The sequence below is a fragment of the Amycolatopsis sp. NPDC059657 genome, from assembly GCF_042734395.1.
Classification (GTDB): domain Bacteria; phylum Actinomycetota; class Actinomycetes; order Mycobacteriales; family Pseudonocardiaceae; genus Amycolatopsis.
Genome location: NZ_JBHWEB010000014.1, coordinates 1 through 57,514, shown reverse-complemented (window position 1 = coordinate 57,514; position 57,514 = coordinate 1). Strand labels below are relative to the sequence as shown.

Here is a 57,514-nt window from a genome sequence, read left to right as displayed (position 1 = left end):
CGCTGGCGTTGTCCTCGGTGAGGTCGAATTCCGGCACGTGCTCCTTGGCACGCTCGACGAACAACCGCACGGCGTCGTATCCGGCGGCGGTCGGCAGCGGCAGCGGTTCGGTCAGCTCAGGCACCGAAAGCGAGCCGATGCGGAACAACGCCTCGCCGGTGATCTGCAGCTCTTCCCGGCTGGTCACCAGCATGGAGCAGCCGGGGCATCGGCTGAGCAAGACCTCGGCCAGCTCGGCGCACCCGTCGAGCAGATGCTCACAGTTGTCGAGCACGATGATCGAATTCCGCCCGGCGAGAGCACTGATCACGGATTCGATCAAGGGTTCGTCAGGTTGCTCGGTCACCGCCAGCGTCGACGCCACCGCCTGGACGAGCACCTGCTCGTCGTGCACGTCCTGCAGTTCGACGAACCACGCCATCGACGTCGCCCGTGACGCCGATTCCACCGCGAGCCTCGTCTTACCCGCCCCGCCCGGCCCGACGATCGTGACCAGCCGATGCCGGCGCACCATGCGCGACAACACGGCCATCTCGCGCTTGCGGCCGACGAAGCGGTCCGTGGGCTCGGGCAGGTTTCCCCTGGTACGCGGCGCTTGTGGCAGTGGGGTGGTCACAAGCACGCCACTGGCAGCGCGACGGCGATAGGCACGCTGGCGGCACGCGTTCGAGCAGTAGCGGCGCACGGCGCCGCCCACGATTTCACCGCCGCACGCCACGCACTCCCCAGTCGTTCCCCTCGGCGCGCTCATTGTTGGGTAATTCAACCCTGGCCGCAGATCCGAGAGAACCCGGTTCAGTCGTAGGGAGTACTCGGTCAGAACCCTTCTGTCGCGGCATCCCTGGCGATCAGTGCGGCTTGGACCCGGTTGTCGCAGCCCAGCTTGGTGAGCAGCCTGCTGACGTAGGCCTTGACCGAGCCCTCGCTCAGATGCAGCGCCCGCGCGATCCCGGCGTTGGCGGTCCCGTTCGCCAGATGCGTCAGCACGTCCCGTTCCCGCTCAGTGAGCAGCCCGACGCGCCGCCGAGCCTGATCGGCGCGTTCCGTGGGCACGCCGACGAACCGGTCGACGAGATGCCGCGCGGCGGCAGGCGAAAGCGTCGCCTGACCCGCGGCCACGGCACGCACTCCGGTCACCAGTTCGGCCGAGTCGCTGTTCTTGAAGAGGAAACCGGCAGCGCCCGCGCGCAGCGCCGGAAACAGCAGATCACCCGAACCCGGCGAGGCCAGCATGATCACCTTGGTGGCCGGCGAGTGTCTTCGCACCAGTCTGGCCGTGCTCGCGCCGTCCGTGCCCGGCAGGTCGGCGTCGACCAGCAGCACTTCGGGGCGATGGCGGCCGAGCAGGTCGATGAGACCGCCGCGGTCGCCGGCTTCGCCGACGACGACGATGCGCTCGTCGGTCTGCAGCACTCCGCGCAACCCCGCGCGGATGAGCACTTGGTGATCTGCGATCCCGACGCTGATGGCGCTCGTGGCCGACCTCCAGTGCTCGGCCTGCGTCGTCACGAGGACGGTCATGACGGCTCCCGGTGTCTTCCGTCATCGGAGAAAGGGAAGGGCAAGCCAATTTTGGGCGCTCGCCGCTACTCTCGTACAGATGCGCGTAACGGAGTTACGGTCCAGCTGTAACGGCGTATTGGGAGTAATCGATTACTGCGGGTGGACCCGAGTATGCGACTGACCCACCGGTGCGCCGAGTGCCTGACGCAGTTGTCCGGTGAGCCAGAAAGCGGGCGGACCTACTGTTCCAACGCCTGTCGTCAGCGCGCGTACCGCCGCCGGATGGCCGGGATGCCGTCGAAGGCCGCGGTCCCGGCGCAGGCGAACACCAAGGTGCTCAGCAATCTTCCCGCCCAGCGGGACAGTTTCGTTGGCAGGGAACGAGAACTCGGCAAACTCGCCGCGCTGGTCCGGCACCATCGCCTTGTCACGCTTTCGGGTGGTGCCGGTGCGGGCAAGACGCGGCTGGCACTGGCCGTCGCGAGCCGCGTCCAACGAGATCTGGTCGACCGGGTGCTGCTCGTCGAACTCGAGTCCACGGCCGACGCGCGGTTTCTCCCGCAGACGTTCGCGGCGGCGCTGGGCGTTACGGAACGCACCGACGAACCGTTGGCGGAGACGATCGTCGCCACCTTGCGGCACATGCGCGCACTCATCGTGCTGGACAACTGCGAGCACTTGCTCGACGCGTGCGCCGAACTCGTCGAGGATCTGCTGCGGCGATGCCCCGACGTGGTCGTGCTCGCGACCAGCAGGGAAGCGCTGCGCCTGCGCGAAGAAGTCACCCTGCGGGTCGACGGCCTGGACGTGCGCGATCCAGCGTCGTCGCGGCGGACCGACGCCGTGCGGCTGTTCATCGACCGCGCCCGTGAGCGGGTGCCGGAATTCCGCCTCACCGCCGCGGACGCCGCCGCGGTCGCCGTGCTGTGCGCGCGGCTCGACGGCTCACCACTGGCCATCGAACTCGCCGCCCGGTGGATCCCGGTGTTGCCGGTGACCGAGATCTGCGCTCGCCTCGACGAGCGGTTCGACCTGCTGACCATGGGTGGACGCACGAAACCCGCGCGACAACGCTCGCTGCGTGAGGCGATCGACTGGAGTTATTGGCTTCTCGTGCCTGAGGAACGCCGGGTGCTGCGCGCGCTTTCGGTGTTCGTGGGGGAGTTCGACCTTGAAGTCGCGCGCGCTGTCTACGGAGGAAGCGGCGACCTCGGAAAGATCCTCGAAAACCTGCACGCGAAGTCACTGGTGAGCGTGGGGTCGGCGCCTGGACGTTTCCGGCTGCTGGAATCGATCAGGCTTTACGCGGCGAGCAGGCTCGAGGCCGCGAGTGAGCTGCCGTCGGCCAAGGAAGCACTCATCCGATCGTTCGTCGACCTAGCCTCGCCGTTCGTGCTGGCACCGCTCGCCGTGCCGAACGAGGTGCACCAGAAGGTGCTCGCGCATCGCGACGCCCTGCGGATCGTGATCACCTGGACGAGCGGCGATCGCAGGCTTCTCCTGTCGACCGCGTTCGCCGTGTGCACCGCGCGGATGGGTTTCCTCGCGGACGCGAGAAAGCTGTTGTCGGAGGTGCTCGACGACGGTGGCCGCCGTACTCCGGCCCATTGCGCGGCGCTGGACCGGCTCGCCTGGTACACCGGCTTCCTGCTCGAACACGCCGCCGCGATGCGCCTGGCACTCGACGCGCTCGAGATCGCTTCCATGCTGGCCGACACGCCGCTGATCACGACCTGTCTGACCACGCTGGCATGCATCGAGCAGATGTCCGGAAAGCTCGATCTCGCGGCCGCACGCCGAGACGTCTGCCTCCAGCTGGTGCGGCCGCTCAACCAGCCCGCCGCCACCGCACATTGCCTAGTGCACCTGGCTTGGTCGGTCCACCTGCTCGGCGACGACAACCGCGCGGCGGCACTTGCCGCCGAAGGGGTGGCGTTATGCCGGACCGGCGACTCGCCCAGCCGGCTGGGGGAAGCGCTCAATGTCTTGGGCGGAATCCTCGTCGAGCTGCGTCGCTTCGACGAGGCAGAGGCCGCCTTCCGCGAGGTGTTGCGCGCGGGGTCGGCCTATCCGCACAACGTGCCCTCCGCCATCGAAGGCCTGGCGCTCGTCGCGGCCGGTCGAGGCAAGCGTGCGCGGGCGTCTCGGCTCGCCTCGATCGCGGGTGCCATCCGTGAGGAGATCGGGTTGTTCGGAGACCCGTACTGGAAGCGGCGGGTCGCCATGATCGTCAGCGATGCCGAATCCGACGCCGCATCGCTGACGCGGGCGCAGGCGATCGCATTCGCGCTCGAGGATGGCAGGCCGGATCCAGGTGAGGCCCCGCCGCAGGGGCTCGACGGCCTTGAATATCACCTGGCGACCCTGGTCGCGGCCGGTTTGACCAACCCTCAGATCGCCGACCGGTTGGGTGTTTCGTCCCGTGCTGTCTCGACCCGGCTTCATGCTCTTCGTCACAAATTGGGCGTTTCTTCACGCCAGGAAATCGTCCGTTGGGTCAACGGCATTGATTTCGATTGATGAAGATGTTCCTTTCTGGCTGTATGTGTTCCGCGGCTTTCTCCACGCTCCGTCCGGATTGGGCCGAACGTCTGGTGCTGATTGACGAGCACGGCCGATACCTGGTTGGGTGCTTCGTATTGCTGTGACCGGTGCCACCAGGAATGCGTATTCGATCACCGGCCGCACCCGCCTCATCGCGCTGTGATCGCACGCCCTTGTCGTGCATTCTCCCGCTGCTCGCTGGTCACCTCCCGTTCAATTTCCCGACTTTCGTCTCGTGAACTGTTCGCTCGGCCAGTAGACGTAAGCCCCCATCGGAGGACAACGCAAGTGAACAGACGACTCGCCGGTATCGTCGCGGGTATCGCGACGGTGGCCTTGACCCTTTCCGCGTGCGGTGGGGGCTCCGACGCGGGGGCCAAGGACACGAGTGGCGCCGCGACCGCCAAGTCGGCCGCGGATCTGGGCGGGCTGGACAAGCTCATCGAGGCCGCGAAGAAGGAAGGCGAGCTCAACGTCATCGCCCTTCCACACGACTGGGCGAACTACGGTGAGATCCTCGAGGCGTTCAAGAAGAAGTATGGGCTGAAGGTCACCGAGGCGAACCCCGAGGGAAGCAGCCAGGACGAGATCAGCGCCGTCAAGCAGCTCAAGGGCCAGGGCCGTGCGCCCGACGTGCTGGACCTCGGCGGCGCGTTCGCGTTGTCCGCGGCCAAGGACGGCCTGCTCGCGCCATACAAAGTCGCGACGTTCGCTGACGTGCCGGACGTGCAGAAGGACCCGGAAGGCAACTGGGTCAACGACTACGGCGGCTTCATCTCCATCGGCTACGACGCCGCGAAGGTGCCGAACCCGCCGAAGTCATTCGCGGACCTGAAGAAGCCCGAATACCAGGGCAAGGTCGCGTTGAACGGTGACCCGACGAAGGCCGGAGCCGCTTTCGCGGGGGTGTACGCCGCCGCGCTGGCGAACGGTGGATCGTTCACCGACATCAAGCCGGGGATCCAGTTCTTCGCCGACCTCAAGAAGTCCGGCAACTTCATCCCGGTTCAGGCCAGCGCCGCGACCGTCGAGAGTGGACAGACTCCGATCACGATCGACTGGGACTACCTTCAGGCCGGTTACGCCAAGAAGCTTCAGGGCAAGATCGACTGGAAGGTCGCCGTCCCCACCGACGGCGTCTACTCGAACTTTTACTGCCAGGCGATCAGCAAGACGGCCCCGCACCCCGCCGCTGCCCGGCTGTGGCAGGAGTTCCTGTACTCGGACGAGGGCCAGAACCTGTTCCTCAAGGGTCTTTCACGGCCGGTGCGGCTGCCGAAGCTGACCGCGGCTGGCACGGCGGACTCGGCCGCTGTCGCGGCGCTGCCGGAGGTCAAGGGCGAGGTCAAGTTCCCGACCAACGACCAGATCGACGCCGCCAAGAAGGTCATCGCGGACGAGTGGGCGAAGGCGCTCGGCTGATTCATGACCGCTGAAACAACTACTGCAGAGGTGGGCGTGGCTCCGGCCGCGCCCACCGCTGTCCGCGCCGGGGTCGTCCGGCGCGTGACGGCTTGGGTCACCGCGCATCTCGGGCTGATGCCCTTCCTCGTCTATACCGGAGTCTTCTTGGGCGCTCCGGTCGTCATGGTCGTGCTGGGCGCGTTCCAAGACAATGACGGCGTCTTCACCACGGACAACATCGTGGCCGCGTTCAAGGACCAGTTCGGTCGGTCTTTCGTCACCAGCATCGAGCTGTCCGCGCTCACCGCCGTGCTCGGCGCGGTTCTCGGTGCCGTACTCGCGCAGGCGGTACTGGCCTCAAAAGAGGACGGCTTGCTGCGCAAGGTCGTATCGAGCGCGGCGGGCGTGCTCGCGAACTTCGGGGGCGTGCCGCTGGCGTTCGCCTTCATCGCGACACTCGGCAGCATCGGCATTGTGACGAAGGCTTTGAAGGGCTTGGGCTTCGACATCTATGCCAGTGGCTTCAATTTGTTCGACTTCATCGGTATCGCGATCGTCTACGTCTACTTCCAGATCCCCTTGATGGTGATCGTGTTCACCCCTGCACTCGAAGGTATGCGCGAGCAATGGCGTGAGGCCGCGGCGAACCTCGGCGCGACGAAGTGGCAGTACTGGCGCCACATCGCTGGCCCGATCCTCCTCCCTCCCTTCTTGGCGTCGATGCTCCTTCTGTTCGCGAACGCCTTTTCGGCCTACGCGACCGCGTACGCGTTGACGAGTGGTGTGGTGCCGCTGGTGCCGATCCAGATCGGCTCGCTCGTTTCCGGCAACGTGGTCGCGGACCAGCAGAATCTGGGTAAGGCACTGGGACTCGGCATGATCGTGGTCGTCGCATTGGTGATGGCGATCTACAACTGGATGCAGCGGCGGGCTTCGAGGTGGCTGGGATGAGCAAAGCCTTCCGCTGGCTGATTTTGAGCCTGTTCGGTTTGTACTTCTTGGTCCCGCTCGCAGCCTCTGTCGAGTTCAGCCTCCGAGATGTCAACGAAACGCACAGCTTCAACACCTGGGGCAAGCTGCTCAACGAGCCCGGGTTGTTCGAGACGCTCGGCACCTCGCTCTGGGTCGCGTTCGGCACGGTCGCGCTGACGTTGATCCTCATGGTGCCGACGGTCAGCTGGGTGCATCTCAAGCACCCGAAACTGCGCCGCCTGGTCGAGGGCGTCAGCCTGCTGCCTTTGGTGATCCCGCCGATTGTGCTGGTCAACGGCGTGCTGGTCGTCTTCCGCGACGCGCCCGAGGTGATCAATGGAACCCCGGTGATCCTGGTGTTCGAGTACGTCGTGCTCGCTTTGCCGTTCACATACCGCACGCTCGACGCGGGCCTGCAGGCGATCGCGTTGCCGACGCTCGTCGAGGCCGCGCGCAGCCTGGGCGCGAGCTGGACGACCGTGCTGGTACGCGTGATCATCCCGAACATCCGCTCGGCCGTGTTCGGCGCCGCGTTCTTGAACTTGGCGCTGGTGCTCGGGGAGTACACGCTGGCCAGCATTCTCCTGATGAACACATTCCCGGTATGGACGGTCAGCACCGGCCAATCCGAGGCCGGCGTTTCCGTCGCAGTCTCGCTGCTGGCGCTCTTCGTAGCCTTCCTGCTGCTGTTCGTGCTCTCTGTCGTGACTGGCCGTCGAAAGGCCACCCTAGGCGCTACCCAAGGAAAATCCTGATGACTCTGTTGGACACCCGCACCGGCGCCTCGGTCGAGTTCCGGGCCCTGCGCCGCGAGTTCGGCGAGGTCAAAGCCCTCGCAGGGCTGGACCTCTCGATCACGCCCGGCGAGCTCGTGGCATTGCTCGGCCCGTCCGGTTGCGGGAAGACGACTGCCCTGCGCGTGCTCGCCGGCCTGGAACAAGCCGACTCCGGCGAGGTACTCGTCGACGGTTCCGACGTGGTGGGCGTACCGGCGAACAAGCGCGACATGGGCATGGTCTTCCAGGCTTACAGTCTCTTCCCGAACCTGACGGTCCGCGACAACGTCGCGTTCGGCCTCCGGTTGCGTGGTAAATCGGCCACCTCGCGACACAAGCGTGCGCAGGACCTGCTCGAGTTGGTCGGCCTCGACTCGCACGGCCCGCGCTACCCGCATCAGCTTTCCGGTGGGCAGCAGCAGCGGGTGGCGCTCGCTCGCGCGTTGGCGATCGAGCCGCGGGTGCTGCTCTTGGACGAGCCGCTGTCCGCACTCGACGCCCAGGTGCGCAACCAGCTTCGTGACGAGATCCGCAGGCTGCAGCTGCGCGTCGGGATCACGACGCTCTTCGTCACCCATGACCAGGAAGAGGCCCTGTCGATCGCCGACCGTGTCGGGGTCATGCGTGCCGGGCGGCTCGAACAATGCGATACACCTGCCGAGCTCTACGCGCGGCCCGCGACCGCGTTCGTTGCCGAATTCGTCGGTACCATGAACCACCTGCCAGGGGTGATCACCGGCGAAGACGTGGAAGTCGCCGGGCACCGGCTTCCGCTGGCGAACCGTGGCGCGCGTACGGAAGGGCAACAGGTGAAGGTGCTGGTGCGACCCGAATCCGTGAGTCTCGACCCCGCGGCGGACGGACCGGTGAAGATCACTGACCACAGCTTCCGCGGCGCGGTCACCCGGGTCACGGCCACCTTGCCGGACGGAACGGCGCTGCTCGCGGATCTGCCCAGCGTGTCGGCTTCCGACTTGGTGCCAGGCACCTCCGCGACTGTCGGATTCGGGACTCGCCCCGTGCTCCTGGCCACCGAGTCGTAGATGGACACGTCCCGTCGTCGTCTCGTCCGCGGTACCCCGGATCCGTTGGGCTACCAACGAGTCGAGACCGCACCTGGTGAGAACCCGCTGGTCCGCGAGGATCTGGCCGTGGCCGACGCGTCTCGTGATCCCGAGCGGCTGGTCGCGTTCGCGCACCTGTCGGACCTGCATGTGATGGACCCGCAATCGCCGACGAGGGTCGAATTCCTGGAACGCTACGCGGACCCAGACTCGCCTTATCGGGAGATGATCCCGCTCGTCGGTACTTACCGTCCGCAGGAGATCTTCACTCCACATGTGGTCGAAGCGATGGTTCAGGCGGTCAACGAACTCGATGTCGAGTTCGCGATCTCTACCGGTGACGCGACGGACGCCTGCCAGGCCAACGAGCTGGACGCCTACTTGACGTTGCTCGACGGTGGTGAGGTGTGTCCGGATTCGGGTGACCCTTCGCGTTGGGAAGGTGTCCACTCCAGCGCCAGTGAGACCTACGATGTTCGCTACTGGCACCCTGACGGACCGCCTGCCGGGTTCCCCGACGACCTCCCGCGGACGGTCTACGGCTTTCCCGTCGCACCGGGTACCTTGCGGGCGGCAGCCGCTTCGTTCGAGGCTTCGGGACTGGACGTTCCTTGGTTCGCTGTGCACGGCAACCACGACAACATGCTCCAAGGTTGCGTTCCGCCATGGCCCGAACTGGCGGAGGTGACCGTCGGACCACGCAAGCTCGTCGGCATGCCCGAAGGCAACGAGGTCGAGCTGGTTGACGGGTTCGACAAGGCTGACCGCCCGGTCGTTGCCCGGCTCGTCGACGCTCCCTCGGTCGAGGTCGCAGCCGATCCGTCGCGGCGGCACGTCACGCGCGCCGAATGGGTCGGCGCGCACGTGGCCTGCCACGGTCACGGCTTTCGACAGGATCATGTTGACTCCGGGACGGCGTACTACGCCTTCGACATGGGTCCGCTGCGCGGATTGGTGCTCGACACCGTCAACCCGCACGGCTACTGGCAAGGTTCCTTCGATGTCACGCAATTCGAGTGGCTTGAAGCGCAGCTACGCGCCGAACCCGGCACATTGTTCGTGCTGTTCAGCCATCATCCTCTGCGGACACTGATCAACGATACCGGACCCGAGCGCCGGATTTTGGCGGAAGAGGTCGCGGACCTCCTTTCCAAGCATTCAAATGTAATCTTGTGGGTGAACGGTCACACGCACGAGAACATGGTGACGGCGCACGAAACGTTCTGGGAGGTCACCACAGCCTCGCATATCGATTGGCCGCAGCAGGCGCGTCGTATCGAGATTCTGGACAACCGGAACGGCACACTATCGATCGTCACCACGATCGTTGACCATGTCGGCCCTCCGGCTTGGGATGGCGGGTCTTCACCCGTCTCGCTCGCGGGGCTTTCCCGTGAGCTGTCAGCCAACTACTGGCAGAACCGCGATGACACCAGGCGTGAGTTCAAGGGAGCTGGCACTGTCGCGGACCGCAACGTCGAGTTGCTCATCAATAATCCGTTGGCCACATAGTCGCGCATTTGGACCGTTCGCATCGTCTGCCGACCAATTTTTCGGTGCTGCTGATCGTCGAGATATCGTTGTGCGCCAATGCTTTCCGGCTGGGGTTGATGGTTCGTGCGCGGTTCGGGTGGTGAAAAAGTTCGCTGGTCTTGTCGGGGGTCTGGTTTAGCGTGGAAGGAGGGTTGAGGAAGGGAGGTCCCGATGAGTTCTGTCGACGGGATTCCGAGTCAGAGACCTGCTCCGGATGGGCAGGCGGCAAGTACGGATCCATTGCTACTGAAGAAGATGACCCGAGCCGAACTGCTTTCGACGGTGCTGTCGGCTGAGGCGGAGAGAGCGCGTCTCGAGGCGTTGAAGCTCCGCGGCGTCGCCATTCTGGCCGATTCATCGGCTGGTTCGATTCGGAGTGTGATCGGCGAGGTGGCCTTCGCGTTGTCGATGACGAAGGTCGCTGCCGCGAAACTAATCGCGGTCGCTTGTGACGTCACCAGGCGGTTGCCAGGTGTGCTGGGGCTGATGGAAGCCGGAAGGCTGGACTACGGCAAGGCGGCGCAGGTGTCGGAGGCTTTGTCATGGCTATCCGACGACAAGGCCGGTGCCGTGGATACGATCTTGGTGGAAAGGCTGGTGGGTAAAGATCCCCGTGGAGTGCGGCGCTGCGCGAACAAGCTTGCCGCTCAGGTCGATCCCGACGGCTACGAACGCCGCGCGGCACAGAAGCGCGCCGCACGCAGGGTGACCCTGACTCATCGAGACGCCGGCTCGGCGAGATTGTCTGTGGAAGGCCCAGCCGAGAAATGTGCGGCCGCGTACACGAGGATCGACCGGATCGCACGCAAGCTGTCCCTCGCTGACAAGTCACGCACGCTGGAGCAGCTCCGGGCGGATGTAATGATGGACCTTTGCCTATCCGGGACGGAGGGGATCCAGGAGCGGGCCGAAGTCTTCGTGTACATCGACTATCTGACTTTGGCCGGTGTACGTAAGGACCCAGGATTCCTCGCCGGACACGGCCCGATCCCGGCAGCAACGGCACGCGATATCGCAGCCGGGTCGAAATCGGTGCTGAGACGCCTGATCACCGACCCTGTGACTGGTCAGCCCACCGATCTCGGGCGGACCCGCTATCGGCCGCACGCGGCTTTGAACGAGTTCGTGCGAGTGCGGGACCAGGAGTGCCGGGCTCCTGGTTGTACTCGGCCGGCACAGGTATGCCAGCTGGACCACACCGAGGATTGGGTGGCCAAGCAAGGGGAGACGAATGAGAACAACCTTGCTTCGCTGTGCCAGGACGATCACAAGCTGAAAGACGAGCCAGGCTGGCGCTACGAGCTTGGCGGTAACGCGACATTGACGGTCACCACCCCGACCGGCGATCGCTACTCGACCACGCTCGAACCGCTACACGAGCCGCGCTACACGGAGGAGCCGCCGCCAGGTTGTGCCGGGCAACATGCGGCCTGACCGGTATGTTTCGACTGTCCAACCTCGGGCAGCAGCTCGAGTTTGACACTCTGTGATCGGCGTCCTCACAAACAGTGATTTTTGCGTCGTTGTACCTTGGCCGCTCACCTCGGCAAATGGGTGAACGGGGCGGCTTGTCCGCGAGGTGGCACCCGGGTTCCGTAACCTGTCACCCGACCCAGTGGTATGTGCGAGGAGAGTGGTGGCGGGATGACGGCTCGGCGACATCTCCTCGTCGTCGCCGCGCAGCGTCCGGCTATGCCAAGGCTGGACCAGCTCGATCGGGCGGCGCGGGCGCTGCACGACGTGATCGCCCACGACGAAATCGGGGCGTGCGCACCGGGCTTACCCAATGGACGTGCCCTGCTCGAAGGTGAGTTCACAGCCGAGCACGTCCGTGACATGGTGGCCGTCGCGGTTACTCACGCCGCGAGGGAGAAGGCAACCCTCGTGGTCGCACTCCTCGGGGAGCTGGCCGGGGTCGATGTGCCCAAGTTGCTGAACCGGGCGGCAAGCAGGCACGGCGTTCGAGGTGTGCTGGCCATCGTCGATACCTGGTCGCCGGACGTTCTCAGTCCGTCTAGGCAGCCTCGGCTCGGGCTGATGATGACGTCGTCGGACTACCAGAATGCCTTCCGGCTGACTTTTGGGCTCTCGCGATTGCTGGAGAACGGCATTCTGGAAGCTCGCCGGCACCTCGACATCCCAGCCATGGTCACCGAGGTCCGCGCGGTCGAGGGGGCTGACGTTGTCGACATCGCCCACCAGGACGACTCGGAGGCGTTCTGGCTCGCTCGCAACCGCGGTTACAGCCTCGGCTACCAGCTTGGGCGCGCGCCGAGTGTCGCAGGCCGTCCAGGGCGAGCCGAGCTCGCGGTAGCACTCAAGGACCGATTCGACGGAGTCGACTACACCCCTGAGCGGCTCTACGAACTCTGGCAGCGGCTCGGCAGGGAACCTCGGACGCCGGCCGTACTCCGTGCCACGCACGTCCTGGACACTCTGCTGGTCGCGGCTCGGACCAGCGCCTTGTTGCATCGGGTGCTGACCGGAGCACTCTCGACGAGCCGCTTGCGCCGGGCGGCGCCAGTAGAGGTAGCCGACGGAGAGGACGTGGCCGACGTCGTCGAGCGCGTCGCTTTCGCGCATCCGGCGGTCGAAGGATCTTGCCGCGCACAGCTGGCTAGGTTCGTCGTCAAGCTCGCGGCCTTCGACAACCGGCTCGACGATCCACAGTTGCTTGAGTGGGCGCAGGCCGTCAGTGCGGTCAAAGCGTTCAAAGAAGCCGAAAAGACCGAGTTTGAACGAAGGGAACCGCGCAGACTGTGGTTGATCGTGAGCCTGCACGCGTCTACGACGGGGCTCTGGCCTGAAGAGCTCGAAACCTGGCTCTTGCGTGACGGTGTGCTCGAGACGCACGACAGGCTTCCGTGTGAGCCCACCAAGGCTGGTGTTGAACTCGTGCTGTCCGATGCGATCGCGAAGGCAAGTAAGCGCGCTAGTGAACTCAGAGCCCCGCTCAAGCGTGTCGACGTCGCTGCACCGGCGGAGCTCCTCGTGCGCTGGAGGCCGGATAACGCGACTCTGCGCTGGTCGGACCGGCTTAGTCCACCGCGTGGACACAAATGGATGCTCGTCACGGCTCGGCGGTGTCTGGACAACATCAACTTTTTCGCTGGTGGCGCACCCGTCGATTGGCTGGATGAGCAGGACACTCGTGATCTTGCGGGACTGGTGCGCAAGCTGGCTTCCGGCGACTATGAACGGGCGATCGCGCTGAAGCGCCCGGATCCCGATCCGCGTCTACTGTGGACGTTACTGACCCACATACCCGTGGTGCTGTGGCCGGAGTCCGTGGCAGCGGACCGCCGCCTCCGGCGGGCACTCGACGAGGCGTGGGACAGCGTCCCGGATGGACTGCGGGCCGTTTGGGACGACGAAGAATGGCTGGACTTCTGCCAGAGGTACCAGCGTGGAACGCGGAGCTAGAGGAGTATCGCCATGACGTGGACCCCTGCATACCGGGGTGACGGTGTCGAGCGCGGGCTGCCGCTGCCTTCGGCTCCGCCGTGGCGGACGTTCCCTCGTTCGGCCGTGGCGTTCCAACCGCCGGCGGGCCTCGCCGAGGCGGTCAACGCCGCGCTCGCTCTGCGCCGCCCGCTGCTGATCACCGGCGCACCGGGTACCGGCAAGTCGACCGCTATCGAGTCAGTCGCGACGGAACTGAAGCTGGGGCGGGTACTGCGGTGGCAGGTCACCTCGCAGAGCACGGTGAGCGATGCGCTCTACCGTTACGACGCGCTTGGGCGTATCCATGCGCACCAGCTCGGCGGCACGACTGACGACATAGCCGCCTATCTGCGGCTCGGCCCTCTCGGTACCGCTTTGCTGCCGTCAGGCCATCCGCGCGCGCTCCTCATCGACGACATCGACAAAGGTGACCTCGACCTGACCGGCGATCTGGCGGAGGTCCTGGAAGACGGCGAATTCGAGATTCCCGAACTGGCCCGCTTCGAGCGGGAGGCGGTCGAGATCCGCGAGTCGGACGGCGAAGCGCGGCACACCATCACCCGCGGCCGGGTTGTCTGTACTGAATTTCCATTCATCGTGCTCACCAGTAACGGTGAGCGGGACTTCTCACCGCAGTTCCTGCGCCGCTGTGTGCGCTTCACCATGCCTTCGTTCACTGACCCATCCGCGGTGCGCCGTGTGCTCGAGGCGCACTTCGGCCTGAACGTCGATGACGCGGGTCCGCTCGCGGAGCTGATCGACGAGTTCGCGACTCGAGTTCAGGCAGGTGAGCTACTGGCGGTTGACCAGCTGCTGGCAGCCGCCCATCTGCTCACGGGCGAGCACGCGCCGCAGGGGGAGGACAGGCGAGCGGTGCTCGATTACGTGCTGCGAGAGCTCACCCGTGCCTGAACCTGTCTTCGACGCCGCAGGCATCGCCAAAGCCCTGCAGGCGTTCCAGCGTCCCTGGCCTGGTGGGCGCCGGGAGCTTGATCTCAATGCCACTGTCCGGGAGTACGGGCAAACGGCGTCGCTGACTCCGCGGTTCCAACGCCGAGCGGAGCGATGGTTCGACGTCACGCTCGTCGTCGACGATTCGCCGTCGATGGACGTCTGGCGCGCCATCACAGCGGAATTTACCCGTGTCTTGCGTTCGATCGACGCGTTTCGGTCAGTGCGAACACGCGAGCTCAGCCAAGATGTGCGCATCGATCGTGGCGGGCGAGAACTCGTCCTGGTGTTTTCGGACTGTGCCGGAGAAGCGTGGCGAGGGGACAGCGCCTGGCAACGAGTACGGCATTGGGCTGAGAGCACGCCGACCGTATTGATCAACCCGTTGCCCCGTGGACTGTGGCGACGCACGGGGCTGGATCTTCCATCGGTGCGGGTCACGGCTAAGGCACCGGGGAGCTCGGTGTTGCCGCATCGGGTTCCGGCGTTGGTGGAGCTGGCGGGCGAGCAGTGGACGCCGATCCCCACCGTGGCGCTGACTCCGGCGTCGCTGCGACGATGGGCCGAGACGCTCATGTGCGGCGACCGCGATGGCTGCGACGCCGTGCTTGTCCCACCGAGTCCGTTGGCGGGCGACGAGTCGGCTTTTCTGACCTCGGACGAGCTGCTCAGCACCTTCCGGCATACCGCGTCGCCGCTCGCTCTGCGGCTTGCGGTGCTCGCTTCGCCGTTTCGGGAGGTGAGCTTGCCGTTGTTGCAGCTCGTGCGGCGCGAGCTGATGCCGGAGGCTGCCGACAGTGACGTGGCCGAGGTCGTCATCAGCGGGCTCGACCGGTTCCGGGAAGGGCTGCTTGACCGGCTCACCACAAGCGATGCATGGCGGCTTCATGAACTGCTGGCAGGGCAGGACCTGCCTGAGGCTCTGCGGGACATCCTCGAGGTGCTCGGAGTTGCCGAGGCTGAGCCGGTCAGCGTTGTCGAGGCGTCGGTCGAGGCACCCCCGGCTCCGATCGAGGTGGTGGGTCGTGAGCTGGACCTGGAACTGCTCTGGCGTGGCTTCGAAGAAGCATCTGTCCAGGTGATCACCGGACCCCCAGGGGTTGGTAAGACGACCATGGCTCGCGCGTTCGCCGAGCGGCACCGCGGCGACTACGACTTCGTCGGCTGGACGACGCGCGCGAACTTTGAAAGCGCTGTCGACGCGAATGTCACACCAGGTGAAGATTCCTGGTTGATGATCACCGAAGGTGTTCCCGACCTGCACTTCCTGCCGAAACGGCACAACGGGCATATTGTCGTGATCGCTGAAGACGGTTTCTCCGGACGCCGTTGGCCGGTCGTGAAGCTTGGACCGCTGACCACGACGAGCGGCGTCGGGCTTCTGATCGTGGTCAGTGGGGACGATGATCTCGTGGCCGCGCGAGAATTCGTGACCGCGACCGGTGGGTGGCCACTCATCGTCCGGCTGGCCGGCAGCTATATCAGGTATCTCGGTACGACGATCGCGGCTTACTCCGCGGAACTGCTCCCGGTGCTGCCGGAACGGGTGAGTTACGCCCGTGTGCTGAGCGCGGTGTTCCGGTTGACCACTCAGCAGCTTTCCGGGGAGGCGGCGGCGCTGCTGGTTTCGGCGTCGGTCTATCGGGGCGAGGGTGTGCCGCTGCAGCGCATGCTCAGTTCGGTGTCGAAACCGCCACGTCCGAGCCAATTCGTTGAGGTGGCGTTGTCCGCCATGTTCGGCGACGAGCAGCGCATCCGTACCGCGGCAGCGGAGTTGCTCGCGTTCGGCCTGCTCACCGACGGCTACGGCCTCGAGGTGAATTCGCCGGTTCGGGAAATGACCCTTGACCAGGTCGCCGACCCGATTTCGTGGGCGCGGTCGCTCCACGAGCTGTTCAAGATGTGGCTGCAGGGGCTGCCTGACCAAAAGGACGCGCTTTTGCTGTGGCAGGCGCATTTGCGGTCGATGCTGGACCTGGTGCCTGAGGACGAGGAAGGCTTGTTCATCCGTGGTGACTTCGCGGAATGGATGGGCCGAGACGGTGATGTGAAGTCGGCCATCGACCTCTACTCCGCACTGCTGGCCGACGCCGAAGTCATGGAGAAGGTCGATCCGACCTGGATCCGGGCGCGCTTGAAGAAATGGCAGGGCAGACTCGTCGCGTCCGAATCCGGTCGCTATGAGCTGGGTTCCATTCTCGGCGCCGGTACGATGAGCTTTGTCTATCAGGCGTTCGACAAGGTGCTGAACCGCGAGGTGGCACTGAAGGCGCCTAACCCTGAGCGGGCGCGTGATCCCCGAGCGGTGGAACGGTTTTTGCGTGGCGCGCGGATCGGTTCGATGCTCAACCACCCGGCTATCGTCGCGACTTACGACATCGGCGAGATGGCCATCGACGACTTCCAGCGGCCGTACACCGTGCTGGAGCTGATCGATGGCGCGACACTCACCGAGGTGCTCAAAGGCGGCAAGCCGCCGGGGGTGCAGCGATCCATCGAGATCATCGCCGACCTGTGCAGCGCGCTGGACGCCGTGCACGCCAGAGGCTTCGTGCACGGCGATGTCAAGCCATCGCACGTCATGTTGACGACGCTCCGCGCGGTCAAACTGGTCGGATTCAGCATGTCGAGGGAGATCGGCGGAGCCCCGGAGGAGATCGACAAGGTCATCGGTGCGTCCGAATACCGTGCGCCTGAGCAGGCGAATCGACACAAGCTCGATGGCCGAGGCGATATCTATTCCGCAGGGTGCCTGCTGTACGAGTTGTTGACTGGCGAGCGGCCTTCACAGACGAGCACGATCAGCCCGCCGTCGAGCATGCGGCCGGTGACTCGTGCTTTGGATGCCGTTGTGCTCAAGGCGCTGGCACCCAATCCGGAGAACCGCTATCAGACCGCGATGGAGTTCCGGGCAGACCTCGTCCGGGTGCACATGGGGGCGCTTCAGGCGCCAGCACAGCCGCAGTCGGACGAGCAAGAGCCGCTGGACGACGACAAGGGAAGCCGGCGGTCCTGGTGGCCGTTCGGGCGCTGAGCGAGCTCCTCGGTGAGCAGCGTGTCCAAGGTTCGGGTCGCGCGACGCAGGCAGACCGCGGCGGGCACCAGGACGGCGATGGTCAGAGTGCCCCATAGCAGCATGCCCGTCTCCTTCCCCGCAGACGCAAGACCGATATTAGACGTCATCGCACCAAGGGCTCAGCAAGCGATCGGTCCATATCCCGCCCAGAGGGGTTAGCTCCATTAGCCTGGCCGGGTGACGGAGGACGAGACCTTCCACCGTGTGGACTGGTACGCCGAGGAGTTGACGGCGCGGGCTTTCACGCGATGCCGGTTCCTGGAAGTCGACTTGACCGAAGCGTCGACGCGCGGCGTGGTGTTCACCGACTGCACCTTCGGCAACGTGCGGTTCAACGCGTCCAAGCACACCGACTCCGCGTTCACCGGGTGCACGTTCGAGCGGTGCAACCTGTTCGACACGGAGTTCGTCGGCTGCAAGCTGGTGGGCAGCGGGTTCGCGGAATGCTCGCTGCGGCCGTTGCGGGTCACCGGCGGGGATTGGTCCTTCGTGAATCTGCCAGGTGCGGACCTGCGGGGGAGCACCTTCCAGGGTGTCCGCATGCGTGAGGTCGACCTGGCCGGCGCGAACTGCGTCGAGACCGTCTTCACCGACGCGGACCTGTCCGGGGCTCAGCTGCACGGTACGAAGTTCTCCCGCGCGGATCTCCGGGGGAGTGACCTGACGGCGCTCGACCCGCTCCAAGCTGAACTCGACGGCGCGATCATCGACGCTGCGCAGGCAGTCGTGCTGGCCGGCGCGCTTGGCCTTCGGGTCCGTTGAGGAACCCAGGCTGGAATGTTCGCCGCGGGCGACACGGTCGAATCGCCCGCGACGAACAAGGTGACGGCTAGTTGTCGCCCCTATCCGTCGGTCATGACTTTATTCAAGGTTGGTATTAAGCGCCAGGCCCAGTTCCATCGAACGGCACATTCGGTGGCGGATTCGTGGACTGGCAGGTGAGCCTGCTGCCAGGCAATACGCCGTCGAGCAGGTAGGTGTTGACGGCATCGTCGACGCACGGATTGGCCGCCGGGAATCCGGTGAACGGGTCCGGCACGTTGGCGTACTGGCCGTGTGCGCCCTCGCCTGCGACGCTGACCAGCGAGCTACCCAGGGTTTCGGCCATGACCTCGCCATTCACGTAGGGCGTGTTCGTGTCGCCGTCGCTCTGCAGCACGAGACCCGCCGGGTAGCGTGCAGGGCCGATCTTGGGTAGCGGTTCGGGAGTGAAGCTGCGGAAGGTGCAGTTCGTCGGGGCCATGTATGACACGGTGTTCCCGTAGGGGAAGTGGTCGCGTGCCTTGCGCATGTCCGCGTAGTAGCCCTCCACGTTGGATGGCCAGCTCCACTCGCAGGTCACCGTCTGGAATACGCCGTTGCGGGTCGCCTTGATGTCATCGCGCAGCGCCGAGACCACGCGATCGGTGCGGCCGCGCGAGCCGGCCGCCGGCTGAGCGCCGGCGAGCTCGCCGAGCGCCTGGCGCATCGTCTCGCCGAACTCCTTCCACAGTGGACGGTAGCGAGTGGATATGCCGACGTTCTCGTCGAACAGCGTGATGTCGCGGAAACCTGCGATCGGCTTTGCCTTGACGGCCTCGGCGACCTTGTCGACGGAGGCGCGGACTTCCTGCGGTGTCGTGCCGAGTTTGAACGTTTCGTCGCGGTTGGCGGCCCAGGTCGCCCAGCGGGTGAAATTCGCCTCGAGGGTGGCGAGGATGTCGTCGTCCTGTTCGTGCCAGGTCTTGACCGGATCGAGGGCGGAATCGAGCACGCTGCGGTCAAGCCGCTGCGGGAACATTTCGCCGTAGACGGCGCCGAGCCACGTGCCGTAGGAGACGCCGAGGTAGTTGATCCTTCGCTCGCCCAGTGCCGCGCGGGCCCGGTCCAGGTCGCGCGCTGTGTTCATCGTGGTGATGAACTGCCGGAGCTTGCCGCCGCCTCGCCGGCACTGCTCCTCGGAGTCCCGTGCGTATGCGGTGAAAATCGGAAGGTCCGCGTCGGCCGGCCTGCTGGGCAGGTCCGGCTGCCATGAACTGATCAGGCATGCCAGCCGGGTCGACCGGCCGACGCCGCGAGGGTCCATGCCGATGATGTCGTAGACCTGGCCGATCGGCTGGTGCGCGTAGTCGAGTGGCAGCTGCAGGCCACCCCCGCCGGGGCCGCCGGGATTGGTGAACAGCACGCCGCGACGCCGTTTCGGGTCCGCGGCCTGGTGCCTGCTCAGCGCGATCGACAGCTGGGCGCCGGAGGGTGTTTGGTAGTCCATCGGCACGGTAAATGTGGCGCATTCGAGGCCACCCAAGGCGGAGCCCTCGCAGGGGCGCCAGTCGAGCGCGGCGGCTTGTGCTTCGGTGGCCGGGGCGAGCGCCAGAGCGCTCAGGATGGCGACCGCCAGCGTCACGGACCTCACTATGCGTATCCCTTCGGCGACTGAGCGAAGTTATAGCACTGCAAGGGTTTCCAGGCAGGGCGATGCGTTGTTTGGATGCGGGCGTGCGATTCCAGGTGCTCGGCCCGCTGGCGGCGTCGGTGCCGTTGCCGTCGGCTGCCCAGCCCCGGCGGTTGCTGGCCATCCTGCTGGCCAGGCCGAACGAGTTCGTGCACCGTGACGCGCTGGTCGACGAGCTGTGGCCGGACGGGGCGCCGTCGAGTGCCGCGGCGATCGTTCAGGTCACCGTGTCGAAGCTGCGCAAGGTTCTGGGTGAGGATCGGCTCCGCAACGGCCCGCTCGGATACCGGCTGACCGTTGAGCCAGGTGAGCTGGATACTGATCGTTTTTTGGCGTTGGCGGACGCGGGGGCCCTGGAGGAGGCGCTGGGCTGCTGGCGGGGCCCGGCGTTCGAGGACATCGCGGGCGGGCCGCTGGTCGAAGCGCACAAGCTTTGGCTGAACGACCGGCGCTGGTCCGTTTTCCGCCGGTACACCGCGCGTGAGCTCGAGCGGGGCAGGCATCGTGAGGTGGTCGACGAGCTGGCCAAGGTCGTCGTGGACCGGCCGACCGACGAGCAGTTGGTCGCCCAGTTCGTCGTCGCGCTCGATCGGTGCGGGCGTCGCGATGCCGCCTTGCGGGCCTTGGATCGAGCACGTGTCGCACTGTGGGAGCAGGCCGCTGTCCGACCTGGCGACGACTTGCGTGGCCTCTATCGGCGGATCGCGGGCCGGGAGTGGACGTCTGGCGACCCGCCGGCGCAGTTGCCGGCCGCGACGCCGGACTTCGTCGGCAGGGCGTCGCAGCTCGCCGAGCTGGAGCGGGCGAGAGGGCTGGTCGTGCTGCACGGACCGCCCGGGATCGGCAAGACGGCGCTGGCGGTGCAAGCCGGGCGACGGGCACGCAAACGCTTTCCTGACGGCCAGCTCTATGCGGAGATCGGACGGGCGACGCCGCGCGACGTGCTGGCGGGCTTTCTGGTCGCGCTGGGGGTCGAGCCGTCCAAGGACCCGAATGAGCTGGTCGGCTTGTGGCGGGGGCAGACGAGCGATCGGTGTCTGCTGATCGTGCTCGACGACGTCACGTCGGAGCGCCAGTTGCGCTCGCTGTTGCCGAGCGGGCCGGGATGCCTGGTGATCGCGACATCGCGGCGCCGGTTGCTTGGCTTACCGGGGCAGGCGGTCGAGGTCGGGGAACTGGCCGAAATCGAGGACTTGTTCGGCCGAGAGCGGCTGCTGGCCGAGCCGGGTGCCGCCGTGGAGTTGATCCGGCTGTGCCGTGGCCTGCCGCTGGCCGCGCGCGTCGCAGGCGCGAAGCTCGCGCAGCGTCCGTATCTTCGGGTCAGCGAGCTGGCCGAGCGTCTGGCCGATGAAACGCGGACGCTCGACGAGCTGATCGCCGGGGATCTCAGCGTCCGGGGTGTGCTCTCGGCGGCCATGCGGGAGCGGTCGGCCGAGGAACGCGGTGCGCTCCGGCTCCTCGCGTCCTGTGCGCCGGAGGTCACCGAATGGTCGGCGGCGGCGTTGCTCGAGCTGTCGGTGCCCGCGGCGAGAGACTTGCTCGATGTGCTGGTCGACGGTCATTTACTGCGGACGGATGGCCGGGATTCGCTGGGGTTCGTCCGCTATGTGCTGCCCGATTTCGTGCGATTGTTCTGGCGTGCGGCGCCGGATCCGGAAGCGACCGGGCGGGTGTTCGCGGCGGTGATCGAGCGGCTCGCGGTGGCGTATGGCGCGCTGGCGGCCAGTCCGGCCGGGTCCGTGCACACGGTGTCGCTGCTCGGGCTTGCCGCTGATGGTCCGGAAACGGCCGTCAAGCTGCTCAACGCGGGCTCGCTGCACTGGGAGGACGGCCGGTCGCAGCGTGCGCGGCGCTATTTCGAGCTGGCCGAAAGCCGGTTCCGCGCGCTCGGGGATGACCGGGGTACCGGGGCTTCGCTGGTCGCGCTGGCGGATGTGCACGCTGAGCTCGGCGACGGGCAGCGGGCTTTGCGCGAGCTTCGTGAGGCGTTGGTGCTCTTGAAGGGTGACGCTCAGGGCCAGTCGGTCGCGGCGTACCAGCTCGGGTCGCTGCTGGAGGACCTCGGGGACGTCCGGCGGGCCATCGAGAGCTTCGAGCTGAGCATGCTGCTCGCCGAGGACCGGAACGACCAAGCGGCCAAGCGCTACGCCGACGTGCTCCGGCGGCACGGACGTCATGACGAGGCGGGCGCGTTGCTCGAGGACGCGCTCGGCAACGCCACGCGTGCGGGGGAGCAGCACTGGGAGGCGCATGTCCTGCGCAGTCTCGGTGACCTGCACGCCGAGCTGGGCGAACCCGCGGACGGCAGGCGGCACCTCGCGCGCTCGTTGCGGCTGTTCGAGCAGCTCGGGCACCGGCACGCGGCGGCCTACACGCATCGCAGCCTCGCCGACGCGTGTCATCTCGGGGGTGACCGGGTGGCCGCCGAAGCGCACCTGAAGACGGCGATGACCACGTTCGCCGACCTCGGTGACCGTCGCGGCGCCGGGTACGCGCTGCTCAGCCTCGGCCGGATCCGCGGCGACACGTCGGCGTTCACGCTGGCCGCGAACCTGTTCCGCGAACTGGGCTTCCCGTTGTGGGAGCTGAGGGCCCTCGCGGGGCTAAACAGCAGGTCACAAGGTTGCGAGCTAACTCGTGAAGCATTGACGAAGATCAGTGGGGCACCTGGTTCCTGAGTGTCACATCCGGGTCGTGTTTGGCGAAGTTATGGCGGCGCCGCCGAAGCTCCAGCGCGGTGAGGAACCAACGACTCTGGAGGCACTCCATGCGTGTACTTCCGCGGCTGGCGGTGGCCGTCACGGCCATCGGGGCGGCGCTCCTGTTCACCACGGGCACCGCTTCGGCCGTCACGAAACTGAGCCAGTCCGCCGCCCAGTCGCAGCTGGGCGGCGCCGGCATCACCCACTCGTCGAGCGGTGGCTGCACCAACCGGTACGTCTCGACGTGCACGTCGTACGAGCAGATCAACCAGAGCACGGTGAGCCAGGCGATCACGCTCAAGCGGTCCAGCGGCTGCTCGATCAACATCACCGGCGGCACCGAGGTCGGCCATGCCTCGGGCACCTACAGCCACTGGAACGGCTACAAGATCGACATCTCGCACAACAGCTGCATCGACTCCTACGTCAAGAACAGCTTCACCTATATCGGCCTGCGTGGCGACGGGTATCCGCAATGGAAGTCCGCAGCAGGCAACTTCTACTGCGATGAGGGCAACCACTGGGACATCACGTACTTCTAGGCCTTCCGGGTCCGGTCGCGAGGGGAAACCGCTGTGAGGGCGGCGTTTTCCCCTCGCGGCCTCCGGAGCCAGGCGCGCTCGGCGACCGTCCAAGTGGTCGTCGTCAGCAGATAGAGCCCGGCCGCGAGTGGTACGAAACCGGCGGCCAGTACCGTGCCGTAGGGCATCAAGCGCAGGAATTTGGGGCTATCGGGCGACTGCCGGGCCTGCCAGCGCGATGAGAACCAGGCGACGATCGCGAGCAGTGCGGCGAGTCCGAAGTAGACGGGGCTGCCGGACAGCGCAGGCCAATGCGCGCCGAGCGGGCTGCCGAAGAGTGTTCCCGCCAGCAGTGAATTGGGTTCGCCCGCGACCGTCGCGGACGAGAAGAGCTGGTACATCACCCAGAAGAACGGCAGCTGGGCGAACATCGGCAGGCAACCGGCGAACAGTGAAACGCCGGATTCCTCCTGCAATTTGGCGACTTCCTGTCGCAGTCGGTCGGGGTTGTTGCCGTGCTTTTTCTGAAGCTTCTGCAGCTCGGGCTGCATCACCGCGCGGGCGCGTTCCCCGCGAAGAGCCGCCCTGCTCAAGGGATGCAGCAGCAGGCGGACGCACAGGGTGAACACGATGATCGCGACCGAGACGGCCAGCGTGCCGGTGACCGGCTGGGTGATCGAGGCGAGCCAGGTGACGAGGTGATACGCGCCGGAAACGGGCACGTCGAGGAAATCGAACATGGGCAGCACTCCGCTGAAGAAGAAAAGGGTTGGGGGATAAGCGGATTGGCTGCGTACGAGAAAGAGCTACGCAGCCAGGCTGCGCAGTCCGGGTGCGCGGGGACGCCGTCGCCCGCGGGCGTCAGGGTCTCGCAGGCGCAGGAAAGCGGCGCGCCGGGAGCGCTCGCGCAAAGCCGTGGCGCGGCCGCGTACCGGCGAGGACCACAGGGTGAGTTCGCCGCCGTGCGCGTGGGAGACGAGGAGTACGACCAAGAGGCTCGCGGCGAGCACGGACGCGAAGGCGAGCAGCGCGCCGGGGCTGGTCAGCACCGGAAATGCCAGCTGCAGCAACGTGGACACGCGACCTCCCCTCAGGTTCGGCCGAAGTGTACCGGAACCGGGGTGCGTTGCGCTTCGACGCGGTGTCGCGTATGCTGATGTTGCTCCCAGTGGAAGTCGGCTAGCTGAGCCGCCCCGGGACCTCTTCCCGAAGTCAGACCTTCTGGTCTTCCTTCCTCTTATACCCGCGATCCGTTCTGGTCGCGTTCGCATCCTTGGAGAAAACCCATGCCCGAAAACTCATCCACCATCTATGGAATCGTTGACATACAAGCGAAAACCGCGTTCGTCAGGTCCGGCTACGCCGCCGAACCCGGCGATGTCCCGTTGCCGCTGGCCACCGTGCGCAACTACGCGCTGCGCCAGAGCGACCTGATCAGCGGCACCACGACGCACATCGACACCGTCAATGGCGCCGAACCCACCAGGAACCGCCCCGATTTCACGGCGCTGACGCCGATCCACCCGGACCAGCGGCTCCTGCTCGAAACCAAACCCAATCTGCTGCTCACCCGGTTGATCGACCTGGTGATGCCGATCGGCAAAGGTCAGCGCGCGCTGATCCCGGCGCCGCCCAAAGCCGGTAAAACCTCTGTGCTGCAAGGCATCGCGCACGCGCTGTCGGTCAACCATCCCGAATGTGAGCTCATGGTCCTGCTCGTCGACGAACGCCCGGAAGAGGTCACCGACCTGCGCCGGTCCGTCGACGGCGAGGTCATCGCGTCGACCTTCGACCGGCCGCCGGCCGAGCACATCGCCGTCGCCGAACTCGCCATCGAGCGCGCCAAGCGCCGGGTCGAGAACGGCGAGGACATCGTGCTGCTGCTCGACTCGCTCACTCGCCTCGGTCGCGCGTACAACCTGGCGGGGAAGCCGTCCGGGCGGATACTGTCCGGCGGTGTCGACGCTGGCGCGTTGCAGCCGCTCAAGCGTTTCCTCGGCGCGGCGCGCAACGTCGAGCACGGCGGCTCGCTGACGATCATCGCCACCGCGCTGGTCGAAACCGGGTCATTGGCCGACACGTTGTTCTTCGAAGAGCTCAAGAGCACCGGCAACGCCGAGCTCAAGCTCGATCGCAAGCTCGCCGAGCGCCGCGTGTTCCCCGCCGTCGACATCACCGCGTCCGGCACCCGCCGCGACGAGCTGCTGGTGCCCCGCGAGGAGCTCGCCGTCATGCACGACGTGCGGCGCGCACTGCACGGCCCGAACGCCACCGAGCAACTGCTCGAACAGCTTCGCAAGACCTCGTCGAACGCCGAATTCCTGTTCCGCGTTTCCGCTTCGGTCGCCCCGCGCGCCGCTTAAACGCCCATCACGCCGATGTTCGCGCCGCCGCTGACCTCGATGACCTGGCCGGTGATCCACCGGCCGTCGTCCGAGACGAGCAGCGCGACCGCGTCCGCGATGTCCGCTGGCTGCCCGATCCGGCCCAGCGCGATCGAAGCCGAGAGCGCTTCGATGATCCCCGGCTGCTCCCGCACCGGCGCGATCAGATCGGTGTCTGTCACTCCTGGCGAGACCACGTTGACCGTGATCTGCCGCTGACCCAGCGGGATCGCGAGCGTCCGGCCCAGCATCTCCAGCGCGCCTTTCGTCATCCCGTAGACGAGCGCCGCCGGCAGTGGCATCCGGGTGATGGACGAGGAGATCAGCACGACGCGCCCGCCGTCGTTGAGCAGTGGCAGTGCCTGCTGCAACAGGAAGAACGGCGCGCGCACATTCACCGCGAATGTCTCGTCGAACGTCGCGGGCGTGGCCATGGTGAGTGAGCCGGGCCCGCCGGAGCCGGCGTTGTTGACCAAAATGTCCAAGGGACGGCCGTCGAGACCGGCTTTGAGCCCGGTCAGCAGGGTTTCCACGTCACCGTCCACACCCAACGGCGCTTTGACCGGAAACGCGGCGCCCCCAGCGTGTTCGATGGCCGTGACGGTTTCCTTGGCGGCCGTGTCGTTGCTGCCGTAGTGCACCGCGACCAGCGCGCCGTCGGCGGCCAGCCTGCGGGCGATGCCGCGGCCGATGCCCCGCGACGCGCCGGTCACCAGCGCGGTCTTGCCGGTCAGGTCCGCCATCGCAATGCCCCTTGTCGGTCGATCCGGTGGGTTCTGGATCCACCTTGGCGCAGCGTGCTCACTGGCTGCGCACTGTCGCCCGATACGCCGTCAGGTCAGCGCGGTTGGGCCGAGGCGAGCACGCTGTCGAAGATCTCGGCCGATTCGGCCCAGCTCGCCTCCGAGGACGAGATGTAGACGACGTAGTCGGTGTTGCCGATGCGCCAATAGACCCCGCGTGCGTGCGTGGGTTTGCCACCCTTGGTGAAGGTGAACTCCCAGTCGACCGCTTCGCTGGCACCGCCGAACGCGATCTTGTCCAGGCGTACGCGCTGGTAGCCGGTGCTGATGGCGGTGTTGCGCGTCTCGTTGCGCGCGGTGATGTCGAATAAGGAGCCACTGCCGCCGGGGTTGCCGCCGAAGCGGATCAGCCTGCTGGCCTCGCCGGGGTCGGTCGCCTCGCGGTTGCTCGCGACGGCGCCTGCGTGCACTGACCAGGAGGGTGGCAGCGAAACGGTCAGCCCGGCCGGGCCACTGACCGGCTTCAGGTCCGAGGTCGTCGATGAGGTCGTGGTGGTCGTGGTGGACAAGGGCGCGCGGCTGGGTGAGCGTGAGGACGAGGGCTGCAGGAGTGGCTCTTGCGTGGCCACCGGCGGCGGGGCGGCGTCCTGCATGCGCTTGGCGCTGGAGATCGCGACGTAGACGATGCCGGCGACCACGGCGACGGCGAGCGTCATCACCGCGATGATGATCGCGTTGGTCCAGCGCCGGGGACGCGGTGCCGCGATCACGGCGAACCGGTCGGTGTCCATTTCGCTGGACGGATAGCTCCCGTCGGACAACGCGTTGTCCTTTCGTCGTCCCCCACTGCTTTTGTTTCAGTTCAGGATCGGCACTGGAGAATTCAATTTCAAGCCGTAACAATAGGTGGCTTCGGGCGATATCGGCAATCGGGACCGTCCGTGTTTCGATCGCCGAGGGGGCGACCGAAACCGCGGGTCAGAGGTGATCCAGCAAGGTGACTGTCCGTGCCGCCACATCGGCCGGAATCGGCCTGGCGTGACGCATGTGGGTGACAGTCAGCGTCGTGGTCGCTCGGTCGAGTGCGTCCCAGTCGCCGAGGCGCAGTCCGGTTTCCAGGGTGCCCAGTAAAACGCGCACCGCGTCCCAGTCTTGGGCCGAATGGGTCAATTTCGTGAGAAGATCTCGGATTCGCGAGCGTAATGCGCGTTCGCGGCGGAGTTCGGCTTTGCGCGCGCCCGCGACGAGCAGGCGCGGACTCTGCACCAGCAGCCTGCTGGCGTCGAGTTCACGCACCAGCAGCGCGGCGAGCAGCCGCGGCTGATGCTGTCGCGCGTCGAACGCCAGCGCGGTCAGCGCGGCGGCGGGCGAGACCGCGCGGGAGATCCAATTGTCGGCCAGCGCGGTCAGCGTCGGTGACGTCGCGCCGGGCAGGAGGATCGGCACGAAGGTCAGCTGCGGCAACCCGTACGACATGCGGTCGCGGGCCGTGTCGGCGCGGCGCAGGATGTCGGCCAGTTCGGCGTCGGTCGAACCGTCGCCGGAGACCGCGACCACGGTGTCCGGCAGTTGCGCCAGGCACACGGCCGCGGCGTCGGAGGTCCCGTGTGGACAGTCGATGAGTACGGCGTCGTACTGCCGCGCATGGTCGGCGCGCCAGGCTTCGAGCGCGTCGCCGAGGCGCCGGTCGGTGTAGAGCGTCTCGAGATCGATCCGTTCCGGTTCGCCGCGGATGACTTCGACGCCGTTGTCCTGCGAAGTGATCGCCGGAGCGGACGGATCGGTCAGGAATCCGGGCAGACCGGACCGTTCGACGCGCAGCACGCGGTGTCCCCAGCCCGCCAGCACCGCCGCTGTCCGCCGCGCCAGTTCGGCGGACGGCGGGTGCTCACGCCGTGCGTAGAAGGTGGTGATCATGGCGGCCTCACAGCTGGGGGAGTGACGGCGGTGGCTGGGCGGGCGGGCGCGGGTGCGCCGACGGCCAGGCGCGCCAGCGCGGCACCCGTGGCAGCAATTCGGCCACCGCGATCGCCAGCTTGTCGACTTCGCCGGCCAGCGAGTCGTAGCGCGGGGTCTGCCGGAACGAGGGGTGCGGGCGGTTCCAGTGACGCAGGTCGTGACCGGGCAGGCCCTCGCCGGAGTACCGCACCGGGCAGATCAAGGGCCGGTCGCACAGGCGCTCTCGCAGCCGCATCGACTCCCATTCGCTGAGGCAGTCGGGTGACGTGAAGTACGGCGGCGACCAGATCGGCACCAGCAGCCGGGCGTCACGCAGCGCGCCTTCGCCGGAGAGGACGATTTTCGGTTCCTCGATGAGTTTGGCCAGACCCAGGTCGAGCAGATCCCGGAAATGATTCACCGTCCACTCCCGCGACGGCCCGGTGCGCGCGCAGCTGAGAAACACGTCGTAGCGGTATCCGGGCATGGCCGTTTCACCGTCCTTTCCGATGTCCGAACGCCGAACGGGTGCTTGACGGGCCGCGCGCGGGGATGGCACGTTCGGTTACCACTTGACGAGGAGACCGCCTTGGCCCGGAGTGCCCTGCTCAGCCGAATCGCCCCGCCGCCGGGCCCGCCGACGGTGCTCGCGTTCGGTCAGTTGACCAACTCCGTCGGGGACGGCGCGTATTACGTCTGTTCTGTCCTTTACTTCACCCGGATCATCGGACTTTCCCCGACCCAGATCGGCCTCGGTCTCACGATCGGCTGGGCGGTCGGGTTCTTGATGGGCGTGCCACTCGGTCATCTCGCCGACCGTTTCGGCACTCGCGGGGTCGCGACGCTGCTGGCGCTCGGGACGAGCGTCGCGGTGGCGTCGTTCCTGGTCGTCCGGACGTTCCCGTTGTTCCTGGTGTCGGTGGTCGTTTACGCGACATGCCAGTCCGGGCTCGCGGCGGCGCGCCAGGCGTTGCTGGCCGCGCTGGTCGAACGCCAGGATCGGACCAAGACGCGGGCGTACCTGCAGGCGGTGACGAACGCGGGTATCGCCATCGGCGCCGCGATCGGCGGCCTGGCGCTGCAGTTCGACACCAAGGAGGCGTACCTCGCCGTCATCGGGATGGACGCGGTGAGCTTCCTGCTTTCGGCGCTGCTGGTCTTGAAACTGCCACCCGTCGCGCCGGTGGCGCATGTCGAGGGCGAGCCGAAGCTCGCCGTGCTGCGTGACAAGCCGTACGCGCTGATCTCCTTCCTCAACATGATCATGCTGCTGCGGATGCCGATCATCAGCCTGGCGACGCCACTGTGGATCACCCAGCGGACCAACGCGCCGACCTGGATGGTCTCCGCGCTGCTCGTGCTGAACACGGCCGCGGTGATGCTCTTCCAGGTGCGGGTGGCACGAAAAGTGACCGACCTGAAGTCGGCGTCGAAGATCGTCACGCAGTCCGGCTGGGTGATGTTCGCGTCCTGTGTCGTGTTCGCGTTTTCCCAGATCCACGCCGCCGTCTGGATCCCGGTGGCCATTTTGCTGCTCGCCGCCACCGTGCAGGTGATCGGCGAGATGCAGCAGTCCGCAGGCGCCTGGGAGATGAGCTTCGAGCTCGCACCCCCCGACAAGCAGGGCCAGTATCAGGGCTTCTTCGGCGCCGGCTTGCCGGTCGCGAGGATGTTGGGGCCGCTGTTGCTGGTCACGCTGATCGTCGAGTGGGGTGCGCCCGGCTGGATACTGCTGGGTGTCGTTTTCTTGGCCAGTGGGCTGGCGACCGGCCCGGCGGTCCGCTGGGCCGAGCGCACCCGGCCGGTCACACCGCGACCGGCTCCCGAACCGCTGAACGTGCCAGGAGCACCCGGAACTGACTGAGGATGACCAGCCCGGCCGCGCCGAACAGCAGCGCCATGCCCCACGGCGGCACGATCGAGCCGAGCGAGAGGCAGACCGCGGCGAGCATCTGCGCGACGCGGATGTTCAGGTTGTAGACGGCCATGTACCGGGTCCTGGCCTGCTCCGGGACCATGTTCGCCAGCATCGCCTGCTTGACCGGGACGTTCATCAGCTCACCGATGGTGAACACGAACCCGGCGATCAGCAGCACCCAGCCGGTGTTGGACACGGTCAGCACCATGTACCCGGCCACGAAGATGCCGACGCCGCCGAGCAGGCGGACGTTGTCGGAGAGCCGGCGGAACAGCAGATGCGAGAACAGCGTCAAGACCACCACGAGAGCGGTGTTCTCGGCGCGCAGGATGCCGAGCAGCTCGATACCGTTGGGCAGGTCGTGCGCGAGCCGCACGCCGACGTAGTTGGTCAGCTGCAACTCGATGCCCATGAACAGGGTGGCGGCCACCATGTACCGGATGAACATCCCGTCCTTGATGACCAGCTTGTAGCCCGCGCTGAACTCCGCCAGCGCCGAAGCGCGGGGTGGCGCGTTCTCGACCACCGGCTTCGTCTCGGCGATGAAGAAGTACGTCACGAGCACGACACCCGCGGTGCAGACGGCGGCGCCGCCGAGCAGCAGCGTGAAATGTCCGTTGTAGAGGAAGCCGCCGGCCAGCCCGCCGATGGCGAGCGCGAGGTTGATCGTCCAGTAGATGAACGTGTAGACCTGCTTGCGGTCTTCGGGCGTGGTGACGTCGATGATCAGCGCGTCGTTCGCGGGCAGCGCGACACTGGCCGCGAAACGGTTCACCAGGTACGCGCCGTACACCAGGACCGTGTCACCCCACGAGTCGCCGAGCGCCATCACCGCGAAGGTGATGACGCCGGCGAACTCGGTGAGCAGCAAGGTCTGGCGGCGCCCGCGGGTGTCCGAAATATGACCACCCACGAGCATGCCGACGACGCCGAACGAGACGACCACGAACATCAGCACGCCCGCCACCGCGACGCCGTAGCGGAACGCGAGGTAGATCGCCATGAACGAGGTGATCATCGAGTCGAGCAGCCGGTTGACGAACCCGACGCCGATGCGCACCCGCAGGTTCGGGTGCAGCTTCAGGAAATTCATTCGGTGATCACCCGCACCAGTGCTTTGATGAGATCGAGGCGGGCGTCCGTCTCGGCCTCGTCCTTGCCGTGGAACGTCACGAACCCGTGCCGGGTACGCGAGTCGACGGTCACCGGCAGCGTCCCGCCCACCTCGAACGGGAAGCTGACGTCGCCGACGAACTCCAGCTCGCGCACGATGTCCAAACCGTCGATGGACTTGATCGTGCCGGGGATGAACGAGAAGTAGTGGATCCTGGCGACGTCGCTGCGGGTCTTCGGGGTGATCGGCCCGCCTTTCAGCGCGCGGAAGATCTCGCGCTCGAGGTCGAATCCGGTGGCCATCTGGACCAATTGCGGAATGCGGTCGCCGCCCAGCCGTGCCTGGGACTCGACGATCTTCGGGCCGCGCCGGGTCCAGATGACCTCGGTGTGCACCGGGCCGGTCTGGTAGCCGGAGACGCGCAGCAGTTCCTTGGTCAGTGTCGCGATCGCCTTGGTCTGGGCGGATTCGGCGACCGGGTGGACGTGCCCGGCTTCGACGAAGGTCGGCGGCGGGCCGAGTATCTTGCGCGTGACGCCGATGACGTGGTGCTCACCGCGGATCGACATGCTCTCCACGCTGAACTCCGGGCCGTCGAGGTACTCCTCGATCAGCACCGGCCCGTCGTAGTCGTAGGACTCGAGCAGCTTGCCCCAATCGGCGAGCTGCGAACGGTCCGTCAGCTTGAAGACGCCCTGCGACGCGGCGAGGTCTGTCGGTTTGACGACCACCGGGAGCCGGAAGCCGTCGAGCAGGCCGTCGACCTCCTGCCAGTGGTCGGCGTGCGCGTACTGGACGCTCGAAAGCCCGTGCGTGGCCAGCAGCTTGCGCATCTCGTGCTTGTTGTTGAGCAGCCGGATCGACCGCGGCGGGTTGACGGCGGTGCCGAGCTCGTCGGCGATCTCGTAGGCGGGAACCATGCTGGCTTCCATGCCTACGTGATAGACGAGCTCGGCACCGGTGTTCTGGACGGCTTTTCCGATGACTCTGGTGAGCTCCTCCCGGTCGGTGAAGTCGGCGTACATGAGAGTGTCGGCGTGCTGTTCGACCTCCTTCAGGTACTCGGGGAAGTTGAATCCCGGCGGCATCATCGGGCCCATGCCCGGGTCCCAGATCGCACAGACGGCGAACCCCTCTTGCGTGGCCTTCTCGACGAAGGCCTTGTAGGGCATCACCATCACAAGTGGGGTGACCATGTCCTGCTCCTTACTTCTCGACCTTGATGGTGATGGCCTCGCGGACCCGGTGCTCCAGTTCGTCGAGCTCCTTCACTGTCGGGGCGTCGATGAGGAAGGTGACCGCCCTGTCCTCGGACGCGCTGAGTTCGGTGAGCGTCGTTCCCTTTCCTTTCAGTACGAGCAGCGCTCGTAAGGTGGGCGGGTCGTCTTGGGCACCCGGCTGGATCTCCGGCCACAAGCCGTCTTCGCCGAGCCAGTGTGGCTCTATGCCGTCCCATTCGATGACGACGTCGGCGAGGGTGCCGAGTTCGTGCTCCAAGTAGATTTGCCGGGCGTGCCTGGCCGGGGTGGGGTACGAAGCGTCCTCGCCCAGCGCGATCTTCGTGATCTCCGGTTCGGCGGCCGCGCCGGTGGCGAGTCCATAAAGGACCATGATCCCGTCGCCGGGCGTGCGGGCCGCGACCTCCATCAGGAAGGGTTTCCCGTCGGCGTCGACGCGCCATTCGGCATGCGCGATGCCGTTTTCGAAGCCGAGCTTGTCGAGCATCTTCTGGTTGGCGTCGAGCAAGGCGTCCTGGACGTCGAGACGGTCGCTGGGCACGCTGTGGGACAGCTCGACGAACGTGCGGGCATGCGAGTCGGTCGTCTCCTTGCGGGTGACCGAGGTGAAGATCGCCTTTCCGTGCTGGACCAGGCTTTCGACCGAGAACTCCTGGCCGACGACCTTGGCTTCGACGAGAACGGTTTCGTGTTCCGGGTAGGTCCGCAGCTGCTTGTGCAGTTCGTCCCAGTCGTCGACCATCTCGACGCCCGAGCTGGAGTGACGGCTGGCGGGCTTGACCACGGCGGGGAACCGCACGTCCTCGGCGTGCAGGGTGTCGCGCTCGCCCGCCGGGAGCACTATCGACAATGGACTGAACTCGGGCAGGTAGAAGCGCTGGAGGTACTTGCTGCGGCACACCCGGGTGGCACGCAGGCCGGGGCTCGGCATGCCGAGCGCGTCGGCGAGGATGCCGGTGGGCTCGACGAGGGTCTCCCCGACTGCGAGAACACCGGCTATCTCGTACTTCTCGCGCCACAGCTGCCCGAGTGCGACGACGCCGGCGTTGTAGCTGCCTTCCTCGCTGACGCCGCCGTCGATGAAGCCGATTTCGTGGATCATCGAAGCCGGGTGGCCTGGCTCGGCCATCCGGGCGAACGCCTCATCCCGCCAGCGCGCTTGGGTGATCAGGAGGATCTTGAGCCCGCGCTTCGCGAGCTCGGTCAGGTACAGGGAATTGCGGCAGACCACGCCAAAGGTTCCGGTCAGGATGAATGCTTCCATGGGTACAACTTTCAGGTGATGTGATTACGGAGGACCAGATCGGCGATCGCCGACGCGTCACCGACGTACTGGGCCGGGTCGAGCAGGGCCCGGACCTCGGTGATGTCCAGTTGCGGCACTTCTCCCGCCAGCAGGTCGACGAGGTCGGCGCCGGTGGAAGCCGACTCCTCGATGAGCCGGGTGAGCAGCTTCTTGGCCGGAGCCTTGCCCAGCAACGGCGCGAGCACCGCGCCGAGCTTCTCCGACACGATGGCGCTTCCGGTCAGGCGCAGGTTGTCCCGCATGGTCTCGGGCTGCACTCGCAGTCCGCCGGACAGTGCGGCCGCGTTCGTCGCGGCTCCGGCGGCCAGCCGCAGGATTTCCCGCAGTGGCTGCCATTCCGCGTGCCAGCCGCCCGCCGACCGCTCGTCCTCGACGACCATGCTCTGGTACAGCACCAGCGCGTACGCCGGGATCTGCCGCGCCGCGGTCATGATCAGTGTCGAGTACACCGGGTTGTGCTTCTGCGGCATGGCCGAAGAAGCGCCACGCCCCGGCGCGGACGGTTCGGCGACCTCGCCGATCTCGGTCCTGGTCAGCACCTGGACGTCGAGTGCGAACTTCCCGAGCGCGCCTGCCACGAAGACCAGCGCGCCCGCGATGTCCGCGATCGGCGTGCGGATGCTGTGCCACGGCACGGACGGCTCCAGCCCGAGGTGCCGCGCGAACGGTTCGATCAGCTCGATCCCGCCGCGGACACCGGCCTGTGCCGCGTATTCGCCATAGGCCGACAGGGTGCCGGCCGCGCCGCCCAATGACGCGGGCAGCACCACGCGCTCGACGCGCTCGATCGTGTCCAGCACCAGCTTGAGCCAGACCGACGCCTTGAGCCCGAACGTGATCGGCACCGCGTGCTGGGTCAGCGTCCGGCCCGCCATCGGCGTGCGCCGATGCTGCCGCGCGAGCTCGGCCATCCCTTCCGCGCACGACCTGAGCTCGGTCACTATCCGGTCGAAGACCCTGGAGGTGACCAGCATCATCGCCGAGTCGAGGATGTCCTGGCTCGTGCTGCCGCGATGCACGTAGTCGACCGCGTAGTCGTCGATCGACGCCACCACAGCGGTCAGCTGGGTGACCAGCGCGACGACCGGGTTGGCCGTCGCGTGCACTCCGGCGGCGAGGCCGCGCAAGTCGAGCCGGTCCGCCGAGCAGGCGGAGACGATGACTCGCGCGGCTTCGGCCGGGATCACGCCCAGCTCGGCCTGCGCACGGGCGAGTGCGGCCTCGGCGTCGAGCATGGCCTGCACCCACGCGAGATCGCTGACCAGCTCGTCGACGCCGGTGCCCGCCCAGCCGGGGGCCAGCAGCCCGAAGTCCGTCATAGGCCGGCCGCCGAACTGAAGCGCAGGGAAGCGGCGGACAGGCTGGCTCGCGCCACGGCGTCGGCGTCGGCCACGATCACCGAGTTGACCCCGGGACGGATTCCCGCCGCGGTCACCCAGTGCACGGCCTCGGTCGGCACGCCGAACGCGAACCGGCGCGGGTGCGGCTGCCGCGCCGCGCCCACCAGGTTGTACGGCCGGTTCGACACCGCGAGCCCGCCGGTCTGGAAGTGCCCGCCCGCGTTGCTCGGTATCCGGTAGACCCGTGCCTCGCCGCGCGCCAGGAGACTGCCCATCAGCGGGTCGGTCGTGCGGCGCAGATCGGGCTCGGGCAGCCGGGCCTCGATCAGCGCGGTCGCACGGAGGACCTGCTCGGGGATCTCGCTGGAGCCGACCTGGAAGCCGAGCCCGTCGTCGGGGGTCTCGACGATCATGCCGGGGCCCACCATCTCGATGACGTCGGCCTCGATCAGCGCGACCAGCTCCTCGATCCGCCGTGCGGGCGGGCCGATGGACACGAACGCGTTGAACGGGGTGTACCAGCCGAGCAGGTCGTCACGGTAGGAGTCGCCGGACAGCCCACTGTGGTCGACGATCAGCCTGATCTCGTTGCGGAGGTCCCGCATGACGTCGAGAGCGGCCTTCAGTGGGCTGGACACGTTGCCGCGCTTGGCTTCCTTCACATCGTTCGACAGGTAGGGGATGAGCCACTCGCGGTATTCGGCGGCGTCCGCGAACTTCTTCTCGCCGTACGGCTTCGAGATCGCGTGCCAGTCCCAGCGCTCCTCCGGCGCTATGCCGGAGCGTTCGAGCAAGGCTTCCTCCGCCGCTGATTCGATCCGGGTGAACGGGTCGAACCGGTTCGCGTCGCCCGCGTCCTCGATCTCCAGCGCGCGGTAGCGGCGCAGGAACGTGTCCGCGTCGCAGCCGCAGTGCCGCTCGGTGAGCAGCGTCGAGTAGTAGACCGCGCGGATCTCGCGGTCGATGAGCGGCCAGACCTCCGTGCGGAAGTTCGCCCGGTGCCCCCGGCTGGCACGCTGCCGGAAACCCGCGACGACGTCGGCGGTCAGGAACATGGCGTCGTGGCGGCCGTACGGGCCCTTCTGGTTCTCGCCGCGGGCGTGGTACGGGATGCCGCGCCGGGATCCGGTGATGATCCTCGGCTCGGCGCCGGACGCGTGATAGACGAGCTTTCCGTTGCCATCACGGGAGAACTCGCCGCCGCGGCCGACGGTCAGCAGCGCCATGTAGTCGAAGAAGTTGAGCCCGAGTCCTCTGAGGATGGTCGGCTGACCCGGCTCGAGGAAACCGAGGTCGAGGTCGGCCGGGTTGATCGGCGGGATGTAGTCCAGGCCCTGGCGTGCCGCGTAGTCGGCGAGTGAGCTCTCGTTCTCGGTCGGGATGCTCGGCAGGTGGCCCTGCGTGAGCACGACGGCGTCCAGGCTCTCCAGGACGCTGCCATCGGACAGGGTGACGGTCTGGGTGCCGTCGGACGCGTCGGAAAGCGAGGTCGCCGTGAGCGCGTGCAGTTCGATGGAGAGGTGGTCCACTGTGGTCTTGAGCAGGTGCCGCAGCACCCACTGCAGGTAGTGACCGTAGAAGGCACGTGACGGGTAGGAGTCGGGGCCGAGCCGCTTGGCCTCTTTTTCCACCCACTCGGGCACGTTGCCCGCGAAGGTGTGCACGAACCGCGCCCAGTCGTGCAGGCTCGGGCCGGCCACGACTGGGCCCGCGCAGTCGACCGAGTCGTCGGCGAACATGGTGATCTGCGAAGCGACGGTGTTCATCAGCAGTTCGGTGGACTGCGAAGTGCGCCAGACGTTGCTGCCGCCGAGGATGTGCGGGTCGATGACGTGCACGGTCACATGCTGGGTCGGGTCGCGGTCACGGGCGTTGGCGCACAGTCTTTCCAGGACGGAGAGGCCTCTTGGCCCGGCACCGATGATGCAGAGTTCCATAGTTTCTCCTAGGCGGCTTTCACAAGTTCAGTGCCGTGCGAGGCTGCGAAGCTGGCTCGGCAGGTGCGGACTATCTGCTGGGTCGCCGGGGTGTCCGGGGTCTCGCCGCACCGGGGACAGGTCAGCTCGACCACGCCCAGAAGGTCATCGACGGCCACGGACAGCGGGCTTTCACACCCGCGGCACCAGCGGTGCCCGGTCACCGGGATCACGTGCAGGGGTGAGGAGATGCAGTCGTGTGCCCACCGGCGGTGGTAGCGGCAGGTGATCCGTTCATGCGGATTGAGGCCACGCCGGTCTTCCGCGAAATCCTCACCGGCCAACACCGAGTCCAAAGTGGACATGTTCCTCACCCCAAGGAAGTGCTCTTACGCGAAGTCGGGGGCGGGCCGGACGACGCCGCCCATCTTGCGGCCGATGCCCATGGCGAGCAGTTCCAGCTTGGTCATCAAGCCGCGGAACGCCTCGGGCACGAGTGCCTGCTTGCCGTCGCAGAGCGCCTGCTCCGGCTGAACGTGGATGTCGATGAGCAGCGCGTCGGCGCCGGCGGCGGCCGCGGCCAGCGTCATCGGCTCGACCAGCGCCGGGATGCCGACGGAGTGGCTCGGGTCGACCATCACCGGCAGGTGCGAGCGCTGCTTCATCAGCGCGACCGCGGACAGGTCGAGGGTGAACCGGGTCGAGTGCTCGAAGGTGCGGATCCCGCGCTCGCACAGCACGACCTGGTCGTTGCCCTGCGCGGTGATGTACTCGCTCGCGGCGAGCGTTTCGTCGACGGTGCACCCGAAGCCGCGCTTGAGCACGACCGGCAGGCCTGCCTTGCCGACCTCGCTCAGCAGCTCGAAGTTCTGCATGTTCCGCGCGCCGATCTGGAAACCGTCGATGGTCTCGGCGAGGCGCTCGACGTGCCGCGGGTCGACGCACTCGGTGAGGATCGGCAGGCCCGTGTGAGCGCGAGCTTCCTCCAGGAGCTCGAGCCCTGCCCAGCGCAGCCCCTGGAACGAATAGGGCGAGGTGCGGGGCTTGAACGCGCCGCCGCGGAGGCCGACGGATCCGTACTGCGCGGCGACCGAAGCGGTGGCCAGCATCTGCTCGCGGTTCTCGACCGCGCACGGCCCGGCGAAGACGGCGACGGAGCCGTCACCGATCCTGGCGTCGCCGATGGTGACTATCGTGCCCTCGGGCCGCAGTTCGCGGCGCCCGAGCCGGAAGTCGCCCTTGGAAGCGACCTCGTGCTTCGGGGTGGGCAGTCCACTGGGAGCGGGGATCTCGGTGCCGGGGCCCTTCGCGATGATGACTATGGAATCACCGAGTTTCACTGAATTCGCGGTGGTGCCGGTGGAATCGAAGTGCTGCAGCCAGCCGTCGACGTTGGTACCGGCGGCGAAGACCAGAAGCGACTCAGACATGACAGTTCTCCTTGCAAGACAGGTGGGGGTGGGGTGGAACGGGAAGGCCCCCTTCATCAAGAGGGGTTGGTGAAGGGGGCCTTCCCGCGAAGGCGTTACGCCGAAGCGACGTAACGCGGGTCTGCCGTGGAGGTGTAGGTCTCCAGAGCGTTGTACTTCTCACGCAGCTCGCGCTTGAGCACCTTGCCGGTCACGCCGACCGGGAGGTCCTCCTCGTGCTGCGCGATTTCGAGCACGCCGACCGGCAGATGCCCGGCGGCGACGAGAGCCTCGTTCGCCAGCCGCAGCAGCTTGTCGGCTTCGACGACGGAGCCGGTGGTGACGACCGCGACCGGGACGATCTGGCCGTCCCGCTTGCCAGCCACGACCGCGGCGTCGATGACGTCGGGCACGTCGGCGAGGATGACCTCCTCCATGAAGACCGAGTAGCCGACGCCGTTCGCGGTTTCGATGGCGTCGACAGAGCGGTCGACCAGGAAGTGGTCACCGTTCTCGTCGCGGTACGCGTTGTCGCCGGTCAGCCAGTAGCCGGACAGGCGGCTGCGGTAGGTGATCTCGGAGTTCGCCCAGTACCCGGGGGTGATGGCGGGGCCACGCGCCCCGAGCAGGCCGATCTCGTTGTCTCCCGCGATGGAGCCGTCGGCACGCAGCACGACGACCTCCGCGACCCCGACGGGCTTGCCCGCGCACCGGTCGTTGCGCGCGGTGTCGAGGTTGCGGATCTTGAGCAGCACGCCCCAGCCGAGCTCGGTGGTGCCGAGCCGGTCGAAGAACGCCGACTGCGGCCGGTCCTTGCTCCGCAGTCCCAGGATGTGCTTGATGTGCGCCTCGTGCACGGCGTCGCCGATGGACACCCACACGTTCACCGAGTCGAGCACGCCGGGCTGCAGCTTCAGGCCCGGGATCTCGGAGTAGGCGTGTGCGAAGGACATCACCGCGGTCGGCTGGTAGAGCGTGACGTCCGCGATGAGCTCGTCGCCGGGACGGTCGAAGGCCGCGATGGTGTTCGCGCCGGCCAGCACCGCGTACGTGGTGTACGCGATACAGCCGAGGTGCGACTGCGGCAGCGACGTCATGGTCAGCGCGCCGGGGTTCTCCTTGTGGTCGACCAGCCTGAACTTCGGACCGGCCACAATGGACTGGTGCGTGTGGATGGTCGGCTTCGGGATGCCCGTGGTGCCCGAGGAGTGGAGAATGGTGACCGGGTCCTCGTTGACGTGCTTGAAGCGGCCCTCCGGCGGCAGCACGGCCGCCGGGGGAGCGGGCTGCTCCTCGACGGTCGTGATCCATTGCAGGCTCGGCAGGTCTCCGGCGCCGAGCTTGTCGAGGCGGGCCTGGTCGATGTACAGGCCGACCGGGGTGGTCTGCTTGATCAGCGACTGGGCGATCTCCTTGGACGCGTTGCTGTTGATCAGCACCGCGATGGCGCCGATCTGCGCCAAGGCGTAGAAGTGCACGGAGTAGGCGAACGAGTCCTCGAAGTAGACGGCGACCCGGTCACGCGGGATGACACCCTTGCCGCGGTACCAGACCGACCAGCTCTGCACGAGCTTGTCGAGCTCCAGCAGGCTGAACTCGTGCTGCTCTTCCCCGTCGGTGTTGATCACCGGGCGCTCGGTCCGCAGGAACGGCTTGTCCGGTGCCGGGCTGTGGGCGATCGCCGAAGGGAGCAGGTTCCCGCCGCCGACGGTCTCGTCAGCGCTGAGCTTGGCGCGCTGGTCCGGCGACAGGATGGTCTCGATCGACAGAGTCATATGGGTACGCCTTTCGGTCAAAGGAATTCCGGTGTTCACTGCTCGATGTCTGGGTGCTGAGGAAGTCGGTTCGTGGTCACTTCCTCCTTCCGTGCCGGGGAGAGTCAGAGGGTCTTGAAGGCCTCGGCGCACAGGTCCTGGTAGTGGACGAGGTCGGTGCCGAGGAAGTCGCGCAGGCTGTCGAGCACCGTCGTGAAGGCGGCCTCGTTCCCGGTCTCCACCATCTCGGCGAGACGGTGGATGTTGCCCGCCAAGGCTTTCCGCGCCGGAACTGCCTGCGGATTGCCTGCTTGGACGTCCCAGTAGACCTCCGGGGTGCCCGAAGCGACCCTGGCGAGCAGGGCGAGCATGGTCTTGTGCGGCGGCGGCGCGATCGCGCTGAGCTCCTCGATGCCGACGTCGAGCTCGGTCAGCGCGAGGCCGAAGGAGAGCACCGCGGCGTGGGTCAGCGCCTGGCTGGCGCCGGCGAGCCGGTCGTGCTCGTGTTCGGTGACCTCCACGATGCGGGCGCCCCAGCTTTCGATGAGGCGCACCAGTTCCCGGCCCCGAGGCCCTTCGCGGACCACGACGGCGGCCACCGGCCGTCCCTCGAAACCCAGTGAGGGCGCGAACATCGGGTTGACGCTGAGCATCTCGCCGTCGTCATACTCACGGGCCGCGGTGACGAACGGTTCTTTGACCGAGAGGGTGTCGACCAGCAGCGCGTCCGGCCGCATGGCATGCGAGATGCCGCTGAGTGCTTTCAGCGCCACCGGTTCCGGGACGGCCAGCACCACGAGGTCCGCCTTGCCGAGTTCTTCGGCCAGCGCGGCGTCGATCTTCGTGATGTCACCGCCGGTCGTGGCGTCCACGATGGTCACCTCGGCGCCGGAACCCCGGAGGCGGCCGGCGAACAAGCCGCCGACCGCCCCCGTACCACCCACCACCACACAGTGTCCTAAGCGGACAGTCATGGGAGTGCCGTTTCCAGCACCGCGGTGATCATCGCCCGCGATTTGACCGAGGTCTCCTCGAACTCCTCTTCGGCGTCGGACAGCGCGATGACCGCGCCGCCCACGCCGAAGCTGAGCTTGTTCTCGGTCGCCACCAGCGTGCGGATGACGATATTGAGATCCACCGCGCCCGCCAGCGAGAACCAGCCGATCGCACCGGAGTAGACGCCGCGCGGGCCTTCCTCCAGCCGGTCGATGATCTCCAGCGTGCGCAGCTTCGGCGCACCCGTCATGGATCCGCCGGGGAAGGTGGCGCGGACACAGCCGACCACCGACTCCTCGGCGCGCAGCGTGCCGCGGATGGTCGACACCAGCTGGTGCACCGGCGCGTAGGTCTCGACGTCGAACAGCTTCGGCACGTGCACCGAGCCGATCTCCGAGACGATGTTGAGGTCGTTGCGGAGCAGGTCGACGATCATCAGGTTCTCCGCCTGGTCCTTCTCATTGCTGAGCAGGTCCTGGCGCAGCGCCTCGTCCTCGGCGGGCGTCGCGCCGCGCGGACGGGTGCCCTTGATCGGCTTGGCCTCGACGCCGCGGTCGGTGCCGATCGACACGAACCGCTCCGGCGACGCGCTCAGCACGGCCACGCCCGGGAAGTCCAGCAGCGCGCCGTAGGGCACGGGGCTGATCTGGCGCAGGTAGCTGTATGTGGTCAGCGGGTCGATCTTCGCGTCGAGCTCGATGTGGTTGGTCAGGCAGATCTCGTACGACTCGCCGTCGCGGATCTCCTGGAAGCACTCGTTGATACGCTTGAGATACGCGTCCTTGTCGTGCCTCGGCAGGATGATCTGGTGTGACTCCGGGTCGGCCATGCCGACGAGCTTCGGCTTCGCGACCGCTTCGACCACGGGCTCGGTGAGCCCGAACAGCCTGTCACCGGTCGCCGCGAGCCAGCTGACGGCGTCACTGCTGTCCTCTTTGGACAGAGCGAGCAGGTAGGCCGTCTTCTCGACGTGGTCGATCGCCAGCATGCGGTCCGCGAACAGCACGGCGGCGTCGGGTTCGTCCGGGTTGTACTCGTGGCTCGCGCCGGCCTCGGCTTTGAGCTCGTAGCCCAGATAGCCGACGTAGCCGAGGTTGAACTCGAACGGGAGGCCCTCCGGGACGGGCACGACCCGGTCGCGCAGCTGCTCGTCGAGGTACTCGAAGAACGGCTGCTCGACGCGCTCGACGCCGGTGGCGGTACGGACGGTCACCGCGGCTTCGCTGTTGCGGAACGTGACGTACTCCGCGAGCGGCCCGGAACCGTCCCCGATAAAGGAGAACCGCGACAGCCCTTCGATGATCGAGCTGCTGTCCAGCCAGAAGCTGTGCTCGTTGTCCGCGAAAAGCGCGCGGTAGGCGGCCTCCGCGTCCGGCAGCACGCCGAGCTTCCTGACGTGCACCTGATACGCGGCGGGCGCGGGCTCCGCGACGGTTTGGGCGGGCTCTGGCCGGGTTTCGGCCGCGGCGGCCACGGGCGGGTTGGCGGAAAGCGCCAGGTCGCGAAAGTTGGCGAGGAGTTCCCTCCCGAACTCACTGCTGATCGACTCGGGGTGGAACTGCACGCCCCAGATCGGCAGCTCGCGGTGCCGCACACCCATGACGATGCCGTCGCGCGTCCAGGCGATCTCCTCGAGCTCGGCGGGCACTTTCGTGGCCGCGAGCGAGTGATAGCGCACCACGTTGTACGGCGACGGCAGGCCCTCGAAGATGTCGGCGCCGGTGTGCACGACCGGCCAGACCCGGCCGTGCATCGGCTCCGGCGCGTGGTCGACGGTTCCGCCGAACAGATGCACGATGCCCTGGTGGCCAAGGCAAACGCCGAGTACCGGCAGCCCGCTTTCGAGGATCGTCCGCGCGCTGACCCCGAAATCTCGTTCACGGTCAGGGCTTCCTGGTCCCGGCGAGATGACCACACCGTCGTACCGGCTGAAGTCGATGCCGGAGAATTCGGCGTCGTTGCGCACGACGTCCGGCGCCTGGCCGTTGACCTCGCCGAGGAGCTGGTAGAGGTTGTAGGTGAAGGAGTCATAGTTGTCGATCAGCAGGGTGCGCATGATTCGCAGGCCTCTCAGGAGGTCGGGACGCCGATGACGAGGTCCTCGACGCGGCAGGTTTCGGCGATGATCAGGTCGTAGAGCCGGCGCAGGAAGTCGGTGTCGACACCGTTCGCCTCGCCGTAACGGGCTGCGCGTCGCTGGACGATGCCGATGCGGTGCGGCTGCATCATCGGGACGTCGTGCTCGCGCTTGTACTCCGCGATGTCCACGCAGATCCCGATCCGGGTGCGCAGGATGTCGAGCAACCGCTCGTCGGTGCGGTCGAGCTGGGAACGCAGTGCTTCCAACAGGTTTTCGGGCATGACAAAGAGACCCTTCGAATCAGCGTGGTCGGTGGGCGGACCCGCCCTAGGCGGCGAAGCGGTCGACGAAACAGTCCGTCGTGATGCCGAATGGCGCGTCGAACAGGATCGAACCGGGCAACTCCGCCCGGATGCCTGCCGGTGCGTTGGACAGCACGGGTTCGAGCCGTGCGACACGGCCGATCACGGTGTTGTCCACGAAGACCTGCCGGGCGCGGCGGCGCGGCGCCGGGTGGTGCTCCACCTCGCCGAGCCGTTCCCCGGTCGCGAGGTGCCACAACGCGGCGATGTCCTCGGGCACCCAGGTCGCGAACGCGACCAGCACCGGCTGCCCCCGCGACATGTGGAACTCCGTGTGCGCCGTGCCGTCGGTGAACGCGTGGCGGCGCACGGCCTCCGCGTTGGCCTCGAAGAGCAGGTTCTCCTCGCCGATACTCAGTTCCGCGGGGGAGGTGTGGCCACGCCCGTGCTCCGTGGCGCCCTGCCAGACCACTTTTCCGTGCCGCACCAGCGACTGCACTGAGAACATGGGAATACTCCTCCTGGAACGACGAACGCCCTGCCCGGGTATCCCGGACAGGGCGTTCGTCTTGCGGATCTGGGGCTAGTCGTAGTTCAGGTCACCGGTGCGGGTGCGCTTGAGCTCGTAGAAGTACGGGTACTCCGACATGGTCCGCGCCGCGTCGAACAGCTTCGCCGCCTCTTCGCCGCGCGGGATCTTGCTCAGCACCGGCCCGAAGAAGGCGACACCGTCGATGTGGATGGTCGGGGTGCCGACCTCCTCGCCGACCGGGTCCATGCCCTCGTGGTGGCTCTTGCGCAGCGCCTCGTCGTACTCGGTGCTCTTGGCCGCGGCGGCGAGCTCGGCGGGCAGGCCGACCTCGGCCAGCGCCTCCTTGATCACCACGTCGAAGTCCTTGTTGCCACCGTTGTGGATACGGGTGCCCAGCGCGGTGTAGAGCTCGCGCAGCACCGGCTCGCCCTTGAGCTGGGCGGCCGCGATCGCGACACGCACCGGACCCCAGGCGCGGTCGCAGAACTCGCGGTACCACGGCTCGAGCTCACGGCCTTCGTTGAGCACGCCCAGGCTCATCACCCGGAAGCGCAGGTCGATGTCCCGGTGCTGCTCGACCTCCAGGATCCACCGCGAGGTGATCCAGGCGAACGGGCACGCGGGGTCGAAGTAGAAGTCGACGGCCACCATGGCTTTGTAGTCTCCTTGTCGGTTGCGTTACGCCGCTTCGGAAAGCTCGACGGCGGCGAGGTGGTGCGCGGCGCGGCGGGCGGTGCCGATGACGGCCGTCCACAGCGTCGGTTGCTGGCGTGGCGATGGCGCGAGTACCCACTGGTGTTCGCTGGCGGGCAGCACCAGCTGTTCCCCGTGCGGGATCGCGTGGACACGCAGCCTAGCCAGCTCCGCCGGCACCGAATGGGTGACCACCGGCCTGGTCAGGAAGGTCCAGCTCGCGTCGCCGGCGATGACCGGTCCGGCGAGCATCGCGATCCGCAGCCCCGCGAGCACCTGTTCGCCGAACTCCGGCGGCATGGTGATCGCGTCGAGCGAGTCACCCGTGGCGATCAGGAGCCGTCGCGACCGCACTTCGATGGTGACCGGCGAGCCCAGCAGTTCCCAGTAATGCGTACGGACTGCGGCCAGTTCACGCAGCGAAGGCGTCGCGGTCATGATGGTCTCCTGATGTATAAAGGGGAACCTCTCGGGTGAGGGGAGTGAGTGGGCATGATTGTGCCGTGGGGAAAGCATGACACTTGCGACTCTTCGGTGTCAACAACTCTCTTCAAGATTGTTTTGGGCATGCGAAAAAGGCATGAGGGTAGCCCTCATGCCTTTTTCGGGGAAATGCAGAAAGATCTCTCGGCGCCGCTCGGAAGGCGGATCGGCCGGTTTTACTCGAGCTGTCCGGTCATTTTTTTCATGCCGCACGTCCCGGTGTTCGCCACGTGACGCGCTTGGCCCGCTGGATCTTCCGGTTCAGCAGCATCCACTGGTCAGGACGGACGACGTGCGGGCGGTGCTGTCTCGGAACATCCTCCGGCGCGGGCATTTCCGCCTCGTCCTGGCCGGACGCGGAGCCCGCGGGGTCGGGGTGCACGACCGCGTGCGCCGCCCGCGACAAGCCGGCCACCTGACCCGCGAATTCGGCGGCCGCCGGGTGCCTGACGAGCCAGTCGAAATGAATGAGCAGAAAAGTGCTGAGCTGCCAGATCCCGTTCAGGTTCGGGCTGCGGACGCCGCGTTCTTCGACGATCATCTTCGCCCAGGAAGAAAGCGTCTCGACCATCTCGGTGCGCACTTCGCCGGATTTCTTGACGGTGCGGTCGAAAGTGAGCACGTCGACGCAGTCGTCGTACAGTTTCGGCAATCCGAGGAGGTCGTTTTCGAGGCGGTCGCGGCAGACCAGGCAGATCTGCAGGCCGGGCAGCGCCTCGCGGGGCGTCTCGGCGTCGCCGTTGGATTCGCAGCCGGGGGTGTGGCAAACAGACATGGTCTTCTCCCTGTGGTTCATGATCCGGAAACCCGCATGCCGAGCCCGCGGTCCAGCGCGGCGCGGTGCAGTCTGGCGGTGAGGTGGGCGTCTGGCAGGTTCGTGCTGAGCAGTTCGACCAGCACGACGTCGTCCAGGCGTTGCCGCCCGGCGTGCGAACCGCTCAGCAGTGCGCCGAGGTCCGCTTCGATCAGGCGGCGGCGATGCCACCCCTTGAACCGCCTCTGGCGGTGGGGGCCGGTGCTCTGCGCGGCCCTGTGCATCGTCACAAAATAGCGGTGCGAGTTCTCTTCGAGAAGGCTCGCGTCGTCGACGTAAACCTGGTCCACGCCGTCGACGACGGCATCCGGGAGGTCCACACCCCCGGCGTTGACGACCACCGCTCCTTTCGCGAGCTGTCCGATCTCCAGCCGCCCGAGCCCGGCGTCCGTGGCGATGACCAGGTTCGCGCCCAGTACCGCCTCGTTCACCCCGCCCGTGACGGAAAGGCCGATGCCGGCCAGGTCGAGCTGGTCGAGCACCCTCGGCTCGACCGGTGCCCAGCCGCCCTCGTTGCCGGCACACACCGCGACGTGGCTGACGTCGGACACGTGCTTGGCGAGGACGGTGAGCTGCAACTGGGCCGCGAGCCCCGATCCCAGTACGGCGGCGGTCACCACGCCGGGAGCCAGCAGCTCGCGGGCGGCGACCGTCGCCAGCGCCGCGGCGCGGACCTGACGCAGACTCGAGACCGGGATCAGGCATTTCGCCCCGGTACACGACTCCTCGTACATGGCCAGCTCCGCCGACGGGATCGAACCGGGCTCGGGCCAGGGATGAAGTTGTCCTTGTGCCGTCCACCCCGCGCCGCCGATCAGCTGCTCGACGAGCACGTCGACCGGATTGATGTCATCGAGCGCGCTCCACAGTTCTTCGGTGCTGAGGTGAAGGATTGGGCTGGTCATCTCGACTGCCTCTCCTCGGGTGGGTGATTGCGATGGAGATGACTCTCCTCAGCCGTCCTTTGGACCCGCTATCGATCCGCTATCGCCGACCCGAAAGCGCACCAGAAGCCTATCGATGGCGCGCCCCTGTCAACTGGTTTCAGCCCGCCACCAGGGCAAACACCACCAGACAGGAGCAAGAAGATGACCATCACCCGCAAGCTCGCCGCCACCGCAGCCGCCACCGCCATCGCCGGCCTCGCCTTCCTCTCGGCCTTCGCCCCCAGCGCCTCGGCCGACACCCACTGGAACACCGCCGGTGACCCGGTCTGCGCCGCCGACACCCACTGGAACGGCACCGAGTGCGTCGCCGACACCCACTGGGGCTCCGACGACACCCACTGGTGATGACCACTCGCCGGCCCGGTTGAGTCCCCGTTCCGAGCGGATTCCCGGTCTTCCCGGCTCCGTGACCACGTCGTTCCGGCGGCGACGTCCCCCTCGGTCACGTCGAGCGATTAGAGTTCTCCCGTAGTTTCTAGGGGGGATCCATGCTGCGCACGCTCTCTGTTCTTGCTCTGGCGTTCCTGGCGGGCTGCACCGCCGAACCGGCGCCCGCCCCTCCGCCACCTCCCCGCTCCACGCTTCAGCTGGCTCCGCCATCCAGCAGCGCGCCCGCTGTGGACGTGCCCCAAGTCTCCAGCCCGCTCGAAGTGGGCAAGTTCGACAAAGAGCCTTGCGCTGTGCTGACCGCCGCGCAGGCTCGGGCAGTCCACAAGCTCGTGAAGTCCGAGCTGGGCCAGGGAACGACTGATCTCCCGGCCTGCCAGTGGCGCGACGACCACCTCAACGGAGTCCGGATCACCTTCGCCCGCGGTGGCGGCTTGCGTGACACGTATACGAACCAGCGTCCGGGCACCGGCTACTTCGAACCCACGACCCTCGCTGGCTACCCGGCCGTGTACGCGGGCAAGGCGGACCAGCGGCAACTCGGCAGGTGTTCGCTGACCGTCGGCGTCCGGAACGACGAGATCATGACCGTCGAGTCGGACCTCGGCTCCTCTTTCTCCCCCAGTAGCCGGGGGTCGTGCGAGGCGGTGAAGAAAGCCGCCGAGGCCGCGATCGTGACCATCAAGAAAGGGTGACGCACCGTGATGACGATTTCACGGGAACCGCACCCGTGGTGATCGACGTCGTAGTACCGTGGAGGCGCTCTGACGTGGGAGGGGTATTCGGGAATGGCGGAGCCGGACAGATCGCAAGCGCCTGACCAGGCGGCTTCCGGGCGAGCGGGCTACCTTTCGCCGGAAGAGCAGGCCAGGCGTCAGAGTCAGGACGCGCAAGCCGACCGCGGCATGAACATGGGCACGGTCGCCATGTACAAACGCCGCGACGCCGAAGACGCGGCCGCGAACGCGGCGGCCTCGGGCGGCGGCTACAAGATGGACGTCGCCGCCATGCGCGCCCTCCTGCCCAAGTGGGAGTCGATCGCCGACAAGCTCAGCAAGCTGGAACAGCAGGGGCGCCAGTTCGTCACGCTGCCCCAGCCAGCTGAAGACGAGGCGAGCGGCCTGCAGATGAAGGCGGCCAAAGCGCACGCGGACACGTATTTGGAGAGCGTCCGTGCGCAGCGGCAATACGCGGAAGGTTACGTCGAGGCGTTGAACAAGGCCATTCAGGCGACGGATCGGCAGAACCAGGCTGCAGCGAACACGATGAACAAGCACAGGCGGGATCGTTGATGCGCACGTTGGCTCAGGGTTTGGTCATGGTGGCCGTCGGCCTCACTTTGGCATCGTGCTCACCGAAGACCCCGGGTAGCGCGTCAACCGCTCCATCGGTGCCGTCTTCTCGAACCAATGGGGCGGCCGTGGATGTGCCCCAGGTCGAGGCTCCTCTCGAGGTGACCAGGTTCGAGCAGGACCCGTGTGCTGTGCTCAGCCAGGATCAAGCGAGCCAGCTCGCGAACCTGACCACGACGGACAAGGGGCCTGGCGCCACCGACCTGCCCATTTGCGGATGGCGAGACGGCAGCCGCAACACCATCTCCTTCGGTTTCGTTCGCGGTAACGGGCTGCGGGATCCTTACCAGAACCATGCGCCAGGCGACCCGGGCTACTTCGAGGTAGCGCCCGCCATCGCCGGGTACCCCGCGGTTTTTTCCGATATTTCAGACGGCAGGGCCGATGGCTCGTGCACGTTGATCGTCGGTGTCAGGAACGATGAAGTGCTGACGGTCATGTCGACCTTGCCTCGGAGCTCGCCGCACCTCAAGAACGCGTGCCAGCTGGTGCAGAAGGCCGCGGAGGCGGCGATCGCCACCATCAAGGGGGCCAAGTGACCGAGTACAACGCACCGCAGATCGTCGCGCTCGTCAAGGCGGGCAAAGGGCCGAGCGGTCTCTTCTCGGGCAGTGACCAGGCCGCCAAGATGTCGCAGCTACATCAAGAGATCGCCGAGGAGATGCGGCAACTCCAGGGTGCGATGGAGCAGCACTGGGAAGGCAACGCCGCGGGCAAGGCGTACTCCGGTGCCGGGCCGCTGGTCCAGGCCTCCCAGGTCAGTGGCGAGCACCTGGCGAAAGCGCAGAACTTGTACACCGGCCAGGGCAATTCGTACCAGCCGTTGAAGAGCACCGTCGACTCCGTGGGTGATCTCGGCGAGCGGCCTTCGGATGACTGGGTGAGCGGGACGCCGCTTTCGTTCCTGTCGAATCGGTCCGATGAGATCGCGAAGTGGGACGAGAAGGCCAAGCGGGTCGTCGACAGCTACAGCACCTATCACGACCAGTCCACCGACAACTCCGGGCAATGGCCGCAGCAGTACGGGGAACTCGGGTTGCCGGCGAGTGGGGCCGACATCCAGCCGAAGGTCGACGACGGGCCTGGGCCGGGGCCCGGCCCTGGACCGGGGCAGCCGGGACCTGGGCGCAAGCGGACCGATGAGACCGGCGGCGAGACCGTGCCGCCTCCGGGTGGCGGCAGTCGTCACGACGTCAGCGGGTCGCAGGACGCCAATGGTCCCACGGGTAGCGAAAACAGGCCCGGTGAACACAAGCCGGGCGAACAGTCCGGCAGCGATGGGGACGGCAAGACGCACACACCTGCCGACACCAAGCCGTCGCAGACGACGCCGACGGAGTACTTGCCGCCGAACACTCCTGGCGGGATTCCGCCCAAGGATCCGACCTACACGCCGACCGGCTATGGGAACCCGAACGGACCGAGCAATGGGCCTGGCGCGTTCCCGGTCGGGGGAGGGGTGCCCGGTGGTGGCGGGTACGACTCGTCGCGCGGGGGAGCGGGGACCGGTAAACCGGGCGGACAAGGGAACCTCGGTGGCGGGAAAGGGTCCGGTGTGGGCACTTTCGGCCAGCAGGGGCCCGCGGCCGCGCGGCCTGGGGCGATCGCGGGGAAGCCGGGGGCGCCCGGGATGGGTGGCGCGCCGATGGGGCGTGGGCAGAAGGAAGAGGACGGCGAGCACGAGCGGCCCGCTTACCTGATCGAGGAAGACCCGGACGACGCGTTCGTCGGTGAGCTGCCCAAGACTTCGCCGCCGGTCATCGGTGCGTGATGCTGGTCATCCACAGAGAGGTCCTGCTCCCGGTTGAATGCCTCGTGCTGGGCGCTGCGATCGCTCGGGTGCCGTTGCCAGTGCTGATCGAGCCGGAGCCGGTGTGGCGCAGTCCCGACGAGGAGCGCCTCCAGCGTGACCGTGTCTTGGAAACGCTTGCCGCGGAAGGGTTTTGGGACGGCGAGCGGCTGAGTGAGGAGTTCGAGGGGACACTTGTCGTGCTCGGACGGGGCAGCCGCGAGTTCTCCGCAGTGGTCGAATCGCCGACCATTCGGTACCGCTTGCAGGTCGCGGCGATCGGACGGGCCGCGGTGTTCGCTTGCTACGTGCCGGAAAGCGGCCAGGTGTTGCTCAGGCGCGCCAGGGCGGACGCGTTGGCCGAGGATCTGGTGCTGGAGTTACCCGACGTTCCCGCCGGGGGCGGATGGGGGATATCGGTGCCTGAGTCGGATCTGCGCGAGGCGATCGACGGGGCGCCGCCGCGGCGGGACGTGCGCCAGGTGCTCGACCTCGTGGCGTTGCCGCGAACCGGGGGTGGCCAGATTTACGCCGGTTTTCGCGATGGGGTGCACGCGTACCGGCGGACCGGCGACAGCTGCTGCACGTTCTACGACACCGAATACGGACGCTACGTTTTCTCGTTTTCGGGGGAACCAGGGCACGAGCGGTACATCAATGTCGCGCAGGGGCGCGCGGACACTCTGGTGGCCAAGGCTTACGAGATGCTCGATCAGCTCACCTGAGGTGGCGTAGGCCACTTTGTGGTAATGTTGATCAGGTGGACATGGCCGAGTTCGGGGAGCGGTTGCGGCTGGCCGGTTTCCGGCCACTGCCCGAGGTCGACGATTACGGCAGGCTCGCCGGCATGCGGTTCTGGCGGGTGCGCGACGGGTGCGTCGAATATCTGGTCGCGCAGACGCACGGGCTCGCGCATGCCGTGCGGGCGCGGGCCGAGTTCGACTACCGGAAGCCGTTCGAGCATGGGGTGGTGATCGGGGACAAGTTCGGGAGTCCGGCTCAGGCCTTGGATTGGCTGATCCGGTGATCAGGCGTCGACGGCTCCGTTCGTGAGCAAGGCTCGGCGGGCCGTTTCGAGCTGGGTGCGCCAGCGGACGGACTCGGCCGAGTCGACCGTCTGGAGCAACTCGGTCGCCTCGTCGATCTCGCCGCTGGCCGAAATGACGTCACCTTCGGCCGCGTGGGCTTCGGAAAGGAGGACCAGGGTTTTGGCGTGCCACAACGAGGAGCCGAGTTCGTCGAAGAGGCGGCGGGCTTCCGCGAGGTGCTCGGCGCCTGCCGCGGTGTTGCCCCTGGCCAGTGAGATCTCGCCGAGTGCGTACTCCGACTGCGCTTCGATGAGGCGCTCGCCGACACGCTTCGCCAAGGACAGGGCGTGCACCAGGGTGGTCTCGGCGTTGTCGAGCCTGCCTTCGCGGTGGCGGACGCGGCCGAGGCCGTACAACGCGTAGGCCTCGCCGATGCGGTCGCCGATGTCGCGGACGATGCGCAACGCGCGGTGGAGCGCCTGACGGGCGAGCTCGATCTTGTCGCCGGCCACGTACAAGTCGGCGAAGCGGTACAGGACCTGGGCTTCGACGCGCAGGCAGTGCACGTCCTGGCAGATGGTGAGTGCGTCGTCGAGCATCTCCTGGGCGCTGTCGGCGTCGCCCTCGTCGATGCGGAACTTCGCGAGGCTGCACAACACGTGCGCGACGCCGATGCGGTCGTCGACCGAACGCATGATCTCGAGTGCCTTGGCGTACTTGTCGAGCATCGCCTCGGGCTGTTCGTGCACGCGGTCCACATAGGCGGCGTTGCGGAGCACCAGCGCGACGCCGTGCTGGTCGCCTTCGGACTCGAAGATCGCGAGGGCGTCCCGGAAGCACCTTTCGGCTTCGTCGAGGCGCTTTTGGAACATGTGCAGCGTGCCTTGCGAGTAGAGCATCGCGGCGTGGCCTCGGCGGTTGCCGGTGCGCTCGGTGAGGTCCAGCGCGAGCTGTGTCGTCTCGCGCCAATCGTCGAAGTAGCCCTTGGACTCGAACAGGGTCACGGCCGTGAGCGCGAGGTCCCAGCACAGCTCGTCGAGACCGGCGGCGGCCGCTTGGCGGATCGCCGCGACCAGTGCGCGGCGTTCGGTTTCCCACCAGGTCGTCGGGTTGCCGACGGTGTCGGTGTCGGCGGGCTCGGGTGGCTCCCAGCGTGGGGCGTCGCCGTGCAGGATCGTGAAGTCGCCGCCGTATTCCTTGCGGTGGGCGGTTTCCGCGAGCGACAGCCAGGCGCCGCTGACCCTGGTGAGCGCGGCGTCGCGCTCGGCGGCTGTCTCTTCTTCGACCAGCCGCTCCCAGGCGTAGACCCGGATGAGGTTGTGGAACCGGTACCGCAGCACGCGTTCGGCCGGGTACTCGACGGTGTCGAGAACCTGGGCGTCGACGAGGGTTTCGAGGATGTCCTCGGCGTCGTCGAGATCGGTGTCGAGCAACGCCGCCGCGGTCCACGCGGGGAAGTCCGAGGCCCGCATCAGCGCGAACAAGCGGAAAAGGCGCTGTGCCTGGTTGCTCAGGCTGCGATACGTCAGGCCGATGTTCGAGCGGAGTTCGAGGCCTCGGTGGGCGAGTTCGTCGAGACGCTTCGCCTCATCACCCAGCCTGCGTACCAGGCCGCTGATCCGCCAGTGCCGTTTCGAGGCCAGCCGCGCGCCCGCGATGCGCAGCGCGAGTGGGAGGCCGTCGCAGAAATCGACCAGCTCCAGTGAGGACTCCGGCTCGGCTTCCACGCGCTCGGGGCCGACGATGTTGCCCAGCAGCTCCAGTGACTGCTCGGCGTCGAACACGTCGACGTCCACCCAGTGCGCGCCGGACAGGCCGGACAATCTGGCCCGGCTGGTCGTGATGACCGCGCAACTCGGGCTGCCGGGCAGCAGCGGGACCACCTGCTCCTCGCTCGTGACGTCGTCGAGCACCACGAGCAAACGTTTGCTGGCCAAGCGACTCCGGTAGAGCTCGGCGCGTTCTTGCAGGTCTTCCGGCACGGCCGTACCCGCTACGCCGAGCGCGCGTAGAAAACGGGCGAGCAGCTTCGCGGTGCGGTCGTCGTCGTTGGGGGACTGCAGATCGGCGTAGAGGTGACCGTCCGGGAAGGTCTCGGCGAGCTCGTGTGCCGCCCGGATGGCCAAACTGGACTTTCCGACGCCGCCTTTGCCCGAAATGGACACGATGCGGACCGCGTAGGACGCCATCGACGGGTCGGGGTCGTCGGCGAGGATCTGCTTGATCTCGGACAAATGCCGCTCGCGGCCGGTGAAGTCGGCGATGCTGGCGGGAAGCTGGCGCGGCGCGACGAGCTGCTCGGCGGGCGCCGGCGGGCGGTGTTCTTCGGCGGGAGAAGTGGGAAGCGCGGCGAGCGCGGGCTCGGGGGCCGGCGCTTCGCGGAGGTTGAGGCCGGGGTCGCGATTGAGGATCGCACGTTCGAGTTTCTGCAGCTCCTGGCCGGGTTCGATGCCGACCTCGTCGATCAGGGTGGCCCGCGCGCGGCGGCAGACTTCGAGTGCTTCGGCTTGGCGGCCCGCGCGGTAGAGCGCGAGCATGAGGAAGCCGTAGAGACGTTCACGCAGTGGGTTGTCGTCGATCAGCGCCTGGATCTCGCCGCTGAGCCGCTCGTGCCTGCCGAGCGCCAGGTCGAGCCGGACGCGTTCCTCGACGGCCGCGAATCTTCGGTCCTCCAAGAGAGCGGCCCCGCGCTGCACGAGATCGCTGGGGATCCCGGCGAGTGCGGGGCCGCGCCAGAGCGCGAGCGCTCTGCGTAGGGTTTCCGCGGCTTCACTGGTGTTCCCGGCCTCGGAATGCTCGCGCGCGGCGTGGACCTGCGCTGCGAATTCCTCGCTGTCCAGGTCGGACGGTGCGATTTCCAGCAGGTAGCCTGGCGGCCGGGTGCGGATCGCGCCCGGCTGCCCGTTGTCACCGAAAAGCTTGCGCAGCGCGGAGATGCAGATCTGGATCTGCCCGCGTGCCGTCGACGGCGGCGAGGTGTCCCAGACCGCGTCGATCAGCTGCTCGACCGGGGTGACCCGGTTCGCGTTCAAGGCCAGCATGGACAAAACCACGCGCTGCCTTGGTCCCCCCAGGTCCAGAGACCGGTCTCCCACGACCAGTTCTGGTGGACCAAGCAGTCTGAGTCCCATGTGCCCCTCGCTCCATGAATGCTTGGCGCGATGCCGTGGGTCATGGTAATTCGCGATGGCGGCTCAGGAGTAGCAATGGCCTCCTCTATCCCAAAATACGTGCAGAACTTCTAAGGCTCGTTCGACCATTCGGCGGTAGGTATTGGCGCATGGCCAGCAGTCGGTAATCGAGTGCTTTCGGAGTGTGCTTGAACGCCGGTCTGTGAATTTCCGCCAGGAATTCCGTTTGACACGACCAACTGTTCCGGCTGCCGGCCTGCGGATGCCAAGCACTACACCGGCTTGCCGTTCACCTTGACGTTGGTGAACACCACGTCCTTCGCGTTGCTGATTGACGGTTTCGCGGTATCGATCTTGGTGAAGGTGCAGTTCGTGGCGTGGAACGTCTCCAGCGGGCTGTCGGCTGAACCGTTGATCTTCACCGCGAACGGCGAGTCGTCGAGTTTGACGTCTTCGATGAAGATGTTGCGCACCTTCGGGTGCACGATGGCGCCGAAACCGGGCCCGGTGAGGCTGTAGTTCATGTCGACGAACACGCCGCCGCGATCGCACGGGCCACCGGAGAGCCGCCGCACGTAGATGCCGTCAATAATGCCGCCCCGGCGCTTGTTGGTCTTGAGGTAGACGCCATAGAAGGACTTGTAGGACGAACCGGTGTGAATCCGGTTGTCCTGCGCGAAAACGTTGCGCACCCCGCCGGACATCTCGCTGCCGATGGTGATGGCGCCCCAGCGGCCGTAGTAGTCGTTGTTCTCGATGACGATGTTCTCGCTGGGCACGCCGACGCGGCGGCCGTCGGTGTCACGGCCGGACTTGATCACTGTGCCGTCGTCGCCGGTGTCGAAACTGCAGCCGGTGATGTGGACGTCCGAGCAGCTTTCGGGGTCGCAGCCGTCGACCATCGCGCCGCGGCTGTAGACCTTGACGTTCTTCACGGTCACGTTCTGCGAAAGCACGGGGTGAATGGTCCACATCGCCGGGTTCTTGATCGAAACATCCGATATCAGGATGTTCTTGCACTTGTAGAACTGAATCATGTTGGGCTTGAGGTAGTGCCCGCTGCCGTACTTGCGGTCGGCCACCGGCACGCCGTCGACGGCCTGTTTCTGCAGCTTGTCCCAGTCGGGTCCGCGTTTGTCGTCATAGCCGAACCAGGGCCCGTTCTTCGCGTCGCCGTCGAGCGTGCCGCCGCCGGTGATCGCCACGTTGGTCTGGCCGTACGCGTAGATGAACGGCGAGAAGTTCATGCACTCGATGCCCTGCCAGCGGGTCGACACCATCGGGTACGAGGCGGCGTCGGTCTTGAACTTGACCGTCGCGCCCGCGGCCACGTTCAGCTCCACATTGGACAGGAAGTGGATCGCGCCGGTCTTGTACGTGCCGGACGCCGGCACGAGCACCCGGCCGCCACCTGCGGCGTTGCACGCGGCGATCGCGTCTTTGAACGCCTTCGTGCAGTCGACCTTGCCGTCGCCCTTGGCGCCGTAGTCGAGGATGTTGAAAGTCTTGACCGGGAACGTCGGCGGGATGATCCTGGCGAGGATGACCGGCACCTGGTCCCACGGGTCGGCGGCGGGTGTGGCGGCCGGGCCGGCGAGCGCGGGCACGGCCTGCGCGGCCGAGGTGCCGAAGAGCGCGCCCGTGGCGAGGAGGCCGCCGGCCATCCCCGCTGTCTTCAGGAAGTCGCGGCGAGAGCTGCCACTGGTCATGCGAACGCCTCCATTGGCTTTCGAGCATGCTGAGCTGATATATGATGTATAGAATGCGATAGCGAATGGACCTGGTCAACAAGCCGATGGTCGGGACTCGGGGTGCTTCGCACGGCGTGAGAACCGCGGGCGTAGGGCGGTCCCTACCTCAGGCCCTCCGGTTCACCGGATGTGGCCGGAAGAGTGCGCGCACCAGGCTTGGACGCATGAAAAAACTTCGCACCAAGGTGGTCCGGCGGTGCTCGCGGCCGGGTTGCTGCTGACGACGCCCGCGGTGGCCGCCGCGGGTCACCAGGTACGTGGCACGCTCGTCAGCCATGAGCTGGTCCAGACGCTCGGCCAGGGCGAGCTGAAGGGCGCGTTCGGCCCGTTCTCCGACAGCCGGGCCAAGTACGGCGTCGACGTCCACCGCGTCGTCTACCGGACGATCGACGTGAACGGCCGCCCGACGACCGCGAGCGGTCTCGTCGCGTTCCCGCGCCGGTCAGGGCCGCTGCGGGTCGTCTCCTACGCCCATGGCACCAGGACCGGTCGCGCGGACGTGGCATCGATGACGCCCGAGACCATGGACCGGCCCGCCGTACTGCTGATCGCGTCGGCCGGGTATGCCGCGGTCGCGCCCGACTACCTCGGCCTCGGCGCCGGGCCAGGGTTCCATCCCTATGCCGACAAGGCGTCCGAGGCGACGGCGTCGGCGGACTTGCTTCGCGCCGCGCGCGAGTTCGCCGCGCGGCAGCACCGCAAGCTCGACCGCGACGTCTATCTGACCGGGTTTTCGCAGGGTGGCCAGGCGGCGATGGCGCTTGGGAAGGCTCTGCGTGACGGCGCCGACCCCGGTTCGCGGTTGCGGGGGCTCGCCCCGATCAGCGGGCCGTACGACGCCCAGCACGCCGAACTGCCGGGCGCGCTGGACAACGGCGAGGTGGCGCCGGAGCCGGCCACCTTCTACCTGGCATACTGGACCGTTTCGATGAACCGCCTGCACCGGATCTACGACCGGCCCGAGGAGGTCTTCAACCCGGCCTACCTGGGCACGGAGGCGCTGTTCGACGGGAGCCTCGGCGAGGACGAGATCTTCCCCAAGCTGCCGTCGCGCCCGGACTTGCTGTTCACGCCCGGGTACATCGAGCGGATGCGGCACCCGGCGGGTGGCCTTCTCGACGCCATCAGGGCGACGGACGGGACCTGAAGTAGTCGTGAGTGGTACGGCCGGTTCTAAAACCGCCGGCCCCACAACCGCGGAGAGATTAAAAAAAAACAACCCCCCCGCCCAAACCAGGGAGGGGTGTT

The 57,514-nt window shown here is 67.0% G+C and carries 50 protein-coding genes (1 of these 50 cut by a window edge); 23 read left to right on the top strand and 27 right to left on the bottom strand.

Annotated features, from left to right (window positions below):
- A protein-coding gene (locus ACFV15_RS10400) for an ATP-binding protein (RefSeq protein WP_378349920.1) crosses the window boundary here: on the bottom strand, positions 1-697 show its beginning. 1,442 nt of this gene lie to the left of the window's left edge; the window shows 697 of its 2,139 coding nt (coding positions 1-697); the start codon lies at positions 695-697; the stop codon falls past the left edge of the window.
- A gap of 119 nt (positions 698-816) precedes the next feature.
- Complete coding sequence (locus ACFV15_RS10395) at positions 817-1,521, bottom strand: response regulator (protein WP_378349919.1); 705 nt, start codon at positions 1,519-1,521, stop codon at positions 817-819.
- A 153-nt stretch (positions 1,522-1,674) separates the two neighbouring features.
- Between ACFV15_RS10395 and ACFV15_RS10390 the strand changes: the two genes are divergently transcribed.
- The 11 genes from ACFV15_RS10390 to ACFV15_RS10340 all read left to right on the top strand — a co-directional run bounded on the left by ACFV15_RS10390 (position 1,675) and on the right by ACFV15_RS10340 (position 18,029).
- The gene (locus ACFV15_RS10390) at positions 1,675-4,023 is read left to right on the top strand and encodes an ATP-binding protein (RefSeq protein ID WP_378349918.1); all 2,349 of its coding nucleotides are present in this window, start codon (positions 1,675-1,677) and stop codon (positions 4,021-4,023) included.
- A 312-nt stretch (positions 4,024-4,335) separates the two neighbouring features.
- Positions 4,336-5,469, top strand: a complete 1,134-nt coding sequence (locus ACFV15_RS10385; protein ID WP_378349917.1) for an ABC transporter substrate-binding protein — start codon at positions 4,336-4,338, stop codon at positions 5,467-5,469.
- Between the two features lie 36 nt (positions 5,470-5,505).
- Complete coding sequence (locus ACFV15_RS10380) at positions 5,506-6,402, top strand: ABC transporter permease (protein ID WP_378349916.1); 897 nt, start codon at positions 5,506-5,508, stop codon at positions 6,400-6,402.
- Positions 6,399-7,178 carry an ABC transporter permease gene (locus ACFV15_RS10375; RefSeq protein ID WP_378349915.1) on the top strand — a complete coding sequence of 260 codons (780 nt, stop codon included), beginning with the start codon at positions 6,399-6,401 and terminating at the stop codon, positions 7,176-7,178. Before ACFV15_RS10380 ends, ACFV15_RS10375 begins: the two co-directional genes overlap by 4 nt.
- A complete protein-coding gene (locus tag ACFV15_RS10370; protein ID WP_378349914.1) occupies positions 7,178-8,242 on the top strand; it encodes an ABC transporter ATP-binding protein in 1,065 nt (354 codons plus the stop codon). The genes ACFV15_RS10375 and ACFV15_RS10370 overlap by 1 nt, the downstream gene beginning before the upstream one ends.
- Positions 8,243-9,775, top strand: a complete 1,533-nt coding sequence (locus ACFV15_RS10365) for a TIGR03767 family metallophosphoesterase (RefSeq protein ID WP_378349913.1) — start codon at positions 8,243-8,245, stop codon at positions 9,773-9,775.
- Between the two features lie 192 nt (positions 9,776-9,967).
- The gene (locus tag ACFV15_RS10360) at positions 9,968-11,230 is read left to right on the top strand and encodes a DUF222 domain-containing protein (protein ID WP_378349912.1); all 1,263 of its coding nucleotides are present in this window, start codon (positions 9,968-9,970) and stop codon (positions 11,228-11,230) included.
- Between the two features lie 258 nt (positions 11,231-11,488).
- Entirely contained in the window at positions 11,489-13,219 is a 1,731-nt protein-coding gene (locus ACFV15_RS10355) for a hypothetical protein (protein WP_378349911.1), read from the top strand.
- A 105-nt stretch (positions 13,220-13,324) separates the two neighbouring features.
- Positions 13,325-14,152: an AAA family ATPase gene (locus ACFV15_RS10350; RefSeq protein WP_378349910.1), complete on the top strand. Its 828-nt coding sequence runs from the start codon at positions 13,325-13,327 to the stop codon at positions 14,150-14,152.
- A complete protein-coding gene (locus ACFV15_RS10345; RefSeq protein WP_378349909.1) occupies positions 14,145-17,225 on the top strand; it encodes an SAV_2336 N-terminal domain-related protein in 3,081 nt (1,026 codons plus the stop codon). The genes ACFV15_RS10350 and ACFV15_RS10345 overlap by 8 nt, the downstream gene beginning before the upstream one ends.
- Positions 17,226-17,444: 219 nt before the next feature.
- Positions 17,445-18,029 (top strand): pentapeptide repeat-containing protein, encoded by a 585-nt coding sequence (locus ACFV15_RS10340; RefSeq protein WP_378349908.1) that lies wholly within the window; start codon positions 17,445-17,447, stop codon positions 18,027-18,029.
- A 115-nt stretch (positions 18,030-18,144) separates the two neighbouring features.
- Here ACFV15_RS10340 and ACFV15_RS10335 read toward each other — a convergent pair whose 3' ends face one another.
- Complete coding sequence (locus tag ACFV15_RS10335) at positions 18,145-19,650, bottom strand: alpha/beta fold hydrolase (RefSeq protein ID WP_378349907.1); 1,506 nt, start codon at positions 19,648-19,650, stop codon at positions 18,145-18,147.
- A gap of 92 nt (positions 19,651-19,742) precedes the next feature.
- Between ACFV15_RS10335 and ACFV15_RS10330 the strand changes: the two genes are divergently transcribed.
- On the top strand, positions 19,743-22,376 hold the full coding sequence (locus tag ACFV15_RS10330) for a BTAD domain-containing putative transcriptional regulator (protein ID WP_378349906.1): 2,634 nt from the start codon (positions 19,743-19,745) through the stop codon (positions 22,374-22,376).
- 89 nt (positions 22,377-22,465) lie between these two features.
- Positions 22,466-22,942, top strand: coding sequence for a hypothetical protein (locus ACFV15_RS10325; protein ID WP_378349905.1), 477 nt, complete (start codon positions 22,466-22,468; stop codon positions 22,940-22,942).
- Here the strand turns inward: ACFV15_RS10325 and ACFV15_RS10320 are convergent.
- Both ACFV15_RS10320 and ACFV15_RS10315 read right to left on the bottom strand, forming a co-directional pair.
- Positions 22,939-23,661, bottom strand: a complete 723-nt coding sequence (locus ACFV15_RS10320; protein WP_378349904.1) for a YidC/Oxa1 family membrane protein insertase — start codon at positions 23,659-23,661, stop codon at positions 22,939-22,941. The two genes, ACFV15_RS10325 and ACFV15_RS10320, sit on opposite strands and share 4 nt — an antisense overlap.
- A gap of 66 nt (positions 23,662-23,727) precedes the next feature.
- Entirely contained in the window at positions 23,728-24,000 is a 273-nt protein-coding gene (locus ACFV15_RS10315) for a DUF6412 domain-containing protein (RefSeq protein WP_378349903.1), read from the bottom strand.
- A gap of 207 nt (positions 24,001-24,207) precedes the next feature.
- Between ACFV15_RS10315 and rho the strand changes: the two genes are divergently transcribed.
- Positions 24,208-25,284, top strand: a complete 1,077-nt coding sequence (gene rho, locus ACFV15_RS10310) for a transcription termination factor Rho (RefSeq protein ID WP_378349902.1) — start codon at positions 24,208-24,210, stop codon at positions 25,282-25,284.
- On the opposite strand, the gene ACFV15_RS10305 is transcribed toward rho, so the two are convergent.
- From ACFV15_RS10305 to ACFV15_RS10290, 4 genes are all read right to left on the bottom strand, one after another.
- Positions 25,281-26,048, bottom strand: a complete 768-nt coding sequence (locus ACFV15_RS10305) for an SDR family oxidoreductase (protein WP_378349901.1) — start codon at positions 26,046-26,048, stop codon at positions 25,281-25,283. The two genes, rho and ACFV15_RS10305, sit on opposite strands and share 4 nt — an antisense overlap.
- A gap of 95 nt (positions 26,049-26,143) precedes the next feature.
- Positions 26,144-26,869 (bottom strand): hypothetical protein, encoded by a 726-nt coding sequence (locus tag ACFV15_RS10300; RefSeq protein WP_378349900.1) that lies wholly within the window; start codon positions 26,867-26,869, stop codon positions 26,144-26,146.
- A gap of 157 nt (positions 26,870-27,026) precedes the next feature.
- Positions 27,027-27,965, bottom strand: a complete 939-nt coding sequence (locus ACFV15_RS10295) for a hypothetical protein (protein ID WP_378349899.1) — start codon at positions 27,963-27,965, stop codon at positions 27,027-27,029.
- A 7-nt stretch (positions 27,966-27,972) separates the two neighbouring features.
- On the bottom strand, positions 27,973-28,473 hold the full coding sequence (locus tag ACFV15_RS10290; RefSeq protein WP_378349898.1) for a hypothetical protein: 501 nt from the start codon (positions 28,471-28,473) through the stop codon (positions 27,973-27,975).
- 102 nt (positions 28,474-28,575) lie between these two features.
- On the opposite strand from ACFV15_RS10290, the gene ACFV15_RS10285 reads away from it, so the two are divergent.
- Positions 28,576-29,850, top strand: coding sequence for an MFS transporter (locus ACFV15_RS10285; protein WP_378349897.1), 1,275 nt, complete (start codon positions 28,576-28,578; stop codon positions 29,848-29,850).
- Here the strand turns inward: ACFV15_RS10285 and ACFV15_RS10280 are convergent.
- From ACFV15_RS10280 to ACFV15_RS10205, 16 genes are all read right to left on the bottom strand, one after another.
- Entirely contained in the window at positions 29,792-30,997 is a 1,206-nt protein-coding gene (locus tag ACFV15_RS10280; RefSeq protein WP_378349896.1) for an MFS transporter, read from the bottom strand. The genes ACFV15_RS10285 and ACFV15_RS10280 overlap by 59 nt on opposite strands.
- Positions 30,994-32,214, bottom strand: a complete 1,221-nt coding sequence (locus ACFV15_RS10275) for an ATP-grasp domain-containing protein (RefSeq protein WP_378349895.1) — start codon at positions 32,212-32,214, stop codon at positions 30,994-30,996. The genes ACFV15_RS10280 and ACFV15_RS10275 overlap by 4 nt, the downstream gene beginning before the upstream one ends.
- A gap of 10 nt (positions 32,215-32,224) precedes the next feature.
- Complete coding sequence (locus ACFV15_RS10270; protein ID WP_378349894.1) at positions 32,225-33,520, bottom strand: acetyl-CoA carboxylase biotin carboxylase subunit family protein; 1,296 nt, start codon at positions 33,518-33,520, stop codon at positions 32,225-32,227.
- An 11-nt stretch (positions 33,521-33,531) separates the two neighbouring features.
- Positions 33,532-34,881 (bottom strand): 3-carboxy-cis,cis-muconate cycloisomerase, encoded by a 1,350-nt coding sequence (pcaB, locus tag ACFV15_RS10265; RefSeq protein WP_378349893.1) that lies wholly within the window; start codon positions 34,879-34,881, stop codon positions 33,532-33,534.
- Entirely contained in the window at positions 34,878-36,839 is a 1,962-nt protein-coding gene (locus ACFV15_RS10260) for an FAD/NAD(P)-binding protein (RefSeq protein WP_378349892.1), read from the bottom strand. The genes pcaB and ACFV15_RS10260 overlap by 4 nt, the downstream gene beginning before the upstream one ends.
- 8 nt (positions 36,840-36,847) lie before the next feature.
- Complete coding sequence (locus ACFV15_RS10255; RefSeq protein WP_378349891.1) at positions 36,848-37,183, bottom strand: hypothetical protein; 336 nt, start codon at positions 37,181-37,183, stop codon at positions 36,848-36,850.
- Positions 37,184-37,207: 24 nt separating this feature from the next.
- Positions 37,208-38,248, bottom strand: a complete 1,041-nt coding sequence (aroF, locus tag ACFV15_RS10250) for a 3-deoxy-7-phosphoheptulonate synthase (protein ID WP_378349890.1) — start codon at positions 38,246-38,248, stop codon at positions 37,208-37,210.
- A gap of 95 nt (positions 38,249-38,343) precedes the next feature.
- The gene (locus ACFV15_RS10245) at positions 38,344-40,002 is read right to left on the bottom strand and encodes a class I adenylate-forming enzyme family protein (RefSeq protein ID WP_378349889.1); all 1,659 of its coding nucleotides are present in this window, start codon (positions 40,000-40,002) and stop codon (positions 38,344-38,346) included.
- A gap of 104 nt (positions 40,003-40,106) precedes the next feature.
- Entirely contained in the window at positions 40,107-40,925 is an 819-nt protein-coding gene (locus tag ACFV15_RS10240; RefSeq protein WP_378349888.1) for a prephenate dehydrogenase/arogenate dehydrogenase family protein, read from the bottom strand.
- Positions 40,926-40,951: 26 nt separating this feature from the next.
- A complete protein-coding gene (pabB, locus tag ACFV15_RS10235; protein WP_378349887.1) occupies positions 40,952-43,033 on the bottom strand; it encodes an aminodeoxychorismate synthase component I in 2,082 nt (693 codons plus the stop codon).
- 14 nt (positions 43,034-43,047) lie between these two features.
- Complete coding sequence (locus ACFV15_RS10230; RefSeq protein WP_378349886.1) at positions 43,048-43,338, bottom strand: chorismate mutase family protein; 291 nt, start codon at positions 43,336-43,338, stop codon at positions 43,048-43,050.
- A 46-nt stretch (positions 43,339-43,384) separates the two neighbouring features.
- Positions 43,385-43,867: a hypothetical protein gene (locus ACFV15_RS10225; RefSeq protein ID WP_378349885.1), complete on the bottom strand. Its 483-nt coding sequence runs from the start codon at positions 43,865-43,867 to the stop codon at positions 43,385-43,387.
- Between the two features lie 75 nt (positions 43,868-43,942).
- A complete protein-coding gene (locus tag ACFV15_RS10220; RefSeq protein WP_378349884.1) occupies positions 43,943-44,542 on the bottom strand; it encodes a DsbA family protein in 600 nt (199 codons plus the stop codon).
- A 27-nt stretch (positions 44,543-44,569) separates the two neighbouring features.
- Positions 44,570-45,022: a hypothetical protein gene (locus ACFV15_RS10215; RefSeq protein ID WP_378349883.1), complete on the bottom strand. Its 453-nt coding sequence runs from the start codon at positions 45,020-45,022 to the stop codon at positions 44,570-44,572.
- Between the two features lie 247 nt (positions 45,023-45,269).
- Positions 45,270-45,842 (bottom strand): hypothetical protein, encoded by a 573-nt coding sequence (locus ACFV15_RS10210; protein WP_378349882.1) that lies wholly within the window; start codon positions 45,840-45,842, stop codon positions 45,270-45,272.
- Between the two features lie 17 nt (positions 45,843-45,859).
- Positions 45,860-46,786 carry a hypothetical protein gene (locus tag ACFV15_RS10205; RefSeq protein ID WP_378349881.1) on the bottom strand — a complete coding sequence of 309 codons (927 nt, stop codon included), beginning with the start codon at positions 46,784-46,786 and terminating at the stop codon, positions 45,860-45,862.
- A gap of 183 nt (positions 46,787-46,969) precedes the next feature.
- Here ACFV15_RS10205 and ACFV15_RS10200 point away from each other — a divergent pair, with 183 nt between their 5' ends.
- From ACFV15_RS10200 to ACFV15_RS10170, 7 genes are all read left to right on the top strand, one after another.
- The gene (locus ACFV15_RS10200; RefSeq protein ID WP_091294821.1) at positions 46,970-47,173 is read left to right on the top strand and encodes a hypothetical protein; all 204 of its coding nucleotides are present in this window, start codon (positions 46,970-46,972) and stop codon (positions 47,171-47,173) included.
- Between the two features lie 143 nt (positions 47,174-47,316).
- Positions 47,317-47,910, top strand: a complete 594-nt coding sequence (locus tag ACFV15_RS10195; RefSeq protein ID WP_378349880.1) for a DUF3558 family protein — start codon at positions 47,317-47,319, stop codon at positions 47,908-47,910.
- Between the two features lie 93 nt (positions 47,911-48,003).
- Positions 48,004-48,507: a hypothetical protein gene (locus tag ACFV15_RS10190; protein ID WP_378349879.1), complete on the top strand. Its 504-nt coding sequence runs from the start codon at positions 48,004-48,006 to the stop codon at positions 48,505-48,507.
- Positions 48,507-49,106, top strand: coding sequence for a DUF3558 domain-containing protein (locus tag ACFV15_RS10185; RefSeq protein WP_378349878.1), 600 nt, complete (start codon positions 48,507-48,509; stop codon positions 49,104-49,106). Before ACFV15_RS10190 ends, ACFV15_RS10185 begins: the two co-directional genes overlap by 1 nt.
- Positions 49,103-50,338 (top strand): hypothetical protein, encoded by a 1,236-nt coding sequence (locus ACFV15_RS10180; protein WP_378349877.1) that lies wholly within the window; start codon positions 49,103-49,105, stop codon positions 50,336-50,338. The genes ACFV15_RS10185 and ACFV15_RS10180 overlap by 4 nt, the downstream gene beginning before the upstream one ends.
- Positions 50,338-51,081, top strand: a complete 744-nt coding sequence (locus tag ACFV15_RS10175; RefSeq protein WP_378349970.1) for an ESX secretion-associated protein EspG — start codon at positions 50,338-50,340, stop codon at positions 51,079-51,081. Before ACFV15_RS10180 ends, ACFV15_RS10175 begins: the two co-directional genes overlap by 1 nt.
- A gap of 35 nt (positions 51,082-51,116) precedes the next feature.
- Positions 51,117-51,383, top strand: coding sequence for a hypothetical protein (locus ACFV15_RS10170; RefSeq protein WP_378349876.1), 267 nt, complete (start codon positions 51,117-51,119; stop codon positions 51,381-51,383).
- Here ACFV15_RS10170 and ACFV15_RS10165 read toward each other — a convergent pair whose 3' ends face one another.
- Together ACFV15_RS10165 and ACFV15_RS10160 are read right to left on the bottom strand one after the other, a co-directional pair.
- Positions 51,384-54,515: a BTAD domain-containing putative transcriptional regulator gene (locus tag ACFV15_RS10165; protein WP_378349875.1), complete on the bottom strand. Its 3,132-nt coding sequence runs from the start codon at positions 54,513-54,515 to the stop codon at positions 51,384-51,386. It lies immediately after the preceding gene.
- A 272-nt stretch (positions 54,516-54,787) separates the two neighbouring features.
- Positions 54,788-56,224, bottom strand: coding sequence for a glycosyl hydrolase family 28 protein (locus ACFV15_RS10160; RefSeq protein WP_378349874.1), 1,437 nt, complete (start codon positions 56,222-56,224; stop codon positions 54,788-54,790).
- Positions 56,225-56,462: 238 nt separating this feature from the next.
- Here ACFV15_RS10160 and ACFV15_RS10155 point away from each other — a divergent pair, with 238 nt between their 5' ends.
- Positions 56,463-57,413: an alpha/beta hydrolase family protein gene (locus tag ACFV15_RS10155; protein WP_378349873.1), complete on the top strand. Its 951-nt coding sequence runs from the start codon at positions 56,463-56,465 to the stop codon at positions 57,411-57,413.
- Positions 57,414-57,514: the final 101 nt, after the last annotated feature.

Excerpts from the sequence above, each read along its gene's own strand:
- ACFV15_RS10395 (WP_378349919.1), bottom strand. The coding sequence starts at position 1,521 with ATGACCGTCCTCGTGACGACGCAGGCCGAGCACTGGAGGTCGGCCACG.
- ACFV15_RS10390 (WP_378349918.1), top strand. The coding sequence starts at position 1,675 with ATGCGACTGACCCACCGGTGCGCCGAGTGCCTGACGCAGTTGTCCGGT.
- ACFV15_RS10375 (WP_378349915.1), top strand. The coding sequence starts at position 6,399 with ATGAGCAAAGCCTTCCGCTGGCTGATTTTGAGCCTGTTCGGTTTGTAC.
- ACFV15_RS10370 (WP_378349914.1), top strand. The coding sequence starts at position 7,178 with ATGACTCTGTTGGACACCCGCACCGGCGCCTCGGTCGAGTTCCGGGCC.
- ACFV15_RS10365 (WP_378349913.1), top strand. The coding sequence starts at position 8,243 with ATGGACACGTCCCGTCGTCGTCTCGTCCGCGGTACCCCGGATCCGTTG.
- ACFV15_RS10360 (WP_378349912.1), top strand. The coding sequence starts at position 9,968 with ATGAGTTCTGTCGACGGGATTCCGAGTCAGAGACCTGCTCCGGATGGG.
- ACFV15_RS10355 (WP_378349911.1), top strand. The coding sequence starts at position 11,489 with ATGCCAAGGCTGGACCAGCTCGATCGGGCGGCGCGGGCGCTGCACGAC.
- ACFV15_RS10325 (WP_378349905.1), top strand. The coding sequence starts at position 22,466 with ATGCGTGTACTTCCGCGGCTGGCGGTGGCCGTCACGGCCATCGGGGCG.
- ACFV15_RS10320 (WP_378349904.1), bottom strand. The coding sequence starts at position 23,661 with ATGTTCGATTTCCTCGACGTGCCCGTTTCCGGCGCGTATCACCTCGTC.
- rho (WP_378349902.1), top strand. The coding sequence starts at position 24,208 with ATGCCCGAAAACTCATCCACCATCTATGGAATCGTTGACATACAAGCG.
- ACFV15_RS10305 (WP_378349901.1), bottom strand. The coding sequence starts at position 26,048 with ATGGCGGACCTGACCGGCAAGACCGCGCTGGTGACCGGCGCGTCGCGG.
- ACFV15_RS10295 (WP_378349899.1), bottom strand. The coding sequence starts at position 27,965 with ATGATCACCACCTTCTACGCACGGCGTGAGCACCCGCCGTCCGCCGAA.
- ACFV15_RS10290 (WP_378349898.1), bottom strand. The coding sequence starts at position 28,473 with ATGCCCGGATACCGCTACGACGTGTTTCTCAGCTGCGCGCGCACCGGG.
- ACFV15_RS10280 (WP_378349896.1), bottom strand. The coding sequence starts at position 30,997 with ATGAATTTCCTGAAGCTGCACCCGAACCTGCGGGTGCGCATCGGCGTC.
- ACFV15_RS10275 (WP_378349895.1), bottom strand. The coding sequence starts at position 32,214 with ATGGTCACCCCACTTGTGATGGTGATGCCCTACAAGGCCTTCGTCGAG.
- ACFV15_RS10270 (WP_378349894.1), bottom strand. The coding sequence starts at position 33,520 with ATGGAAGCATTCATCCTGACCGGAACCTTTGGCGTGGTCTGCCGCAAT.
- pcaB (WP_378349893.1), bottom strand. The coding sequence starts at position 34,881 with ATGACGGACTTCGGGCTGCTGGCCCCCGGCTGGGCGGGCACCGGCGTC.
- ACFV15_RS10260 (WP_378349892.1), bottom strand. The coding sequence starts at position 36,839 with ATGGAACTCTGCATCATCGGTGCCGGGCCAAGAGGCCTCTCCGTCCTG.
- ACFV15_RS10255 (WP_378349891.1), bottom strand. The coding sequence starts at position 37,183 with ATGTCCACTTTGGACTCGGTGTTGGCCGGTGAGGATTTCGCGGAAGAC.
- aroF (WP_378349890.1), bottom strand. The coding sequence starts at position 38,248 with ATGTCTGAGTCGCTTCTGGTCTTCGCCGCCGGTACCAACGTCGACGGC.
- ACFV15_RS10245 (WP_378349889.1), bottom strand. The coding sequence starts at position 40,002 with ATGACTCTGTCGATCGAGACCATCCTGTCGCCGGACCAGCGCGCCAAG.
- pabB (WP_378349887.1), bottom strand. The coding sequence starts at position 43,033 with ATGCGCACCCTGCTGATCGACAACTATGACTCCTTCACCTACAACCTC.
- ACFV15_RS10230 (WP_378349886.1), bottom strand. The coding sequence starts at position 43,338 with ATGCCCGAAAACCTGTTGGAAGCACTGCGTTCCCAGCTCGACCGCACC.
- ACFV15_RS10225 (WP_378349885.1), bottom strand. The coding sequence starts at position 43,867 with ATGTTCTCAGTGCAGTCGCTGGTGCGGCACGGAAAAGTGGTCTGGCAG.
- ACFV15_RS10220 (WP_378349884.1), bottom strand. The coding sequence starts at position 44,542 with ATGGTGGCCGTCGACTTCTACTTCGACCCCGCGTGCCCGTTCGCCTGG.
- ACFV15_RS10215 (WP_378349883.1), bottom strand. The coding sequence starts at position 45,022 with ATGACCGCGACGCCTTCGCTGCGTGAACTGGCCGCAGTCCGTACGCAT.
- ACFV15_RS10210 (WP_378349882.1), bottom strand. The coding sequence starts at position 45,842 with ATGTCTGTTTGCCACACCCCCGGCTGCGAATCCAACGGCGACGCCGAG.
- ACFV15_RS10205 (WP_378349881.1), bottom strand. The coding sequence starts at position 46,786 with ATGACCAGCCCAATCCTTCACCTCAGCACCGAAGAACTGTGGAGCGCG.
- ACFV15_RS10200 (WP_091294821.1), top strand. The coding sequence starts at position 46,970 with ATGACCATCACCCGCAAGCTCGCCGCCACCGCAGCCGCCACCGCCATC.
- ACFV15_RS10195 (WP_378349880.1), top strand. The coding sequence starts at position 47,317 with ATGCTGCGCACGCTCTCTGTTCTTGCTCTGGCGTTCCTGGCGGGCTGC.
- ACFV15_RS10190 (WP_378349879.1), top strand. The coding sequence starts at position 48,004 with ATGGCGGAGCCGGACAGATCGCAAGCGCCTGACCAGGCGGCTTCCGGG.
- ACFV15_RS10185 (WP_378349878.1), top strand. The coding sequence starts at position 48,507 with ATGCGCACGTTGGCTCAGGGTTTGGTCATGGTGGCCGTCGGCCTCACT.
- ACFV15_RS10175 (WP_378349970.1), top strand. The coding sequence starts at position 50,338 with ATGCTGGTCATCCACAGAGAGGTCCTGCTCCCGGTTGAATGCCTCGTG.
- ACFV15_RS10165 (WP_378349875.1), bottom strand. The coding sequence starts at position 54,515 with ATGGGACTCAGACTGCTTGGTCCACCAGAACTGGTCGTGGGAGACCGG.
- ACFV15_RS10160 (WP_378349874.1), bottom strand. The coding sequence starts at position 56,224 with ATGACCAGTGGCAGCTCTCGCCGCGACTTCCTGAAGACAGCGGGGATG.